Below are 57,671 nucleotides of genomic sequence, written 5' to 3' on the forward strand. Positions count from 1 at the left end.
GGGTTGGGGTTGGGGTTGGGTGGGGCCCGCGGGAACCGGTTGAGAGCGCTTGAATGCGGCTGAAGGCGATCTGAAGCGTTCGGTCCGAAGTCGATGACTGAAAGCGGCGAGTCGCGATGCGTTGCGACTCGCCAGCTTCCCGGATCCGCGTGCGTCAGTTGCCGGTCTTGTTCGACGGCCCGGGCTTGACCGGCGCGTCGCTGATCGGCGCGGGCGAGGACAGGGGTTTGGCCGTCACCGTATCGTTGCCGATGGGCGTGGTGGTCACCGTGGCGCCCGCGTCCCCCTCCTGCACCGGTGCCGGGTTCTTCTCGGCCTCGGTCGACAGACGCTGCGCTTCTTCCGGTTTCACGTACTCATACAGCTTGACGACCTTCTGCACGCCATCGATACGGCTGGCCACGTTCGCGGCGATGCGGCCCTCCTCTTCGGACACCAGGCCCATGAGGTAGACGTCGCCGCGCTCGGTGACCACCTTGAACACGTTGGCGGAGATTTCCTTCGTGTTGATCAGGTTGGCCTTGACCTTGCTGGTGATCCACGCGTCGTTCGAGCGCGAACCGAACGAGCTGGCCGGTCCGAGGGCGAGTTCGTCGACAATGCCGCGCACGTTGCTGATCTGCTTGACGATCTCGACGGCGCGCTGCTTGCTGGCGTCGTTCGGCACTTCGCCGGTCAGGAGCACACGGCGGTTGAACACCGTCACGTTCACATGCGCGGCATCGGGCAGGTTGTTGGCGATATTGGCTTCGGACTTGACCTGGATTTCCCGGTCCTCGGTCTGCGCCCCGACCGAACGACGGTCGGTCGCCACGAGGGCGCCAGTGGCCGCACCGCCGAGAATGATGGGGGCGCAACCGGCCAGGGTTGCGGCAATCAACGCTGCCGCGGCAAGCGGCTTGACCGCGCGTTGGAAACTCATCGGGCATTCTCCTTGTTGGATGGTCGAACGGGGCGGCCCCCGCCGCGCCCGGCCGGCACCGCCCGCCCCCGCGACCCGGTGCCCGTCATGATCTTGACGCCTCGTGGCGACAATAGGTTCACTCGTCGCCGAGCAGCGCCGAGTCGATCAGGTCGCAAAGGCAGTGGATGGTCAACAGATGAACTTCCTGAATTCGCGCGGTGCGATCGGCTGGCACGCAGATGTGCACGTCGAGTTCACCCAACGCGTCGCTGACTTTGCCGCCGCCCTTGCCGGTGAGCGCAATCACATGCATGCCGCGCTGATGCGCCGCCTCGATGGCGGCGAGCACGTTGCCGGAATTGCCCGACGTGGTGATCGCGAGCAGCACGTCGCCCTCGTGTCCGAGCGCGCGCACCTGCTTCGAGAAGATGACGTCGAAGTTGTAGTCGTTGCCGACGGCGGTCAGGATCGACGAATCGGTCGTCAGCGCGATGGCCGGCAGTTCGGGCCGCTCACGCTCGAAGCGGCCGACGAGTTCGGCTGCGAAGTGCTGGCAGTCGGCCGCAGAGCCGCCGTTGCCGCACGCAAGAATCTTGTTGCCGTTGGACAGCGCCTCGACCATGAGGTCCGCTGCGGCGGCGATGGGGTCGGCCAGCGCATCGCGCGCTGCCAGTTTGGTCGCGACGCTATCCGTGAAGTGTTGCTGAATTCGTTCGATCGACATGGTCGTTTGCCAGGGTATCGCAAATGCCGCCGGCGCCGCGCGGTTGCCCCGAGGGGTCGTCGGCCGCGCCGGCCGGCGTTCCGAGGCCGTCAGTCCTGAAAACGGCACTGCCGCAAGTGTAACAGGGCCGGGGCAGGCGGGTTCCGTCAGAGGTCGTCCGCCCGAAAGGCGTCGCGAAGCCATCGCGCCACCGGCGGACACCCGTCGAAGGTCACGACGTCAAACCGGCAGCACGCCGCCGGACGCCGCAGCAGGTAATGGCGCGCGGCAAGCGCGAGCCGACGCCGCTTGGTCCGCGTGATGCTCGCCGCCGCCCCGCCGAAGTCGCTGCGCGAGCGGGCGCGGACCTCGACAAATACCAGCACGCCCTCCCGATCCCGCATAATGAGGTCGATTTCGCCGCCACGGCAGTGATAGTTGCGCGCCAGCAGCCGCCAGCCGCGACGCTCGAGCATCGCCTGTGCACGGCCTTCAAACGACTCTCCTCGCTGATTCGACATGGTTGTTCCGATGTTTACCGTTACCGGCCGCGCCGGTCTCCCCCGAGCCCGCGCGCGCCGCTCGACTACGCCGCCGACCGGAGATCAATGCCATGGATGAACGCCTGATGGCGCTGGCCGAAGGCCAGCATTACCCGACAGGCACGCTGTACGTGGTGGCCACGCCGCTGGGCAACCTGGCCGACATCACCGTGCGCGCGCTTCACATCCTCGGCATGGTCGATGCCATTGCCTGCGAAGATACGCGCAACAGCGCGCAGTTGCTCCAGCGTTACGGCATCGACAAGCCGTTGATTGCGGCCCATCAGCACAACGAGAACGAAGCGGCGAAGCGTCTGGTGGCGCGCTTGCGCGAAGGCGAGCGCATTGCCTACATCTCCGATGCCGGCACGCCCGGCGTCTCCGATCCGGGCGCGCGACTGGTCGATGCGGTGCGGGCGGCGGGTCTGGGTGTGGTGCCGGTGCCGGGCGCGAGCGCGGTCATCACGCTGCTCTCGGCCGCGGGCGCGTGGGTCGATACGTTCACGTTCGTGGGCTTTCTGCCGTCAAAGGCACAGCAGCGCGCGCAGGCCATCTCGGCGCTCGCGGGCTCGACTTCGGCCCATGTGTTCTACGAAGCGCCACATCGCATCGTGGAGACGGTCGCCGCGTTGGCGGACGGACTGCCGGGCGAGCGTCGCCTGCTGATCGGCCGCGAGCTCACCAAGCGCTTCGAAGACATTCACGAATGCGCACTGGCGGACGGCGTGGCGTGGCTGAAGGCCGACGCGAACCGTCAGCGTGGCGAGTTCGTACTCGCGGTATCGGGCGCGGCCGCAAGCGCGGGCGGCGACGGCGTGGACGCTGAAGCCGAACGTGTGCTCGCCCTGCTCGTTGCCGAGCTGCCGACGAAGAGCGCCGCCAGACTTGCCGCGGCGATCACCGGCGCGCCGAAGAACGCCCTCTACGAACGCGCCCTCGCGCTGAAGCACGACTGACGCCGCGCGCGGCATGCAGCCACGTGCCGCGGGCGTTGCACGGTACCGAGAGGAAACGCCGCGGCGTTCGAAAATCGGAAGTGTCCGATGCCCACAGCGTGGTTTTCCCGCGCGTCGACGCAAGAAAAAGCCCGCCGAAGCGGGCTTTTTCATGGGCATTCGAGCGATCAGCTCAAAAGCAATGCGTCGTCATCGAGTTGCTCACCGCGCGTGCGCTCGAACATCTGCAGCAGGTCAGGCACATCCAGCCCCTTGCGTTCGTCCCCGGAGACATCGAGGACGACCTTGCCCTGGTGCAGCATCACCGTGCGCTCGCCGTAATCGAGCGCCTGGCGCATGCTGTGCGTGACCATCATGGCGGTCAGCTTGCTCTCCTGCACGATGCGCGCCGTGAGCTCCAGCACGAATGACGCCGTTTTCGGGTCGAGGGCCGCCGTATGCTCGTCGAGCAGTAGAATGCGCGACGGCTGCAACGACGCCATCAGCAAACTGACCGCCTGGCGCTGTCCGCCGGAGAGCAGGCCGATGCGGTCCGAGAGCCGGTTCTCCAGCCCGAGGTTCAGCAGGCTCAGTTTTTCCCGGAAGCGTTCGCGCAGATCGCGGTTCAGCGCAAAGCCGAAACCCCGACGCTCGCCGCGCTTGACCGCCAACGCCATGTTTTCCTCGATGGTCAGCGCCTCGCAAGTGCCGGCCATCGGGTCCTGGAATACACGCGCCACCTGGCTCGCACGTTGCCATGCCGTCTTTCGGGTGACGTCGTTGCCATCGATCGAGATCGTGCCCGAATCCACCGAGAGATCGCCGCTGATCGCGTTCAGAAACGTCGACTTGCCCGCACCATTGGAGCCGATGACGGTCACGAACTGCCCCGTCGGGATCTCCAGCGACATACCGCGCAGCGCGCGATTCTCGATCGGCGTGCCCGGATTGAAAGTGATCTTGAGGTCTTTTGCGCTCAACATGGTCAGGCACCTCCGTTCTTGCGCGCGAACAGCTTGCGACGCGTTGCCGGCAGCACCAGCGCCACCGCAACGAGCAATGCCGTCACCAAGTTCAGGTCCTGCGCCTTCAGACCGATGAAATCGCTGTTCAATGCCAGTGCGATGAAGAAGCGGTACAGCACCGCACCCACCACCACGGCAAGCGTCGTGAGAATGAGCCGGCGCGCCGGCAGGATCGTCTCGCCGATGATCACCGCCGCCAGACCGATCACGATGGTACCGATGCCCATCGAGATGTCCGCGCCGCCCTGCGACTGCGCAAACAGCGCGCCGGCGAGCGCCACCAGCGCGTTCGAGAGCGCCATGCCGGCCAGAATCTCATGCCCGGTGTTCACGCCCTGAGCCCGCGCCATGCGCGGATTGGCACCGGTGGAGCGCATGGCGAGGCCCTGCTGCGACGAAAAGAAGTAGTCGAGACCGAACTTCACCACGGCCACCACGACGAACAGCAGCAGCGGACGGCCTACGTAGTCGGGCAGCCAACTCGTCACACTGTCGGGCAACAGCAGCGTGAAGACCGTCGGCGACGTGATCAGCGGCACGTTCGGCGCGCCCATCACCCGCAGATTGATGGAGTACAGCGCGATCATCATCAGGATACTGGCGAGCAGATCCATGATCTTCAGGCGCACGTTCAACCACCCGGTAATGAAGCCGGCCACCGCGCCCGCCGCCATGGCCGCCAGGGTGGCCGCAAACGGGTTCATGCCGCCGGCGATGAGCGTCGCCGCCGCCGCGCCGCCAAGCGCGAAGCTGCCGTCAACCGTCAGATCGGGGAAATTGAGGATGCGAAAGGAAATCAGCACCCCGAGCGCCACCAGGCTGAAGATCAGGCCGATCTCCAGTGCGCCCATCATAGAAAAAAGGGACATGTTCGTAATTCCACTGCGCAAGACGGTCCATGCCGGGTCTCGGCAGTTCAGGTCAAAGCCGGTCGTTGTGCGACCGCGTTTCGGGGGGAGCCGTCTCGCCCATTCGATAGGAAAAGAGCGGCGGGGACAGATCGTGTCCTGGCGCCGCCCTGTCGCATCCCGGCGCCACGGGCATCGCCCGCGTCGCCGGTGTTACGCGCGCTTGCTTATTTGATGACTTCCTTCGCTTCCTTCACCAGGTCGGCCGAGAGCTTCACACCCTGCTTCTCGGCAGCGCCCGGATTCACGAACAGTTCCAGATTCGAGCTCGTTTGCGAGGCGATCGCGCCCGGCTTCTCGCCCTTCAGGATACGAACGACGACCTTGCCCGTCTGGCGGCCGAGATCGTAGTAGTTGATGCCCAGTGCTGCAATGGCGCCGCGCTTCACGCTGTCGGTGTCCGACGCGACCAGCGGGATCTTGCGGTCATTGGCCACCTTCACCAGCGATTCGTACGCCGACACCACATTGTTGTCGGTGTTCGTGTAAATCACGTCGACCTTGCCGGCCAGGCTGCTCGCCGCCGAGCTGATGTCGACCGTACGCGGCGCGGCCGCTTCGACCAGCGTCATGCCCTTGGCGGGCAGCAGTTTCTTGAGCTCGTTGACGACGACCACCGAGTTGGCTTCACCCGGGTTGTACACCATGCCCACGCGCTTGGCGTTCGGCACGACGCGCTGGATCAGGGCCACCTGCTTGTCGAGCGGCAAACGGTCCGACACACCGGTCACGTTGGTGCCCGACGGCTCCCAGCTCTTGACCAGTTGCGCGGCGACAGGATCGGTCACGCCCGAGTAGACGAGCGGCACCGTCTTCGTCGCGGCGGCCACGGCCTGTGCCGTCGGCGTGGCGATACCGATGATCGCGTCCGGCTTGTCGCCCACGAACTTGCGCGCGATCTGGGCGGCCGTACCGACGTTGCCCTGTGCGCTTTGATATTCCCACTTCAGGTTCTTGCCGACCTCATAACCTTCTGCCTTGAGTTCGTCACGTGCGCCATCACGAATGGCGTCGAGCGCCGGGTGCTCCACGATGGCCAGCACGGCCACCGACTTCGTTTGCGCGAATGCCGCGCCCGTCGCCCCCAACAACGTTGCGGCCACCGTGCACAACAGGGTGCGCTTGGCGAATTTGCCCATCGTCGACATTGAAACTCCTCCAGGAATGCTTTTTGATAGGTGCGCCGTGCCCGGGTCTCGGCGGGCATCGTCCGGATGCACACAAAGCGTGCACCTGCGCGTGGGGCACAGTCTACCCACATCCCCCGAAGCGAACAACGGTTGCCGACGCAACCTTCGGAAAGGCCCGTGGCGCATCGAATCACGCCGGATTCGCGGCACATTGATGCCGCAATCGGAAAAAAATTAGCGCATTTGGTCGCGAGTTGTTCCGCACGCGCACGTTTGTGCGACGCGTTCAGCCAATGAGATTCAGTAAAAATCGAAATAATGCGGGAGGAATAGACGGCGATTGCGTCGATTTGCACAACAAATGGTCGATCAGCGTCCCGCTTTTCGAGCGTCGTCCGAGACGAAATTCGGAATAGAACCGGTGGATGCCGGCGTGCCCCGCGTGTTCGGGGCACTGAGACGCCCTCCGAAGCTCAGCGAGCGTCGTTGTTGGCGTCGTCGAGACCGAGGGCGGCGACTTCGCTGCGTGACAGGCGGCGAATCTCCACCTTGGCGTGGCCGGCACGCACGAAGCCGAGCTGTTTGGCGGCGGCGTACGAGAGGTCGATGATTCGATTGCGCGCATAAGGGCCACGGTCGTTGATCTTCACGACCACGGTTTTGTCGTTGGCGGTGTTTCGCACCAGCGCAAAACTCCCGAGCGGCAGGGTCGGGTGTGCTGCGGTCGCGTCGTTCATATCGAACGCTTCGCCGGTGGCGGTGCGCCTGCCGTGAAACTTCTTGCCATACCAGGAAGCCATGCCGGTCTGAAAGAACGTACCGGCATCGGCGCGCAAGCGCGCTTCGCCGTCGCGTTCCGGTGCGTCGGGGTCGCCTGGAGTGAGCCCCTCGTTGCGGTAAGACCGGCCGGGCCAATGGAGATCGAAGCTCGAGCCGACCGGTGCGTTGGCTTCGCGCGCACGGGCGCGCGCGCCTGTCGCCGAGGTGGCGGCAGCCGTCTGGCTGGTGGGTTCGAGCGGCGTTGTGCAGGCTGTCAACGTCAGGGCGAGGGCGCAGCAGACCGCGAACCGTGTGAGCATGTCGCGTGTTCGCATAGCCCGTGAGTTTAACACGCCCCCTCGCCAACCTATCAGCGAGCGTTCACTTACGCGCAAATACTTGTTTACAAAGCGTTACGGCGATTTGGGGGACCGCCTCCAATGATCGCGGCATGGAAGACAGCCGGCGATTTCACCGAAGCGCCAACCCGGCCCACCGCGCCGTCGCCCCGGCGGGCGCCGCCCGGCCCGATTTACAATAGTGAAAAACCGCGTCCCCGATACCTCATGAACGTCACCCTGATTCCTGTCACGCCTTTCCAGCAAAACTGCACCTTGCTCGTATGCGATGCGACCCGACGGGCCGCCGTGGTCGACCCCGGCGGCGACATCGACCGGATTGCGGGCGAGATCGAACGTCAGGGAGTGACGCTGGAGAAGATCTTCCTCACGCACGGCCATCTGGACCACTGCGGTGGCGCAGGAGCGCTGGCGGCAAAGTACCACGTGCCGATCGAAGGTCCGCACCCGGACGACGCCTTCTGGATCGACCAGCTCCAGGCGCAGAGCGCGCGTTTCGGCTTCCCCGAGCCGGAACCGTTCTCGCCGGACCGCTGGCTGGGCGACGGCGACACCGTGAGCTTCGGCAATGTCACGCTCGAGGTGTTCCACTGCCCCGGCCATACCCCCGGGCATGTGGTGTTCTTCTCGAAGGACGAGCGGCTGGCCAGCGTGGGCGACGTGCTATTCGCGGGCTCCATCGGCCGCACGGACTTCCCCCGCGGCAACCATGCGGACCTGATCGCATCGATTCGCAATAAGCTCTGGCCGCTCGGCGACGACGTCACGTTCATCCCGGGTCACGGTCCGGTGTCCACGTTCGGGCAGGAACGCCAGACCAACCCGTATGTCGCCGACTCGGTGCTCGCACGGAGTGCCGTATGAGTCAGGCCGTCTCCCGCACGCCATCGCGCATCATTCCTGTCGACGAGGAGATTTTCGTCAGCACCGACGTCGAGGCTGACGGCCCCATCCCGGGTCCGCATTCGATGCTGAGTTTCGCTTCTGCGGCCTACACGGCCGATAAGGAGCTCATCGGCACGTTCAGTGCCAACCTGGAATGCCTGCCCGACGCCAAGGGGCATCCGCTCACGATGAAGTGGTGGAAAACGGAGCCGGACGCATGGGCCGCCTGCCGCGTCGATCCGGAAGACCCGGCCAAGGCCCTCAAGGCCTATGTGAAGTGGGTCGAGAAGCTTCCCGGCAAACCGGTGTTCGTGGCGTACCCGGCAGGTTTCGATTTCACGTTCATGTTTTGGTACATGATGCGCTTCGTCGGTCGTTGCCCGTTCTCGTGGTCGGCACTCGACATCAAGACGCTCGCGTTCGCCATGACCGGCATGCCGTATCGCAAGTGCATCAAGCCGCGCCTGCCGCAGGTCTGGCTCGACCCGCTGCCGCACACGCACGTTGCACTCGACGACGCGCTCGAACAAGGCGCCCTGTTCTGCAACATGCTCGCCGAACTGCGCGAGCAGCAAAAAACGCTCACCGAGCTGCCCGGGTGGCGAGGCGCCGGACTCACCGCCAACGCCGACGCACCGGTATTCGGTTCGGCCGGCGAGGCGGCGACGGCCGCGGCCGCCAGTGCCGAGTCGCCCGAAGCCGGCCCGGGCAAGGACAGCGCAGCCCACGGCTGAGCGCCGACGGCAAGGCAGGGCGCGTGCCGTGCGCCGCGACGCGCCCGCCACATCGAAGCAGGTTCACCTCGACACGGCGCGGCGCGGTCAGGCCCGACGCGCCCGGCGGCGCGTCACAGCACGCCGTTCGCCAACGCCGGCGGACGCGCGATCACGGCCTTGTCGCCATTGACCACGATCGGACGCTGCAACAGCTTGGGATGTTTCGCCACGGCCGCGAGCAATTGATCGTCGGTCAATGCCGGATCGTCCAGTCCCAGTTCCGAATACTCGGTCTCGTTACTGCGGATCATTTCTCGCACGGGCACGCCCAGCAGCGCGTGCAGACGCTTGAGCTCCGTCGCCGTGGGCGGGGTCTTCAGATATTCGATGATTTGCAGGTCGCCGCCGCCCACGGCCGGGGATCCTTCGACGAGCGCCAGCGCTTCACGCGACTTCGAGCAGCGCGGGTTGTGATACACGGTGATCATGGTCACTCCATCCAATGCGTCCGGAAAGCGTCCGGCGCGACGCGCAGCGTCACGCCTGGAACGTGCGCTCCGAGTATGCATGGTATCGTCGGATACCGCCACTCACGGGCCACCGGTGCCACGCATCCGGCGCCGATTCGGATGTTGGCTTCTCAACCGCTTCTCAACCGCTTCTCGACGTTATTAACCTCCCGCTTCGTTCGACGTACACGCCGTAGCCGGAACCACGCCCCGCCCTTTTGGTGCGCTTCGTGCTTCGACTCCGTGTTAACCGCGCTGCGCACCAGCCTCGCGCCGCCTAAGATGGCAAATAGCGCGGTACGTCGCCCGATCCGGATTTTCTGGAGACAGTGACATGGCAGGACGCTTCATCAGCATCAAGTCGCGCGACGGCAAGACCTTCCAGGCCTACCTGGCGCTTCCCGAAGGCGCGGGCAAGGGTCCCGGGCTGGTGTTGTGTCAGGAGATCTTCGGCGTGAACGCTTACATTCGCGAACTTGCCGACCGATACGCCGAAGAGGGCTACGTCGTTCTGGCCCCCGATCTGTTCTGGCGCATCGAGCCCGGGATCGAACTCGGCTACACGCCGGGCGACTGGCAACGTGCATTCGCGCTGTTCCAGAGCTTCGACGTCGATCTCGGCATGGAGGACGTAGGGGCGAGCGTCGACGCCTTGCGCGCGCTGCCCGAATGCGTGGGCGGCGTGGGCGTCGTCGGCTACTGCCTTGGCGGCAAGCTTGCCGCGCTGTCAGTCACGCGAACGAGCGCTGACGTGGCCGTGGGCTATTACGGCGTGGGGCTCGAGCAGCATGTCGACGAACTCGCGACCGACCACCCACCGCTGGTGCTGCATATCGCCGAGCTCGACAAATACGCTCCCGCCGAAGTCCGGGACACGCTTGCGACACGGCTGGGTGGCCGCCCCGACGTCACGCTGTACACCTACCCCGACGCCGATCACGCATTCGCGCGCCCGGGCGATCACTTCAACCGCGCCGCGACACAGCTGGCGCATCAGCGCACGATCGGCGCCCTGCGTCGCGCGATCGGTCCGCACTTCGATTTCGCATCGCTGTGGGAGACGCATTGCGCATACGAATTCGCCATCCGCGAGATCGAGCCGCTGATGAAAACGATGGTCGCCGAACCGTACGTCAATCACATTCCCACGATGACGGGCGGTGTCGGCCATCAGCAGCTCGCGCATTTTTACCGTCACCATTTCGTCAACAGCAATCCGCCCGACACCCGGCTGATTCCGATTTCGCGCACCATCGGCGCGACCCAGCTCGTCGACGAGTTGCTGTTCTCGTTCACCCACACGACGCCGGTCGACTGGATGCTGCCGGGCGTGGCGCCGACGGGACGCCGGGTCGAGATCCCGCTCGTGGCGATCGTGCGCTTCCGGGGCGGCAAGCTCGAACACGAACATATCTACTGGGATCAGGCGAGCGTACTGGTGCAGATCGGTTTGCTCGATCCCACCGGCCTGCCGGTGGCCGGCATCGAAACCGCGCGAAAGTTGCAGGACGAGAACCTGCCGTCCAATACCTTGATGCCGAACTGGTCGTACGGCATCAAGGCGAATTGAGGCACCCGACGGGAAGGCAGGCGCACGACGTGAATAACGAACGAAATGTCGCGAACGTTGCGGGAGATGGCAGATGAATACGCAACTTTCCCCGCGCCTGCCAGGCTGGCGGGCGGCGGGCTGGCTTACCGTGGCAGCCTGTGCCTTGACGGTCACCGGCTGCGCCAATCCGGATTTCGAACCGAGGAAGCCCCTCGTCCTCGATCTGCTCCACCGCCCTGCCCCGCTCACGGCGCTGGACCAGTACAAGGTCGCGGCGGCGCAACGCGTGAGCGAGGTCAATGCTCGGCAGATCACCCCGGGCAATCCCCAGCCGATGCTGCGCTCGGTCGTGTCGCTCGAGTATTGGGTGGATCGCGGCGGCAACATCACGAGCGTGCTGCTCTATCGCAGCAATGGCGACCGCGAGGCCGAGCGTATTGCCGTGGCAAGCCTGCGTCGTGCGAGCCCACTGCCCGCACCGAGCCGCGCGCTGGTCGACAGCAGCGGACGCGTGCGCGCCGTGGAGACGTGGCTCTTCAATGACGACGGGCGTTTTCAGTTGCGCAGCGTGGCGGCGGCTCAGGTCGACGGGGAGTGATATCGTGACGGGCATACGTCCACCTGAGCGCCCGGCTTCGGGCCACGGAGATTTCCATGCCGCGATTTGCCGCGAACCTGACGCTGCTCTATCCGGAAGTGCCGTTCCTCGACCGCTTTCGCGAGGCCGCGAGCGACGGCTTCCGGGGCGTCGAATTCCTGTTCCCCTATGACCATCCCGCGCAGGAGATACGAGCGCGGCTCGACGACGCCGGATTGACGCAGGTGCTCTTCAACACCCCCGCCGGCGATTGGACGAATGGCGAGCGCGGTCTGGCGGCCCTGCCCGGACGAGAAGCCCAGTTTCGCGACGGCCTCGAGCGCGCGCTCGACTATGCCGACGCACTGGGCTGCCGCCAGTTGCACGTGATGGCCGGATGTCCCGACCCGGCCCAACCACCCGAGCAGTGCCACGCCGTCTTTCTCGAGAACCTCGCATACGCGACCGGCCAGGCCGCCGCGCACGGCGTCACGATCCTCATCGAGCCGATCAACCCGCGCGATTTCCCGCGTTACTTCCTCACGCGGCAGGATCAGGCACACGCCATTCGCCAGGCCGTTGGCGCCAGCAACCTCAAGGTGCAGTTCGACGTGTATCACTGTCAGATCGTCGAGGGCGACCTGGCGGTCAAGCTGCGCCAGTCCATCGCGAACATCGCCCACGTGCAGGTCGCCGGCGTACCGGCGCGCCACGAGCCCGACACGGGCGAAGTGAATTACCCATTCCTGTTCCGTTTGCTCGACGAGCTCGGCTATGCGGGTTGGGTGGGATGCGAATACCGGCCGCAGGGCGCAACGCGCGCCGGCCTGGGCTGGCTAAAGCCGTGGCTCAGGGCCACACGATGAATGACTTGCTCATGCGACGGTGCTCTGGCGTCGGCCGGACGTCTGCCGATGGAACGCGTCAGGGAATTACGCAGGAGTGAATCGATTTCCGGACATGACTCGGAGAGCGAATCAAATCGCGCGACATGTCGGACGAAGGGTGAGGAAAGATGTAGGACCGCGCAGGCAAAAAAAATGGCGGGACACACGGGCCCGCCAAAACCACACGCTACGGGGTTAGCGCGAGGAGACCAGATTCGGAGCACTGCATCGAACTACCTCGCAATTGCGCCGGGGGACGCGTTTGCCGATACAGTCGCGCTGCTGCGTTACCGGGGGATAAGCACATCAGCGTTGAGATGCATTGTGTGGGAAACGTTTGGCAGGAGGGGTAACAAAGTGTTTCAGGTTGTAACACCTCGGGCGCATTTCAACGCGGCCACATGACCCGTCTGCCTTGTCCCACAAGGGTTTCACGATTGACATCTCGACCGATAATTGGTTCGCATTCCTGAGCAACTTGCTCAATGAAGCATTGCCCGATCGGTGCCCGGCGCTCCGCGTCGTCGTCGACACGTTCGGCGCCCGGGTTGCACACCGTGGGCGTCAATGTGCTAACTTCAATCTTTGTGCGTGGCAGCAAAGTGGCTGCCCGGACGCCCGGTGCCGCCTCCGCCATACGCCGGCGCACCCATTTGGGGCACCGGCGACGCACACCGAAAACCGAATTCGTCCAACCACCGCTTCGGCCCCGGGGCCGCATTCGCATGGAAACCATTGAACGACTGGGGCAGATTCTGGCGCGCGATCGCGTCATCGGCGTCGTGGGCCTGTCGCCGCGGCCCGATCGCCCGAGTTACACCACGTCGCGCTACATGCAGCAGCACGGCTATCGCATCGTGCCGATCAACCCGCAGGCCGCCGACTCGGGCGAGAAGATTCTGGGCGAGACGGTCTACGCCAGTCTGACCGAGGCGGCAGACGCCTTGCGCGCCGAGGGCCTGCGCATTCAGATGGTCGACTGCTTTCGCCGTAGCGGCGACATTCCGCCAATCGCCGACGAAGCGGTCGCCATCGGCGCCAACAGTCTGTGGATGCAGTTGGGCATCGAAAACGACGAGGCCGCCGCCGTCGCGCTGGCGGCGGGGCTCGACGTCGTGATGGATCGCTGCGTCAAGATCGAGCATCAGCGCTGGACGATGCTCGGTGGAGGCGACTCACCGGCCGCGACGCGCACGAACGCGCGCTGACCGGGCGACCTGCTTTCTGTTTCGTTCAGCGGCCTGTTCCGCCAGCGCCGGATCATCCCGGCATCCCTTTTCGCCAACGCCACGCATCCGCCTGCCGACATGACCATCGACGCCGATCTACTCGCCTATTACGACCAAATGGCGCGCAAGTATCCCGAGCCCGCCGACGCCGCCGCGCCGAGCCCGCAAGCGGTGCGCGCCAGGTTCGCCACCGTCGCCACTGAGGCGCTGCGCCCGCTGCCGGCCGGGCTTCGCAGCGAGACGTTCGTCATTCCCCTTCCCGGGCGCGATCTGCGCGCCAGGCTGTATCGACCGGTGACTGGCGAAGTCCCGCTGGTCGTGTACTTCCACGGCGGTGGCTGGGTCGTGGGTGATGTCGATACGCATGGCACGCTTGCCGCCTTTCTTGCGCAGGACGGCGAGGTGGCCGTGCTCAGCGTGGATTACCGCCTGGCGCCCGAGCACCCGTTCCCCACGCCCGTCGACGATGCGCGCGAGGCGCTCGCATGGGCTGCGGAGCAGCGAGCGCGTCTCGGGGTGCGCACGGACCGTCTGGCCGTCGCCGGCGACAGCGCCGGGGGACATCTCGCGGCACAGGCGGCGGCGTGGTTCAACGACCGGCATCCCGGCACGGTCGGCGCGCAATTACTGATCTACCCGGTAGTCCAGCATCGCTTCGACACGCCGAGCTACGAACGCCTGGCCGACGGCGTCGGGCTCACGCGCGACGAAATGCGCTGGTATTGGCGGATGTTCCTCGGCGACGCCGAGCCGGCGGCGAACGACGTCCGCGTCAACCTGATGGCCGAGGCGCCCCGTCATCCGCTGCCGAGCACGCTCGTCATTGCGGCCGAGTATGACCCGCTGCACGACGAAGCGGTGTCGTACGCCGAGTTCGTGGCGCGCACTGGCGCCCGGGCCGAGGTCGTGCCAGCCGCCGGTCTCACGCACAGCTTCGCGCGGTTGCAGCCGTTCGTGCCCCAGGCACGGCTCGTGATGCACGACGCCGCGAAGCGCCTGCGGGACTGGCTCGCCTGAAACCGCGGCGTTCAGGCGAGCATGCCGGCGAGCCATCCGGCGAAAAGACGGCCGAGACCGTCTTGCACCGGACGTTCGGCCGCCACGGCGACGGCCGTTGCGCTTACTTCAGCCACTTGTCGACGACGGCCTGATACTCGCCGGTCTTCTGCGCGAGGTTCAGCCACTGGTCGACGTAGTGCTTGAAGATGTCATCACCGCGAGGCAGCAGATACGCCTTCTCGCCGAACTGCAGCGGCTTGTCGGGATTCACCGGGCAGAGCGTCGGGTTGAGTTTGTGCTGCAGGAGCGTCTCGGACGAGTCGGTGACCATCACATCGGCCTTGCCGTCGGCGATCTGCTGGAAGATCGTCACGTTGTCCGGATAGATCGTGAGGTTGGCGTTCGGCAGGTACTGTCTCGCGAAGCGCTCGTTCGTGCCCCCGGGGTTTGCAATGGCCCGCGTGGTCGGCTTGTTCAGGTCGGCGAGCGTCTGGTATTTCGACACGTCGGCACAACGCACGATCGGCGACTTGCCATCGATCATGACCACCCGGCTGTAGTAGGCGCGCGCGGCGCGATCGAGTGTGACCGAAATCCCGCCCACCGCGATATCGCACTTGCCGGCGGTGAAGTCCGCCATCAGGCCTTTCCACGTGGTCGGCACAATCTCCGGCTTCACGCCCAGCGACTTCGCAAGCGACGCCACCAGATCCACGTCGATGCCTTCGAACTGGCCGTCCGGACGACGATACGAGTAGGGTTTGTAATCGCCCGTGGCGCAGGCGCGCAACGTGCCCGACTTCACGATGTCGTCGAGCCGGGAATGGACGGCCGGCGCGGGGGTGGATTGCGCGAAGGTGGCGGATGCGGCAAGTGCCGTTGCCACCACAAGGACCGCGCGGGCGGCCGTCTTCATGACATTCATGTTTGTCTCCTGTTGTTATGCGATGTGATCGACGAAGTGCCGACGCACTGTCCGACGTGGCGCGCGACGTGGTGCGCGACGCCCAATACTAATCACACACCCGGAAGCCGCCAACCATCATGACAGGTTGCGCGTTGTCTTCCCGCCATACGCGTGGCAAAACCCCCGGGGGTCCCGCCGTCGCGTGGCGCCTTGCGCGGTTTTCCCGACCGTCACGCCCGCTCGCGGCGACTTCCTGTCTTATCTGCGGCATAACGGCCCGCAAAGCGACCGCGCGCGGGATACCCGAGTAAAATGGCCGCTTGCCCAAACCATCCAACCCACCGCTGCGACGTGTCCCAAGCTCTGCAAAACGATACTTTCCTGCGCGCCCTGCTGCGCCAGCCGACCGAGTACACGCCGATCTGGCTGATGCGCCAGGCGGGCCGGTACCTGCCCGAGTACAACGCCACCCGCGCCAAGGCCGGCAGCTTCCTGGCACTCGCCAAGAATCCCGCCTACGCCACCGAGGTCACACTGCAACCGCTCGAGCGCTTCCCGCTCGACGCCGCGATCCTGTTCTCCGACATTCTCACGATTCCCGACGCCATGGGCCTCGGCCTGTCGTTCGAAGCCGGCGAAGGGCCACGCTTCGCGCATCCGCTGCGCACCGAAGCCGACGTGCGCCGCCTTCAGGCGCCGGATCTCGACAGCCTGCGCTACGTTTTCGACGCGGTGAGCGAAATCCGCCGCGCCCTGAAGGGCCGCGTGCCGCTCATCGGCTTCTCCGGCAGCCCGTGGACGCTTGCGTGCTACATGGTCGAAGGCGCCGGATCGTCGGACTTCCGCACCGTCAAGACGATGATGTACGAGCGTCCTGACCTGATGACGCACATTCTCGAGACAAACGCGAAGGCCGTCGGCGACTATCTCAATGCACAGATCGAAGCCGGCGCCCAGGCGGTGATGGTGTTCGACACGTGGGGCGGCGCCCTCGCCGACGGCCTTTACCAGCGCTTCTCGCTCGCCTACATGCAAAAGGCGCTCGCCGGCGTTCACCGCGAGTGGAACGGCGCGCGTATTCCACACATCGTCTTTACCAAAGGCGGCGGGCAATGGCTCGAGGCCATCGCAGAGACCGGCCCGGACGCGATCGGACTGGACTGGACCGTCGATCTCGCCGCGGCGCGTCGCCGCGTGGGCGAACGTTGTGCACTGCAAGGCAATTTTGATCCGACGGCCCTTTTTGCCTCGCCCGAGGCCATCCGCATGGAGGTCCGCCGCCTGCTCGACGCCTACGGCAATGCACCCGGTCACGTCTTCAATCTGGGGCATGGCATTTCCCAATTCACGCAACCCCAGCACGTCGCAGCGCTCGTCGACGAGGTGCACAGCTATAGCCGCAAGCTGCGCCAGATGGCGTAAGCGGTGACCCGCGCCAGCGACGGCGCGGGTTTGCGAGTCATTTCGCCCTGCAAACCCAACCGCCGTTTGAAGCACGCAATGTCAAGGGCCAAGTCATCGAAGAACCCTTCCAATTTGCGGCGTTGTCCCGAAGACTTATGCACAAATTCTCGCTGCGCCGCCGCAAGTGGGAGTGCCAAGTAAGGTACTGTCTACTCTGTTCATAAGCTATTGATCAAAAAGCTTTTTTATTTGACCCAAAGTGAGAGCGCCGCGCGGCGCGAGGGCCGTGTGGCGAGGCTGAAGGGCAATAATCCCCACAGTTCTCAACATAGTTATCCACAAGCGCTTCACACCTGCCGGAAAGCCGACTCAAATCCGGGGTTTAGCGAAACTTCTCAGGATTCACTTTAAGTTTGAGCCGCGCCGACGATCTGTCCGCCCCCTCTTTCGCGTCGTTCGACGACGCATCGCGCCCGGTCACCGACTCGCGTACCGGAGTGCCCACTATCGCCCGCGTGGCCCTCGATACGCCACTTCCCACCTTGTTCGACTATCGTCTCGATCAGGCCGCGACCCTCGGTCAACTGGTCCAGGTTCCGTTCGGACGACGACAGGTGGTGGGTGTCGTCTGGGAATTGACGCAGCGCAGCGACGTTCCGTCCGCGAAGCTGCGCGACGTGACATCGGTATGGCACGAATTGCCGGCGCTCGGCGACGACTGGCGCGACCTGATGCAGTTTGCCGCGCGTTATTACCAGCGCGGCATTGGGGAAGTGGCGCTGCCCGCCGTGCCCGGACATCTTCGTACGCCGATGCGATGGTCGCGCCTGCTCGCCCGGCGGGGCGTGCAGCGCTATCGCTTGGCCGACGGTGCGCTGCCGGCGCTCATGGAAAACGTGCCCGCCCGGCTGCGCGCGCAGCGCCGCCTGGCCGAAGGACTGGCGCAAGCCGGCACGCTGGACGCCGACGAGGCGCGCGCCCTCTGCGCGAAAGCGGCCGACGTGCTCAAGCAGTGGGCCGCCGCCGGCTGGGTCGTGGTGGAAACGGTGCCGTTTCATGAAACGGTGCGCGAAGCGGACGAATGCAGCGACGTCATGGACGGGATGGACGAGTTGCGCGTCTCGGGCGCCACGGAACACCCCGTGGCCGATGCTGCACCTGGTGCCGCCCCCGGCCGCACCCTGACGGCCGGCCAGGCCGACGCCGTGGCCGCCATTCACGGGGCGCTCGTCGCCGCCGGGGCACGGCGCCTCGCCGCCACGCAGGCGAAGCCGGACACGACGCCCGCCGACGACGCGCCTGCGTGCACGCCGTTCCTCCTTTACGGGGTGACCGGCAGCGGCAAGACCGAGGTGTACCTGCGCGCCGTCGCCGAAGCGCTGCGCGAGCCCGAGGCCCAGGTGCTCGTGCTCGTACCCGAGATCAACCTGACGCCGCAGCTCGAAGGCGTCTTTCGCACGCGGTTCCCGAACGAGACGCTCGTCACCCTGCACAGCGGGCTGGCCGAAGGCGAGCGCGCCCGGCATTGGCTTGCGGCGCACCGCGGCGAAGCGCGCGTGGTGCTCGGCACACGGCTGGCGATTATGGCGTCACTGCCGCATCTGCGCCTGATCGTGATCGACGAAGAGCACGATCCGTCGTACAAGCAGCAGGAGGGCCTGCGCTATTCGGCGCGAGACCTCGCCATCTGGCGGGCAAACCGGTTGCGCATTCCGGTGGTGCTCGGCTCGGCCACGCCGTCGCTCGACAGCTGGCGACGCGCCGATCAGGGCCGGTACGTGCGACTCGCCATGCCCGAGCGCGCAACCCCGGACGCGGTGCTGCCGCGCGTGTCGCTCATCGACATGGAAATCGAGCGCAAGCGCCAGCGCGCCGTTCACGAAGGGTTGTCGCAACCGCTGCTCGCCGCTCTCCGCGCGCGTCTCGACGCCGGCGAGCAAAGCCTGCTGTTCCTGAATCGACGCGGGTACGCGCCCGTGCTCAATTGCGATGCCTGCGGCTGGATCAGCGACTGCCGCCGTTGCAGCGCGCACATGGTGCTGCACAAGCCGGAACACCGCCTGCGTTGTCATCATTGCGGCGCCGAAGCGCGCATCCCGCACGCCTGCCCCGACTGCGGCAACCTCGATCTCGCGCCGCTCGGTCGCGGCACCCAACGCATCGAGGAAGCGCTGACGGCCCATTTCCCCGACGCGCGGCTCGCCCGCATCGACGCCGACAGCACGCGCCGCAAGGGCAGCGCTCAGGCGCTCTTCGCGCAGGTCCACGCCGGCGAGGTCGACATCCTCATCGGCACGCAAATGGTCGCCAAGGGACACGACTTCCGCAATGTCACGCTCGTGGGCGTGGTCAACGCCGACAGCGCACTGTTCTCGCACGACTTTCGGGCCGCCGAACGACTCTTCGCACAACTCATGCAGGTGGCCGGTCGCGCCGGCCGGGCCGCCCGGGCCGACGGCCCCGGCGACGTGCTGATCCAGACGCGCTACGCGTCGCACCCGTTGTTCGCGGCGCTCATGCGTCACGACTACCCCGGCTTTGCCGCGCAGCAGCTCGAGGAGCGACGCGTCGCACTGCTGCCGCCGTTCACGCACCAGGCCCTGCTGCGCGCCGAGGCCCGCAAGCTCGACGACGCCATGGCTTTCCTTCGGCAAGCTCGTGAGATCGCCGCCACCCCGGCGCTGAACGACCCGCGCATCTCCCTGTGGGATCCGGTGCCGATGACGATGGTCCGGATCGCGGGCACGGAGCGTGCGCAACTCGTTGTGGAGAGCCCGCACCGGGGCGCGCTCCAGCGCTTTCTCACGCGATGGATGAGCGAACTGCGCACCCTCCGGGCCCCGGTGCGATGGCACCTCGAAGTGGATCCTCTCGAAATATAAATCGGTATACAGCGTTCCGGAAATTTGACAACGTCGCCAGAATCTCCGACGATGCGACCATAAGTCGAACGCCGCACGACGAACGGTTCACGTCATCTGCACGAAAAAGAAGTTCTACAGGAGACATCCGATGAAGTCGCACGACCGGAGCGCCCCCCCCACGGCGCCACATACCGCCGCATCCGCCGCATCTCCCATTCTCCCGCCCGAATACGCGTTTTCCGAAGCGCCGCCGGAGTCGGCCCTGGCCGAAGTCTCGCGCCGTCGCTTTCTGCGCCGCGCCGGGGCACTGAGCGTCGGGGCCACGCTGGCCGGGCGGGCGCTCGACGTATTCGCGGCGGCCACCGCGCCGACGATGGTCACGCTGCCGTTCGCCAACGGCGAGCGCGAACTCGTCGCGTATCCGCAAAAGCGTCCGTTGATCCGGCTCACGGCACGGCCACCGCAACTGGAAACGCCCTTCGAGGTGTTCAACGACGGGCTGATCACGCCCAACGACGCATTCTTTGTGCGCTACCACCTTGCGGGCATCCCGACCGACATCGATCCGGCAAAGCACCGCATTCGCGTGGGCGGCAGCGTGAGCAAACCGCTCGACATCTCGCTCGCCTCGCTGAAGAAGGACTTCGGCCAGCCCGTGGAAATCGTGGCCGTGCATCAGTGCTCGGGCAATAGCCGCGGCTTCTTCGAGCCGCGCGTGGCGGGCGGGCAGATCGCCAACGGCGCCATGGGCAACGCCCGCTGGCGCGGTATTCCACTCAAGCGGATTCTCGAGCGCGCAGGGGTGTCGCCCAATGCGAAGCAGGTCACCTTCGAGGGTCTGGATCGCCCGATCGTGCCCGCCACGCCGGAGTTCGTGAAGGCGCTCGACCTCGACCACGCGATGGACGGCGAAGTGATGATCGCGTTTGCCATGAACGGCAAGGACCTGCCGATGCTCAACGGCTTCCCCGTGCGACTGGTCGTGCCCGGGTACTACGGCACTTACTGGGTCAAGCATCTGGCCGACATCAACGTCATCGACAAGGTATTCGACGGTTTCTGGATGGCCACGGCCTATCGCATCCCGGATAACGACTGCAATTGCGTCGAACCCGGCAAGGCACCCGAGAAGACGAAGCCGATCGGCCGCTTCACCGTGCGTTCGTTCATTACCAGCCACGCCGACGGTCAGCAAGTCGCCGCCGGCAAGGCCATGCGCGTGCGAGGCATTGCATTCGACGGCGGCGAAGGCATTCGCGACGTGCAGTTCTCGACCGACGGCGGCCAGACATGGCACGCCGCGAAGCTGGGCCAGGAGTTGTCGAAATACTCGTTCCGCGAATGGACGGCGAATTTCACGCCGCCACAGGCCGGCGAGTACGTTCTGAAAGTGCGGGCGACGAATCGTGCAGGGGTGACGCAACCGCTGCAATCGTTGTGGAATCCGGCCGGCTATCTGCGCAACGGCGTGGAATCCGTGCGCGTAGTCGCGGCTTGAGACAGGGGACGATCATGAACGCAGTCAAATTGTCGAACGTCGCCGCCTTGCTGGCCGGGCTGAGCGGCGCCCTTCTCACCCTCGGCGCGTCTTCCGCGCACGCCCTGGAGATCAAGCTGCCGCAGGAGACCGCCCAGCTCAAGGCCTCCACACTTGCCGGTCATCAGGCCGCCAACGCCTGGTGTGTCATGTGTCACTCCGTGGACTACGTCAACACCCAGCCGCCAATGCCCGCCGCCTTCTGGCACGCGGAAGTCGCGAAGATGGTGAAGGTGTACGGCGCGCCGATTCCCGAAGATCAGGTCAAGCTAATCGCCGAGTATCTCGGCAAGACGTACGGCACCGACCAGAAGTGACGCTTCGGCCCCGGGGCGCCCCCGGGGCTTCACCGCCTCCCCCGCAAACCCGCTCGCCCCCATTCGGTGCAACCCGAATTTTGACTCTGGTTGCACCTCTTCGGAAAGCCGGTTACGATGCCGCCATTCACCCGCTATGGGTGTCACGTTTTTGCGTCATCAGGTAACCCTTCCATGGCAAACACCACGCTTGGCGTCAAGGTCGACGACGTCCTCCGCACGCGGCTCAAGACGGCCGCCCAGCAAATCGAGCGCACCCCGCACTGGCTCATCAAACAGGCCATCTTCGCCTATCTCGAGCGTATCGAGAGCGGCGCATTGCCGCCCGAACTCAGTGGTGCAACCCAATCCGGTACCGAGGTGATCGAGGGCCACGCCAGCGACGACGCCGTGCCGCATCCCTTCCTCGAATTCGCCCAGAACGTGCAACCGCAGTCGGTGCTGCGCGCCGCGATCACGGCGGCCTATCGCCGTCCCGAGCCGGAATGCGTGCCAGTGCTGGTCGGCCAGGCCAAGCTGGCGCCGTCGACCGCCACGCAAGCCTCCGACCTCGCCCGCAAGCTGGTCGTCGCGCTGCGCGGCAAGAGTACGGGCGGTGGCGTGGAGGGCCTGATCCACGAGTTCTCGCTGTCGAGCCAGGAAGGCGTGGCGCTGATGTGTCTTGCCGAAGCGCTGCTGCGCATTCCCGACAAGGCCACGCGCGATGCCCTCATTCGCGACAAGATCAGCAAGGGCGACTGGCACGCCCACATGGGCAATTCGCCCTCGATGTTCGTCAATGCCGCCACCTGGGGCCTGATGATCACCGGCAAGCTCGTGACGACGACCAGTGAAGCGGGCCTCACGAAGGCGCTCACTCGCCTGATCGGCCGCGGCGGCGAACCGCTCATCCGCAAGGGCGTGGACATCGCCATGCGCCTGATGGGCGAGCAGTTCGTGACGGGCGAAACCATCTCCGAAGCGCTTGCCAACAGCCGCAAGTACGAAGCCCAGGGCTTCCGCTACTCGTACGACATGCTCGGCGAGGCCGCGACGACCGAGGAAGACGCCCAGCGCTACTACGCCAGCTACGAGCAGGCAATCCATGCGATCGGGAAAGCCTCGGCGGGCCGCGGCATCTACGAAGGCCCCGGCATCTCGATCAAGCTCTCGGCATTGCACCCGCGCTACTCGCGCAGCCAGCACGAGCGTACCGTTGCCGAACTGTTGCCGCGCGTGCAGTCGCTTGCCAAGCTGGCCCGCTCGTATGACATCGGCCTGAACATCGACGCCGAAGAGGCCGACCGCCTCGAGATCTCGCTCGACCTGCTCGAGGCGCTCTGCTTCGACCCGGAACTCGCCGGCTGGAACGGCATCGGCTTCGTGGTGCAGGCGTATCAGAAGCGCTGCCCGTTCGTGATCGACTTCATTATCGATCTCGCCCGGCGCAGCCGGCATCGCATCATGGTGCGCCTGGTCAAAGGCGCCTATTGGGATACGGAAATCAAGCGCGCACAAGTCGACGGCCTGGAAGGCTATCCGGTGTACACGCGCAAGATCTACACGGACGTGTCGTACCTCGCCTGCGCGAAGAAGCTGCTCGCCGTGCCGGATGCGATCTACCCGCAGTTCGCCACGCACAACGCCTACACGCTCTCCGCCATCTATCACCTCGCGGGTAACAACTACTACCCCGGCCAGTACGAATTCCAGTGCCTGCACGGCATGGGCGAGCCGCTGTACGAGGAAGTCGTCGGCCCCATCGCGTCGGGCAAGCTCGCGCGGCCGTGCCGGGTGTATGCGCCGGTCGGCACGCATGAAACGCTGCTCGCCTACCTCGTGCGCCGTTTGCTGGAAAACGGCGCCAACACGTCGTTCGTGAACCGCATTGCCGACGAGACCGTCAGCGTCGACGAACTGATCGCCGATCCGGTGACGGAAGCCGAGAAGGTGCAACCGCTGGGGGCGCCGCACGCGAAGATTCCGCTGCCGCGCGACCTTTACGGTACGTCGCGCGCCAATTCGTCGGGCTTCGATCTGTCCAACGAACATCGTCTCGCCTCGCTGTCGTCGGCGCTGCTCGCGAGCGCCGGCACGCCGTGGCGCGCCGCCCCGATGCTCGCCGACGGCGAACGCACGACCGGCACCCCGCGTCCGGTACGCAACCCGGCCGATCTGCGCGACACCGTCGGCCAGGTGATCGAGGCGACCTCGGAGGACGTGCAAGCCGCATTGGCCCACGCCGTGGCCGCCGCGCCGATCTGGCAGGCCACGCCGGTCGAGGAACGCGCCGACTGCCTGATGCGCTCCGCCGACCTGCTCGAAGCCCATATGCCCACGCTCATGGGACTGTGCGTGCGCGAAGCCGGCAAGTCGCTGCCGAACGCCGTGGCCGAAGTGCGCGAAGCGGTCGACTTCCTGCGTTACTACGCGGCGCAGATCCGTCAGGGCTTCTCGAATGACACGCACCGCCCGCTGGGCCCGGTGCTGTGTATCAGCCCGTGGAACTTCCCGCTCGCGATTTTCGTCGGTCAGGTCGCCGCGGCGCTGGCCGCCGGCAACCCGGTCATCGCCAAGCCTGCCGAGCAAACGCCGCTCATCGCGGCCGAGGCCGTGCGCCTGATGCAGGCCGCCGGCGTGCCGGCCGGCGCGCTCCAACTGCTGCCCGGCACGGGTGAGACCGTCGGCGCAGCACTGGTGGCCGACGCCCGGACCAAGGCCGTCATGTTTACCGGCTCGACCGAAGTCGCACGCATCATCGCGCGCACGCTGGCCGAGCGGCTCGACGCCAACGGCCGTCCGATCCCGCTGATCGCCGAGACCGGCGGGCAAAACGCCATGATCGTCGACTCGTCGGCCTTGCCTGAACAGGTCGTGTACGACGTGCTCGCATCGGCCTTCGATTCGGCCGGCCAGCGCTGCTCGGCGCTGCGCGTGCTGTGCCTGCAGGACGATATCGCCGACAAGACGCTGCACATGCTCAAGGGCGCCATGCAGGAACTGGCGATCGGCAACCCGGATCGCCTCTCCATCGATGTCGGCCCCGTGATCGACGCCGAAGCGCAGGGCGGCATCAACCGTCATATCGAGCAGATGCGCGCCAAGGGCTTCCCGGTCGAACAGTTGCCGTTGCCCGAAGCCGCACGACACGGCACGTTCGTACCGCCCACGCTCATCGAGCTCACGGATCTGAAGGCACTGCAACGCGAAGTGTTCGGTCCGGTGCTGCACGTGATCCGGTTCAAGCGCGCCCAGCTCGACAAGCTGCTCGACCAGATCAACGGCACGGGCTACGGCCTGACGTTCGGCGTGCACACGCGCATCGACGAAACCATCGCCTACGTGACCGAGCGTGCACACGTCGGCAACGTCTACGTGAACCGCAACGTGATCGGCGCCGTGGTCGGCGTGCAGCCCTTCGGCGGCGAAGGCCTGTCTGGGACAGGTCCGAAAGCGGGTGGTCCGATGTATCTGCCGCGCCTGCTCGCCACGCGCCCGGCCGCGCTCGCTCCCGAGCTCAATCGCAACGACGCCGCCCTCTCGCCGCTGGTGAGCTATCGCGACTGGCTGCATCGTCAGTCGGACAGCGCCGCCGCGATCGATCGCGTGGATCGCTATCTGGCCACCTCGGCGCTCGACGCCACGGCCGTGCTGCCGGGGCCGACCGGCGAGCGCAACACGTACGGACTGGCGCCGCGCGGTCCGGTGCTGTGCGTGGCCGCCACGCCGCTGGGCGCCCGCACGCAACTGGCTGCCGTGCTGGCAACGGGCAACACGGCGGTCTTCGCGGACAGCCCCGCCGCGCGTGAGCTGGTGAGTGCGCTGCCCGACACGCTCAAGGCGCGCGCCTCGGTGCTGGCCGCCGGGACCGACGCGGCTGGCGAACCATCGCTCGCCGCCGTGCTGTTCGAAGGCGACAGCGACGAATTGCTCGCGCTGAACCGCCGCATCGCCACGCGCAACGGCCCGATTCTCTCGACGCAAGGCCTCTCGCCCGAAGCCCTCGCGGCGGGCGACGACTACTCGCTGGAGCGTCTGCTGTGCGAACGCTCGGTGTCGGTGAACACGGCGGCCGCGGGTGGCAACGCCAACCTCATGACCATCGGCTGAGCCAGCGCCGCGGGTCGGTGGCCCGGCGCGCGCGACATCGGATTCGCGTACGAATCTCGCCAGATTCGTCCTAAATCCGGCAGCGCGCGCCCAACGACCGATCGCGTCTGCGGCGCGCGCAATACGCGCCTGGCGGCCGCGCAGGCTCGATGTTGACGAGCATGCGCGGCCGTTTCACATGAGACGCGGTCATACGCCGTCGCTGATCACGTCCCACGACCCGTCACCGCGGTGTGACGCCACTCGGCCGCCAGGGCCACACCTCGTCCTGCTTCGTCTTGCTTCGTCCTGCCTCGGCTTACCTCACACCAACGCTTCCCGGCCCCATCGCCGGTCCGCTCGATATCTGACGGGTCGCCGCACCTTCCCCGCGTTTCACGTTGGACCGCATTTACCGTAGCCCCGCACGCTGAGCGCTTTCACGGTATCGTCGCGCCCGCCCCCGACATATAAACGCGTCTCACCGCCTTCGCGCGGTCAACCCGTGCCGGCGACACGTATCGCCGGCCACCGCGGTCGTCGTTGCGCGTTGTCGCCCCTTTCGTCATGCCGGGAGATCGGCGTCCGACGCGCACCGCACCGCCGCTCAAGGAGGCTACATGTCCCTGTGGAATCCCACTGCGGTGTCATTCACCGTCTATTTGCTGCTCATGCTGGTGATCGGGTGGCTCGGTTACCGGTCCACCAACAATCTCTCCGACTACATCCTCGGTGGGCGCCGCCTCGGCAGCTTCGTCACCGCGCTCTCCGCAGGGGCGTCCGACATGAGCGGCTGGCTGCTGCTTGGGCTGCCGGGCGCCATCTACGTCGGTGGCCTGTCGGGCGTCTGGATCGCTGTCGGCCTCGCCGTGGGCGCATGGGCGAACTGGCATCTGGTCGCCGCGCGGCTGCGCGTGCACACCGAGGTTTGCGGCAACGCCCTGACATTGCCCGAATACCTGACGCAGCGCTTTGGCGACAGCAGCCATGTGCTGCGCATTGTCACGGCGCTCGTGATCCTCATCTTCTTCACGATTTACTGCGCCTCCGGCGTGGTGGCCGGAGCGCGGCTGTTCGAGACGATGTTCGGACTCGACTACCGCACAGCGCTGTGGATCGGCGCCGTGGCGACCATCGCGTACGTGTTCATCGGCGGCTTTCTCGCGGTGAGCTGGACCGACACCGTGCAGGCCTCGTTGATGTTCGCCGCGCTGGTGGTCACGCCGATTGCCGTGATCACCATCGACGGCGGCCCGGCCGCGGCGATCTCCGCCGTGACGGCGGTCCACCCCGCGCACACCGACTGGTTCGGGGAGCTCGCCCCCGTCGGCGTGATCTCGATGCTCGCGTGGGGCCTCGGCTATTTCGGCCAGCCGCATATTCTCGTGCGCTTCATGGCGGCACGCTCGGCCGCCGCAATCCCGCAGGCACGACGCATCTGCATGACCTGGATGACGCTGTGCCTGGCCGGCGCGGTGGCGGTGGGCTTCTTCGGCCTGGCGTTCTATAGCGCACGTCCGCTGATCGGCGACGGGGTGGCCGCCAATCCGGAAACGATCTTCATGGCATTGACCACCCAGTTGTTCACGCCGTGGCTCGCCGGCATTCTGCTCGCCGCGATTCTGGCGGCGGTGATGAGCACGCTGTCGTGCCAGTTGCTCGTCTGCGCGAGCGCGCTGACGGAGGACCTTTACAAGACGTTTGCGCGCGGGCCGGTCAGCCAACGCCGTCTCGTGTGGATCGGGCGCGCGATGGTGCTGGCCGTGGCGGTCGTCGCGGTATTGCTGGCGCTCGACCCGAACAGCCGGGTGCTGGGCATGGTGAGCTACGCCTGGGCCGGCTTCGGCGCGGCGTTCGGTCCGCTGGTGCTGGCCACCCTGCTCTGGCCCCGCGTCACACGCAACGGCGCGCTGGCGGGCATCGTGGTGGGTGCCGCCACGGTGCTCATCTGGAAACAGTTCGCCTGGTTCGACCTGTACGAAATCGTGCCCGGCTTCGCCCTCGGCGGTCTGGCGCTCGTGGTCGTGAGTCGTCTCGGCCGGGCGCCGTCCGCCGACGTTCTCGCCCGTTTCGAAGCGGCCGAAGCCGCCCTGCGCCAGATCCGCGACGGCGCCCCCGCCACGCCGGGTAGCACCGATGCGCCCGCGGCGCAACCCACGCCATAACCCGGTAGCACCTTCTATCGGCAAATGTCCCTCTTGACCGGCGCGCGCAGCCATCCAATACTGCCGCGTCGGACGCATTATGCGTTTGATTGCGATGCATGCCGTCCAGGATCGACCGGTCCTGTGCCGATGGCATTCCAAGAAAGGTGCGCCGCGGCGATCCCGCAGGCGCGCCACTCAACGACATACACATGCAAGGAGAGGGTTGATGCAATCGAAGCTTACGCTCAGCGCAGTCGCAGTGGCGGGACTGCTCGCGTTCGGTACCGCCGGCGCACAACAGGCGCAGGAAGTGAAGCTGGGTTTTGCCGCACCGCTCACGGGCGCCCAGGCGCACTACGGCAAGGACATGCAGAACGGCATCCAGATGGCCGTTGACGAGTACAACGCCACCAAGCCGACCATCGAAGGCAAGCCGGTGAAGTTCGTGTTGCAGTCCGAGGACGATCAGGCGGATCCGCGTCAGGGTTCGCTGGTTGCGCAGAAACTGGTCGACTCGGGCATCAAGGGCATGCTCGGCCATTTCAACTCGGGCACCACGATCCCGGCATCGCGCATCTACGCCGGCGCCGGTATCCCGGAAATCGCCATGGCGACCGCGCCGGAATACACGAAGCAGGGTTTCAAGACGACCTTCCGCATGATGACCTCGGACATCCAGCAGGGGTCGGTGGTGGGCACGTTCGCGGTCAAGAAGCTGGGCTTCAAGAACATCGCGATCGTCGACGATCGCACCGCCTACGGCCAGGGCCTGGCCGACGAGTTCGAGAAAGCGGCGAAGGCAGCCGGTGGCAAGATCGTGCGGCGCGAGTACGCCAACGACAAGGCCGTGGATTTCCGCGCGATCCTGACCAACCTCAAGCGCGCCAACCCGGACATGGTCTTCTACGGCGGCGCCGACGCCCAGGCTGGCCCGCTCGCCAAGCAGATGCGCGAGCTGGGCATGAAGAGCACGCTGATGGCCGGCGAGATGGTCAAGTCGGATGCGTTCCTGAAGATTGCCGGCGACGCCGCCAACGGCTCGGTTGTCTCGCTCGCCGGCCTGCCGCTCGACAAGATGCCCGGCGGCACCGCTTACGAACAGCGCTACAAGGCGAAGTTCGGCTCGGCCCCGGAAACCTACTCGCCCTACGCCTATGACGGTGCCATGGCCATGATGTCCGCCATGAAGAAGGCCAACTCGACCGACCCGGCGAAGTACCTGCCGGCGCTGGCCAAGACGAGCATGCCCGGCGTGACCACGCGTGAGCTGGCTTACGACAAGGTGGGCGATCTGAAGTACGGCTCGATCACGCTCTACAAGGTGGTCGACGGCAAGTGGACCGTACTCGAGACGGTCGGCGGCAAGTGACCGTTTGACGACGGCTCATTAGTCGCAAACGCCAAGGGCCGGTGAGTCGTCTCACCGGCCCTTGCTTTTGAATTCCGCGTTTGCCGGATTCCCGCTTTCCGGGCGACGTCATCGCGGCATCGCGCGGCGCACGTTACCAGACGTCCTTCGGCAGGCGTTCGCGCAACTCGGGTGGCAGCACGTCGCGCGTGAATACCGGTTCGGCGACACCGGCTTTGCGCTGTTTCCGATAGTCATGCCATGCGAGCACCGCGTATCGGGTCAGCAAGGCAATGGCGATCAGGTTGATGAACGCCATCAACGCCGTACCGACGTCGGCGAAACTCCACACCAGCGGCAGGCTCGCGATGGAACCGAGCATCACCGCCGCCAGTACCAGCGCGCGAAAGACATGCAGGCACCAGCGTCGCTGCGTCATGTAGTCCATGTTCACTTCCGCGTACGCGTAGTTGCCGAGCACGCTGGAATACGCCAGGAAGAATACCGTCAGGCCGGTGAAGGTCACCGCCCAGTCGCCGAAGTGCGCGGCCAGCGCGCGCTGTGTGAGCACCGCGCCTTCCGGCGCCGCGCCGGGCATGAACTCTCCCGAGAGCAGGATCATGAATGCCGTCGCCGAGCAAACGACGATGGTGTCGAAGCACACGCCGAGCATCTGCATGAGCCCTTGCTGAACCGGATGCCGCGTGGTGGCGACCGCCGCCGCGTTTGGCGCACTGCCCATGCCGGCCTCGTTGGAGAAGAGCCCCCGCTTCACCCCCATCAGCACCGCCTGACCGACGGCATACCCGGCGATACCACCCGCCGCGGGCTCCAGCCCGAAGGCATGGCGCCAGATCAACGCGATCATGCCGGGAAGCTCGTGCAGATTCGCGAGGCAAACGAACACCGCAAGCCCGAGATACGCTACCGCCATGACCGGAACGATCCATTGGGCCACGCGCGCCACACGCCGCACACCCCCATAGATGATCGGCGCGGTCAGCAGGACCAACGCGATGCCGATCCACTGCCGCTCCCAGCCGAACGACGCTTCGAGCGCCTCCGCGATGGAGTGCGATTGCACCGAGTTGAGGGCGAAGCCAAACGTGAACAACAGCGCGACGGCGAAAACGACGCCGAACTTGCGTGAGCCGAGACCGAGCTGAATGTAGTAGGCGGGGCCACCACGGAACGTGTTGTCCCGATGCGCAACCTTGAAGATCTGCGCAAGCGTCGATTCGACAAAGGCCGACGCCATGCCAAGCAATGCCGTCATCCACATCCAGAAGATGGCGCCCGGACCGCCGATGGTCAGCGCCACGGCCACGCCCGCGATATTGCCGGTGCCGACGCGGCTGGCCAGCCCCGTGGCGAATGCCTGAAACGGCGATATGCCGGAAATGTCACCCGAGGTTCGCAACAGGCGAACGCTATGCGCGAACGCCCGGATCTGTATGCCGCCGAACCGCACGGTGAAGTAAAGGCCCGCGCCGAGCAAGGCGATCACCAGGGGGTAGCCCGACAGCACCCCGCCGACGGCATCCACCATCGATTTAACCCAGCTTTCCATGTCAGTCGTCTCCTGTCGCAATCGTGCATCACCCCTCTGAAATGAGAGGCGAGGGACGGAGAATCTCAAGGATTGGGCCATTGCGACAGTTTGCCGCTGCACTTTGCGTCGATTCCTATGCAGGTTCGGACGCGCGCCAATAAAAAAAGCCGCTCGGCGATCGCCGGGCGGCTCAAAGACAAGGCAAGGAGACATCGCCGCAGAGCATATCGCCCGGATGTGACGGTGGCGTGACGCGTCGCAAAGCCGCGATGTTCCGGGCTCGGAAGTTTGCGGAGGACGTGTGAGGGCGTGTGAGGGCGTGGATCGGCGGGGGTGCACGCATACCGGTGCAAGGCGAGCGCCGCCATCAGGGAAGCGGACAGGTGCCTGGACTGCACGGCGTGAAAGAACTGTTGTGAAGATCGCTGGCGCGCGAGAAGGCACATTGCACGTCGACCGCGAGCGTTCTGCCCGGACCTGCGGTGTGCGCCGCGCGTGTGCCGACCCGGATCGTATCGCTCGAATGATCGAGAAAGGCGCCCGCGAAGTCCGACCTGATCTTGCAGGACACCGGGCCATTCGGATTCTTGACGAGCACCGCGGACGTTCCACCGAGGTGTCGGGTCGTATAGCGGTAAAAGCCCATGCCACCCTGCGCGATCGGCGCATTGAGATCGCCGGCGGATGCCCACGTACCGAACGTGTCGAACAACTGCTTCAACTCGCGGGCAAACCCCGTGTCGGTGTCCTTCAGGATCTTGTCCGGCTTTCGAACGTCGCGATGAATCGATGGCAGTTTGGAAACGAAATCGCGCACGGACCAGAAGCCGCTCTTCACGACGCTACCGTGAACATCGATCGTCGGCCACCCGCGCCAGAACCAGGCGTTCTCGCGCACGTACGGCGTTCCCGCCCCTTTCGACAGGCACACCAGTTGCTCGGTGCCGCGTGGCGACTGCGTCACGATGTACTCGCCCTGACTGGCGCCGGGCCGGATCGACGCGCCACCGCGCCCCACATTGGTGACCGCGCATGCGAGCAGCGTGGCGTCGGATTGGGACGCCACGTAGAAGTAGAGCGCCGATCCCAACCTCAGCCCCGCACGCGACGGCGTCAGCGAATAGCGCGTGACTTTCCAGTGGTCGTCGACCCGGACGAGTTTTTCGATCTCCTTGACGATGTAGGTCGGCACATCCGTCACGCTGCCGGGGGTGCTCGCCAGTTTCCAATGCCACGTGTTGCTGCCCGGCCGACTGCGCTGGCACGAAAGCAGCCGGCCGTCGGCGTCGCGCGTCAATCCCCAGACGTGGCACTCCTCGCCCTGCTGCTTGGCGCCGTTGAGCTCGACCACGCCCTTCGCCGAGCGGAACAGGTCGGCCTCGACCTTGTCGGCCTTGACGATGTCATTGCCCGACATTTCGAGCTTCCCGTCGAGCTTCGCGCCGTTCTTCGCGCTCAGCTTCCCTTCCAGCACGGTATCCCCCGCCACGCTCAGCCGCGCGCCGACGTTCGCAGGTCCTCCCACGACCAGGCTTTGCGCGCCCGCCGGGCCGGTGAGTTCCATGGCGCCCATACGTAACGTGCCGGTGCCACTGATATCCTGCGCGCCCACGATGCTATGGTTCGCTCCATTGCCCCCCATGTCGAGCTGGCCCTGAAGCGTCGCCGAGTTCGCGACGAGCGGGCCACTGACGGTCGCCGCGCTGGCAGTCAACGATGTGCCACTGAGTCGCTCCGCGTCGAGTTTGCCCACGCCGACAATGTCGTGCCGCTTGACCCTCCCGCCCTGCGCGTCCCTCTCTTCGAAATCGAGCGGTCCCCGCATCGTCGAGCCATCGCGCCGGACGTAAACGTCCATCGCACTGGTCGAATAGCCCCCGCGCACCGCGATGAGTCCCGGCTTTCCGAGCGGGCTTGCGACGGTCCCGGTTTGACCGGACGAATCGAGGAACCGGAACACCTGACCTCCGTCGTGCTGAATGCCGCCCAGTGCGCCGATCTTGCGCACGGCGACCGCCGCGGCGTCCCAGTCGGGAGCGGCGCCGTAGGTCTTGTAGATCGGTGTGTCGATGTAGGTGAGCGTTTCGATGTTGCACACATTTGTGGTCTTGTCGCATTCGAGATACACGTGAATGCCGTATTCGCCTCGGCTTCCCGGCGGGCGCGTGCCCATGCCGGTGGCGTTGGTGGCCGTGAGCAGCCTGCTCGCCGTCAGATTGTCGATGCTGGGCCGGCCGAGCCAATCCTGGCGCCTTTCAAAGGTAACGCCCCGGACCGTGAACGGCTTTGCCGATGGGCCCAGCAATGCCACGATGGCGTTGTGATGCTCCACCACGAAGCTCTGCACCTTGTCGCCCATGAGCTTCAGCGCTTCGCCCATGCGCTCGGCCTTTTCGGTACGCATCTGCCTTGCCTGATGCACGCCCCAGAAGGAAATCATCACCCCCAGCACGGCGACGGCAATCGCCGCCGAGATCAGGAAGATCCCGGATTGTTGCTTTCGCATGGTCGAACTCCTTTCGTCTGAGCGCCTCGCGCCGCATCGGGCGTGACAGCAAAGTCGTCAAAACTTGCCATTCTCGATGACGTCTCGACACCGGGGATTAGGAAACGCCCGGAACTTTCGAAGGGTTCGCGCGAAATCAGAAATCACTCGCCCAAAGACGAAAAAAGGCCCCACGGGATTCCCGTGAGGCGTGTTCGATTGACCGGCAGGACCGGCAACGGCGCGACAGCTGAAACGTCTTTTACGGCGCGCGCATGCGGCCCGTGCGTCGCACGCGCATCGTTCACCGACACGTGCGCGACGTGGCGCCGTGTCAGCACTCGACGATATTCACCGCCAATCCGCCGCGCGCCGTCTCCTTGTACTTGGTCTTCATGTCGGCGCCCGTCTCGCGCATCGTCTTGATGACGGAGTCGAGCGACACATAGTGAGCGCCATCGCCGCGCAGCGCCATCCGTGCGGCGTTCACGGCCTTGATCGACGCCATGGCGTTGCGTTCGATGCATGGAATCTGCACCAATCCGCCCACCGGATCGCACGTCAGGCCGAGGTTGTGCTCCATGCCGATTTCGGCCGCATTCTCGACCTGCTCGACCGTGCCGCCCAGCACGGCCGCAAGCGCGCCTGCCGCCATCGAACAGGCCACGCCGACCTCGCCCTGGCAGCCGACCTCCGCGCCCGAAATCGACGCGTTGAGCTTGTAGAGAATGCCGATGGCACCCGCCGTGAGCAGGAAATCGATCACGCCCTGCTCGTTCGCGCCGTGCACGAAGCGGTCGTAGTAGTGAAGCACCGACGGGATGATGCCGGCCGCGCCGTTCGTCGGCGCCGTCACGACGCGCCCGCCCGCCGCGTTCTCTTCGTTGACGGCGATCGCGTACAGGTTCACCCAGTCCATCACCGACAACGGGTCGGACAGCGTGCGTTCCGCGCGCTGCGTGAGCTGGCGGTACAACTCCGGCGCGCGACGCCGCACATGGAGCGGCCCGGGCAGTTCGCCGTCGGCCTCGTCGTTGCCGATGCCGCAACCGCGCGTCACGCACGACTGCATCACATGCCAGATATTGAGCAACCCACGACGGATGTCCGCTTCCGCCGTATCGCCCTGGTGCCAGACCTTCTCGTTCTCCCACATCAACTGGGCGATGGTCTTGCCGCTGGCGCGGCACATCTCGAGCAGTTCCTTGCCCGTGCGGAACGGGTACGGCAGCTGATCGTGCGCCGAGAGCACCTGCGCGTTCGACGCGCCCGCCGTCACGACGAAGCCACCGCCGACCGACAGATAGCGTCCTTCGCGCAAGGTGTTGCCCGCACCGTCGAAGGCATGGAATTTCATGCCGTTCGGGTGCTCGGCCATCGCTTCGCGACGATAGAACACCATGTGTTCCTTTTCGACGAACGGCACATCGTGGCGACCGAGAATCGACAGCACCTTCGACTTGCGCAGCGTGGCCAGCCGCGCGGCAATCGTCGACGGATCGACCGTATCGGGCGCTTCGCCCATGAAGCCGAGCAGCACGCCCTTGTCGGTGCCGTGTCCCTTGCCGGTCGCGCCCAGCGAGCCATACAACTCGGCGCGAACCGACGCCACCTGGGGCAACAGGCCGTCGCGCTCCAGTCCCTGAACGAACATCAGCGCGGCGCGCATGGGCCCGACGGTATGCGAACTCGACGGTCCGATACCGATCTTGAACAAATCGAAAACTGAAACGGCCATGAGGCTTTCCTGAAGATCTGAAACGTGAAGATGACTCGTCGGCCGCGGCAGGTCCGCCACGACCGCGTGACGTCCGAAGCCGCATCCGGAGAGACAAAAAGGGGCCGGCAATGTTGCTGCCGGCCCCCGTGTGTCCGAACTACGCGACGATCACTCGTAGTCGCTCATCGGCACGCAGGCGCAGAACAGGTTCCGGTCGCCATACACGTTGTCGGCGCGTCCGACCGGAGGCCAGTATTTGCGCTCGCGCAGCGCCTTGACCGGATACGCTGCCTGGCTGCGCGCGTAGGCGTGCGTCCATTCGTCGGCGGTCACCACGTCGGCCGTGTGCGGCGCGTGCTTGAGCGGATTGTCCTCGCGGTCCGCGCGTCCCTCTTCCACCGCGCGGATTTCCTCGCGGATCGTGACCATCGCCTCGATGAAGCGGTCGAGTTCGTGCTTCGACTCCGATTCCGTCGGCTCGACCATCAGCGTGCCCGGCACCGGGAAGCTCATCGTCGGCGCATGGAAGCCGAAATCCATCAGTCGCTTGGCCACGTCGTCGACGGTGATGCCGCTGGTGTCCTTGAGCGGACGCAGGTCGAGAATGCACTCGTGCGCCACCAGCCCGCCCGGCCCGGTGTACAGCACCGGGTAGTGCGGCGCGAGCTTCTTCGCGAGGTAGTTGGCGTTGAGAATGGCGGTTTCGGTGGCGGCCGTCAGGCCCTTCGCACCCATCATCGCCACATACATCCACGAGATCGGCAGGATCGAGGCCGAACCGTACGGAGCGCCCGACACGGCGCCGATACCTTCGGCATCGCGCGAATACCCGGTCGAACGCTGGTTCGGCAGGAACTTCGCCAGATGGGCGCCGACAGCGACCGGCCCCACGCCGGGGCCGCCGCCGCCGTGCGGAATGCAGAACGTCTTGTGCAGGTTCAGGTGCGACACGTCGCCACCGAATTCGCCGGGTGCGCACAGGCCGACCATCGCGTTCATGTTGGCGCCGTCGACATACACCTGGCCGCCGTTCGCATGCACGATTTCGCAGATCTGGCGCGCGCCCGCCTCGAACACGCCGTGCGTGGACGGGTACGTCATCATGATCGCGGCCAGGCGGTCGCGATGCTGCTCGGCCTTCGCCTGCAGGTCGGCCAGATCGACGTTGCCATTGGCATCGCACGCGACCACCACGACCTGCATGCCCGCCATCTGGGCCGATGCCGGGTTGGTACCGTGCGCCGACGCCGGGATCAGGCAGATGTCGCGATGCGCTTCGCCGCGCGAGGCGTGATACGCCTGAATGATCAGCAGGCCTGCGTACTCGCCCTGCGAGCCGGCGTTCGGCTGCAACGACACCGCCGCATAGCCGGTCGCGGCCACGAGCATGCGCTCGAGCTGGTCGATCATGGTGCGGTAGCCCACCGTCTGGTCGGCCGGGGCGAACGGGTGAATCTGGCCGAATTCCGGCCACGTCACCGGCAGCATCTCCGAGGTGGCGTTGAGCTTCATCGTGCACGAGCCGAGCGGGATCATCGTGCGATCGAGCGCCAGATCCTTGTCCGAGAGACTGCGCAGGTAACGCAGCATTTCGTGCTCGGAGTGATAGCGATTGAACACCGGATGCGTGAGATACGCGCTCTGGCGCGCGAGCGCCGCCGGATAACCGTTCGAGACGGTGGCTTCGATGGCGTCGAAGTCCAGCGAGACGGCTTGCTTGCCGAGCCCCTCTGCGACCACTTCCCACAACGCGATCACGTCGTCGCGCGTGCTGGTCTCGTCGAGCGAGATGCCGACCGTATCGGCGTCCTCGCGACGCAGGTTGAAACGGCGGGCGGCGGCCACGGTGTGAATGCTGTCGGCGCGGCCGGCCACCGGCACGGTCAGCGTGTCGAAGAACGTGGCGTTTCGCGGCGCGGCGCCCAGGGCGGCAAGACCGGCGGCCAGCACGGCCGTCAGACGGTGCACGCGCTCGGCGATTACACGCAGGCCCTGCGGGCCGTGATACGCGGCGTACATGCTGGCCATGATGGCGAGCAGCGCCTGCGCGGTACAGATGTTCGAGGTGGCCTTCTCGCGGCGGATGTGCTGCTCGCGCGTTTGCAGCGCCAATCGCAGCGCCGGCTTGCCCTGCGAGTCGACCGACACGCCGACCAGACGACCGGGCATCGAGCGCTTGAGTTCGTCGCGCGTGGCCAGGTAGGCGGCGTGCGGGCCGCCGAAGCCCATCGGCACGCCGAAGCGCTGGCTGTTGCCGACGGCAACGTCGGCGCCCCACTCGCCCGGCGGCGTGAGCAACGCGAGCGAGAGCAGGTCCGCGGCGGCGACCAGCATGCCGCCCTTCGCATGGATCGTGTCGGCCAGCGCGCGGAAATCGCGCACGTCGCCGCCCACGCCCGGGTATTGCACCAGCACGCCGAACGCCTCGACTTCGGCGGCGGCGGCCACGGGACCGACCTGGACTTCGATGCCGAGCGGTTTGGCGCGCGTTTGCACCACTTCGATGGTTTGCGGCAGCACATCGTCCGCCACGAAGAACGTGTTGGACTTCGACTTGCCGGTGCGCTTGACCAGCGTCATCGCTTCGGCGGCGGCGGTCGCCTCGTCGAGCATCGACGCGTTGGCGATCGCCAGCCCCGTCATGTCGATGATCATCTGCTGGTAATTGAGCAGCGCTTCGAGGCGGCCCTGCGAGATTTCCGGCTGATACGGGGTGTAAGCCGTGTACCAGGCCGGGTTCTCCAGCACGTTGCGCAGGATCACGCCCGGCGTGAAGGTGTTGTAGTAGCCCTGACCGATGAACGACTTGAAGACCTGGTTCTGGTCGGCCAGCGCGCGCAATTGCGCAAGTGCCTGCGACTCGGTCTTCGCGGCGGCGAACTGGCCGAGCGATGCGGCGAAGCGCTCGCCGTCGCGGCGGATCGAGGCCGGCACGACCGCGTCGATCAACGCGGCGCGCGAGGCATAGCCCAGCTCGGTGAGCATGGCTTGTTGTTCGGGGGTGTCCGGGCCGATGTGGCGCGCGGAGAAGTTCTCGCGCTGCTCGAGCTCGGTGAGCGAGCGGCGCGGCGCTTGCAGGTCAGTCAAGGCGTTCATGGGTCAGTTCTCTCGTTCGATCACGGCAAGTGACGGCGGGATATCTCAGTTGCTCGGTTGCGCGGGTACGCGTGGTGCGCGTGGTGCGCGAAGGGCAGGTAACGGTGCCGGGCTGGCGACGCCTCGCGAGCCGGAGCCCGCGGGGCGTCGTTCGGCAACGTCAGGCGCCGATCTTCTTCGCGTAGGCTTCCGGGCTCAGCAGTTTTTCGAGCTCGGCCGGATTCGAGGGCTTCACGCGGAACAGCCAGTTGCCGTAAGCGTCGGCGTTGACGATGTCGGGCGAGCCCGGCACTTCGGCGTTCGTCTCGATGATCTCGCCGCTGATCGGCGCGTGCACGTCGGCGGCGGCCTTGACCGACTCGATCACGCACGATGCCTCGTCCCGGGCGACGGTGCGGCCGGTGTCCGGCAGCTCCACGAACACGATGTCGCCCAGCGATTCCTGCGCGAAATCGGTGATGCCCACGGTCACGGTGCCGTCGGCTTCGAGACGGGCCCACTCGTCGGATTCGGTGTACTTCAGGTTGTCGGGGATATTCGCCATGTTGACGCTCCGGAATTCAGTGATTGGGGTATTCGGTTATCGGAAAATCGTGTCGCCGTGCCGTGGTGCCGGTGTGTTGCTCAGGCCACCACGGCCTTGCCGTGACGCACGAACGGTAATTTGACCACACGTGCGGGTAATTGCTTGTCACGAATTTGCACCTGCACGATGGCGCCGTCGGGAACGCCCTTCGGCAGCCGAGCAAAGGCGATCGATTGCTGCAGGCTCGGGCTGAAGGTGCCGCTGGTGATTTCGCCGTTGCCGGCGTCGGTCACCACGACCTGATGGGCGCGCAGCACGCCGCCCTTGCCGTCGAGCACGAGGCCCGCGAAGCGCCACGTCTGGCCGCGCGAGATCAGCGAGTCCTTGCCGACGAACGTGCGCTCGCTCTCTTTCTCCACGGTCCAGCCCAGGCCGGCGTCGAGCGGCGAGACGTCGTCGTCCATGTCCTGTCCGTACAGATTCATGCCGGCTTCCAGACGCAGCGTGTCGCGCGCGCCGAGGCCGGCCGGACGCACGCCTTGCGCGACCAGCGCCTTCCACAGGGCCACCACGTGATCGGCATTCACGATCACCTCGAAGCCGTCTTCGCCGGTGTAGCCCGTGCGGGCGATCATCAGCTCGCCGAAGGCGGTGTCCTTGGCGAACGCGGCGTTGAACGGCTTGAGCGCTTCGCTCGCCGCCTGGCTGCCCGGCACGGCCTGCCAGACCTTGGCGCGCGCGTTCGGCCCCTGCACCGCCACGATCGACAGGTCGCGGCGCGGAATGAGGGTGAGGTTGTAGTCGCCGTGGGCGTTGAGCTGGCCGAGCCAGGCGAGGTCCTTGTCGGCCGTGCCGGCGTTCACGACGATGCGGAACCAGTCTTCGGCGATGAAATAGACGATGAGATCGTCGATCACGCCGCCGCCCGGATTGAGCATGCACGTGTAGAGGGCCTTGCCCGGGGTTTGCAGCTTGTCGACGTTGTTGGCCACGGCATACCGCAGGAATTCGCGGCAGCCCGAGCCGTGCAGGTCGACCACGCACATGTGCGAGACGTCGAACATGCCGGCGTCGGTGCGCACGGCGTTGTGTTCTTCGATCTGGGAGCCGTAGTTCACGGGCATGTCCCAGCCGCCGAAGTCAACCATGCGAGCGCCGGCGGCGCGGTGCGTGTCGTTGAGCGGGGTACGTTTGAGATCGGTCATCGGGGCGTCGGGCCGTCAGGTGTCGAGGTTCGGGATCTTCGGAGACCAGCGTCCGAAAATGCAAAAGGGGTCATCTCGACGACCGGCACTTACCGCGTGGGGCGCGTGTCCGTACACGTGCCCAACGCAATGCCAGTTGGCGAGATGACCCCTCTGTCCTTGGTACCTGAGAGATTGCCCGGCGGATCGGTGTGCCTCGCGCACGCCATGTCGATCCCGCCAGCCCCTTCGGTGGATCGCCCGCGTGCCCTGCACGCCGCGACCGCTCTCCAGAGATCGAAGGCAAAGCCTTCGGCGTGGACGGTCCTTGATGCCTGAGAGTTTGTGGGTATTACCCCTTCGGCGGCCCCGGCATGTGCTTCCCGGTGCGCTCTCCCGACCACGCTCGCGCACTTTACGGGGAAAGCCGGGGACTGTCAATTTGGCACAAATACCGTCAGTGCGATTCCCCCGGATTGGCGCCCGCCGGACATCCGTCGCGGCCCCACCTGCCATTGCAGATGGCCCAGATGCAGCGTTGCTTCGGTATCACTTCGTACCAGCGATAGCGCTCGCATCGCGCAAGCGCGGCGGCGATCGTGCTCGCGGCCGATGGCGCGGAGGCGGCCAGCGGCGCCGAGGCGCTCGCCGGCGGCGTATTCTGCGCGGCAATCGCGCCGATGTCGTTCGCATCGTAATGCGCCGGCAGATCCGACGGGGCGGTCGGCGGCTGAGATGACTTGCCGCCCGCGACGCGTCGACTCAACAATTGCATCATCTCGTCTGGGGCGTTGGCGGACTGGGTGGCGGACGGCGCGGGAGGCGTCACCTGGGTCGCCGCGGCGGTCAATGCCGCCGTGGCGGCCGACGCCGTCAGCGGCGCCGCGCTCTGACTCGCGGCCGCGACATCGGCGGCGGCGCCGGACGCTGCGGCATCGATCGCCGCGAGCGCCTGCGCCCTGGCCTGCGCGGCCGACGCCTCGTTCGGCGCGCCTGCGCCTGTATCGCCCGGCGCGGCGGCCGACGGCGCGTCGTTGCCATTGTTGAACGGCGCGACCGCAATGCCCTCGGGCGCCTTGGGTGCGGGGTCGACATAGGGCGCGCGCAGATTCCACCAGATGCCAAGCAGCGCGATGGCGGCGAACACCGCGGTACCGAAAACGAGTGCGCCGTTGAGCCAGCCCGGCTCCTCATCCTTCCGATCGCGCCGGTCGCGAGCCCGCTTCGGGGGCGTCGCCGACGCGGCACCGGCGGCACCCGTGGCCTTTGCCGAATCGCTCAGGCGGCTGTCGGCAGCGTCGGCCGTCGCGCCGGCCACGGCGCCCGCCGCGAGACCCTCGCCCCGGAAACCCGGCTCGGCATCCGCGAGTCTGGCGCCGCACTTCTCACAGTGCAGCGCGCGCGGCGCGTTGTTCGTCCCACAAGTTGGACATTGCACGGCGACCTCACCACGATGGCAACGTTTTGCATTATAGGCACCCGGTCTATGTCGACGCCAGCGCGCGGCACCGGCCGCGCCACCCGGCGTCGCGCGCGCCCCACAGTCGGCGGGCCCCGACGGGAAGCGCGTTCGCGGGGTGAAACCGGCGCGACTGAAGCGTCGCGCTCACGTGCCGGACGGGGGCGCCGCGCGTGATAGACTTGCCCACCACCGCGCACGCCAGCACATGGCCGGCACCGCCCGCGTCTTGCCGCGCTCACCCCATCCGCTTCACACCATGTCGTCCTTTCCGCTCAATCCCGCCCAGAACGAAGCCACGCACTACTTCGACGGCCCGTGCCTCGTGCTGGCCGGGGCGGGCAGCGGCAAGACCCGCGTCATCACGCAAAAGATCGCGTGGCTCATCGAAGCGAAGGGATTTGAGCCGAAGCACATCGCCGCCGTCACGTTCACGAACAAGGCCGCCGCCGAAATGCGCGAACGCGTGGCCAAGCAGCTCGAAGGCAAGACACTCACCACGCCCGGCAAGGAGGGGCGCAAGGTGCCCGTCAATCAGCTCACGATCTGCACGTTCCACTCGCTGGGCGTGCAGATTTTGCGCCGCGAGGCGGAACACGTCGGTCTGAAGCCGCAGTTCTCGATTCTCGATGCCGACGACTGCTTCGGCCTGATCCAGGAGCAATTGGGCACGACCGACAAGGCGATGATCCGCGGCGTGCAGACCGCCATCTCCCTGTGGAAAAACGGCATGGTCACGCCCGACGTGGCGCTGGCCGCGGCCGAGACCGCCGACGAGCATCAGGCAGCCCTGGTCTATCGCAATTACATGGCGACGTTGCAGGCCTACCAGGCCGTCGATTTCGACGATCTGATCCGGCTGCCCGCGCAGCTCTTCGAGCGCGACGAGGAAGTGCGTGATCGCTGGCAGAACAAGCTGCGCTATCTGCTCATCGACGAATACCAGGACACCAACACCTGCCAGTATCTGCTGCTCAAGCTGCTCGCGGGCAAGCGCGCGGCATTCACCGCCGTGGGCGACGACGACCAGGCAATCTACGGCTGGCGCGGCGCCACGCTCGAGAACCTCAAGCAGTTGCAGGTCGACTTCCCCACGCTCAAGGTCATCAAGCTCGAGCAGAACTATCGCTCGACGTCGCGCATTCTCACGGCGGCGAACAACGTCATTGCGAAGAATCCGAAAATCTTCGAGAAGAAGTTGTGGAGCGAGCACGGCCTGGGCGATCCGATCACCGTGACCGCGATGAACGACGAAGAACACGAAGCCGAGTCGGTCGTGTTCCGGCTCTCGGCGCACAAGTTCGAGCGGCGCGCGGAGTTTCGCGATTACGCGATCCTGTACCGCGGCAACCACCAGGCGCGCATCTTCGAACAGGTGCTGCGGCGCGAACGCATTCCGTACGTTCTCTCGGGCGGACAGTCGTTCTTCGACAAGGCCGAAATCAAGGATCTGTGCGCGTACCTGCGCCTGCTCGCCAATCCCGACGACGACCCCGCATTCATTCGCGCCGTCACCACCCCGCGTCGCGGCGTGGGCAGCACCACGCTGGAAGTGCTGGGCGGCTTCGCGGGGCAGGCCAAGGTCTCGCTGTTCGAGGCGGTCTACATGGGCGCCGTGGAAGCGCGGCTGCAACCGCGTCAGCTCGAACCGCTGCGCGCGTTCTGCGACTTCATTCAGCGCATTGCGGCGCGCGCGGCGCGCGATCCGGCCAACGAGGTCATCGACGATCTCATGGAAGGCGTTCACTACGAGGCCTACCTCTACGATACGTTCGACGAACGCCAGGCCCAGTCGCGCTGGACGACCGTGCTCGAATTCCTTGAATGGATGAAGCGCAAGGGCACGCGCGGCGACGAAGCGCAGACGACCGGCTTCGACACCGCCGACGGGCTCGACGACGACGGCAAGAGCCTGATGGAACTCACGCAGACCATCGCGCTGATGTCGATGCTCGAAGGGCGCGACGGCGACGACCCGGACGCCGTGCGCCTGTCGACGCTGCACGCCTCCAAGGGCCTCGAGTATCCGCATGTCTTCCTCGTGGGCGTGGAGGAAGGCATCCTGCCGCACATTCGCGATGACGAAGAGGTCACCGCCGAGAAGATCGAGGAAGAGCGCCGCCTGATGTACGTTGGCATCACCCGCGCGCAACGCTCGCTTCAGTTGTCGTGGTGCAAGAAGCGCAAGCGGGCGCGCGAGACCTATTCGTGCGAAATCTCGCGCTTCGTGCCCGAGATGCAACTCGACGAAGCGCCGCCTCCGCCGCCCGAAGACGCCCCGATGTCGCCCAAGGACCGGCTCGCCAGCCTGAAGGCGATGCTCGCCGGTGGCGCCAACAAAACGCCGTCGTCGACCGGTGCCTGACATGAATAAGCCCCCGCGTGCGGGGGCTGGCCTGAGGAACGGCGGTGTCCATGCCGGGGCTGTCGGCGGCGGCAGGCACGCCGTGAAGTCAATGCTTGCTGCTATTTGCCACCACTCGAAGACGTTGGGTCACACGCGGCCGCCGGGCTCGACGCCACGACCATCCCCGTCAGACCGGTCAAACAAAGCAGGACAGCAACCAACAGTTTTCGCATAGGCTCGTCTCCACTCGTCAGGTGAAGTTTCACTATAGGAGGGCAGCCTTTCGAAGCCAAAGACATCTTGACCATCGGCGCGGCGCGGGCGATAGTCGGTAAAAAACGGGCGAAACGTCACGCGGTTTGCGTCGATTTCGATCCAATGCCCACACCTGCGGCGCACCGCTGGCAATGCGTCCGGCACACACCGTTGCGACGCGCGTGTGCGGCACCCATCCCCGAGTTTTTGTGGAGCGTGGTGCGTGAGACTGCATATCCTGTCAGACCTGCATTTGTCCGTGGCGCCGTTGGCCATTCCCGACGTCGATGCCGACGTCACGATCCTCGCCGGCGACATCAGCCGTCCGGCGCAAGCCATCGAGTGGGCGAAGCAACTTTCGCGCCCCGTCATCTACGTAGCTGGCAACCATGAGTTCTACGGCGCCACGCTCGCGGGCACGCTTGCCGAGCTGCGGCGCCTGACGGCGGGCACCCAGGTGCATTTGCTCGAACGGGGGGCCGTGGTGATTGATGGCGTACGTTTCATCGGCACCACCCTCTGGACCGATTTCGCGCTGTACGACGCCGAGGGCAAGCACGACATGGTCATCGAGGAATCGAAGAAGTTCGTGCGCGACTTCACGCGCATCCGGGTGGGCGACCCCGCGGCGCCGTGGTCCGATCTGCCGTTTTTCTCGCCGGACGACTCGGCCGCGCTATGTCGCGAGAATGTCGCCTGGCTCTCGCGCGCACTCGCCACGCCCCATGAGGGGCCGACGGTGATCGTGACGCACCATGCCCCCACGCCACAGAGTATTCATCCACGCTTTGCCGGGTCCCCCGTGAACCCGGCGTTCATTTCGGATTTGACGTCGTTCGTCGATCAGTCGGACGCCGCATTGTGGGTCCATGGCCATACGCACGATTCGTTCGATTACCGGGTCGGCCGCACGCGCGTGCTGTGCAATCCGCGTGGTTACTGCTTTGAGGGACGCATCGAGAACACGGCATTCGATCCGCAGTTGGTCGTGCGCGTTTAGGGCGTGTCGGGCCTGTCGCCGGGCCATCGGCCGCATGGACCGTTGCGTCGGCAGCGGCAGCAAAAAGCAAATCCCCGCCGAAGCGGGGATTTTTCATCACACTGGCGTCCGGCCGGTTACTTCGCCGCGCTCACCATGTAATCCACGGCGGCCTTGACGTCGTCGTCCGACGCATTGGTGGCGCCGCCCTTCGCCGGCATGGCGTTCAGGCCCTTGAGGGCCGCGTTGTGCAGCGTTTCGATGCCGGTGGCGATGCGTGGTGCCCACGCGGCCTTGTCGCCGAACTTCGGGGCGTTCATCACGCCGGCGGCGTGACAGGCCATGCAAACCGTGTCGTAAAGCTTCTTGCCGGCCTCGAGATTGCTGCCCGCGCTGGCCGCAGCCGGGGCGGGCGTCTTGAGCGCGGCCATGGCCGCGGCGGCGGTCGCGGCTGCGCCGGCGTCGGCGGCCGGAGCCCCCGATGCCGGGGCGGCAGCGCTGGCACCGGAGGCGGCCGGCGCCGGTTGGGCCGGCGCCGCCGGCTCTTGCAGCTTGCCACCGGAGGCGTTCGCCATATAGACGATGGCGCGGCCGATCTCGTAGTCGGTCACATCGTCGGGGCTGGTGCCGCCGCGCGGCGGCATGGCGCCCTTGCCGGCCAGCGCGATCTTGAGCATTTCGTCGTAGCCCTGCTTGATGCGCGGTGCCCATTCGTCGGTGCCGACCTTCGGGGCACCGGCCGCGCCCGACGCGTGGCAGGCAGCGCAAACGGCCTTGTAGAGTTGCTCGCCCGTCTGATAAACGCGTGGCGCGTTGGCGTCCTTGACTTCGACCTTGGCCACGGGCGCGATGCGCTCGGCGATGGCCTTTTCGGTCATGGCGGAACTGCCTGCGGCGGGAAGGGTGCTGTTGCCTACGTAATTGACCAGCAGGACGATGATGACGATCGGAACCAGAAAACCTGCAACGACGGCGGCGATGAGCTGCTTGGGTGTTTTGATCGGAGACTCGTGCTCGTTATGTGCTTCACTCATGCGGGATCTCTCAATAGTTTTTGTGGAAACCGAGTGCATCACACCGGACGGCCGACAGGCCTTTGCGCCATCCAGTCAAAATAACGAACCATTGTAGCAACAATCCCTCGGCGGATGACACGCCAAGGCGGTGCGCGGACGCCGCAAAAGTCCCGTATTTTCCCTAACTTACGCGAAAGGCAAAGCGGTGTTCCGCGTGCTTCGTGCGCAAATTGCGGCCCTGACGCAACCACAGGAAATCCGCGCCGGAGCGGCTTGCGGCAACGAAATGCCGCATTGTTGGGCAGGACGATGCACGGGGCATGGACGGCGCGCCGCAAAACCGCTATGCTTCTACCTCTTTGCCTGCCGGTAGCGCGTTCGCGCACTCCTCACCGGTGGTCTGCATAGCGCCCGTAGCTCAGGGGATAGAGTATCGGCCTCCGAAGCCGAGGGTCACTGGTTCGATTCCAGTCGGGCGCGCCAATTCACCAAGCGTAGTCAGTCTTTTCAATGCGTTGCACCCGTGCCGTCACTCGATCGTAACGGCGCCGACAACGTCAGCCGACCGTACCTATTTATCGGGCGCGCGACACCGTGTCGCGGCTATCGACAATCCGACCGGGGCGATGCCAGAATAGGTCACCCGCGCAACGGCGGGGTCCATTGAGGAGATCGACGATGCCACGCCGCACCGCCACGCTGTCCCCGATGTGCTTGTCCTGCGCTCGCCCCGCCCTCGCGCCGGTACCGCCCGACGCAAGTGCAAGGACTCCGAAACGTCTGTCCCGGCACTGGTGGCAAACCGCCGCCGCCGCGATACTGTTCGGTGCGAGCGGCATCGCATTCGCGCAGACGCCAGTGTGCTTCGACAGCCTCGGTCGTTCACTTCCTCCCGAGCAATGCTCGCAAGCCGCACGCGATCAGGCCGCCGCCCAGGCCAGCGCGGCGGGCGCCGCCTCCCCCTCGCTTCGCGACGAATGCCGCGCCCTCGCCGACAAGATCGCCAACACGCCGGACAAGCCGGTGTACACGCGCAAGAAGCGCGTCGATTCGCCCGAGGGCAATCGCGTCGACATTCCTACACGCACAAACCCGCGCAAGGCGCTCAAGGAAGAATACATGCGCAAGTGCACGTAGGCGGACTCCTACAAGTTAGCCGACGTTAGCAACAAGTTAGCGGAACTTAATGCGTGCTTTTCTTGACAATACCGACAGAGACCGCATAATCGTCGTCATGCCGATGCGCCGCGCCCGGATCTCGTAACCGTGCAATATCGCGAGATACCGGCGCGACGGGCCGCACGCAGTACGTGCCTGAATGCGAAGCCGTAAACGTCGTCGCAGTCACATCGGATGCCGAAACATTGCCCTTATCATCCGCTTCACTGCCGCGACGCGGGGCCCTGTGGGGCCGCCCGACGGCATGACGTTTTATCCGCATCCAAGCCGCCCCGCCCCCGCGAGGCGGTACACGCTACCTGGAGGGAGAAAATGCAAAAACGCGAATTCCTGATGAAAACTTCCGTCGCTGTCGCCGCCGCCGCTTTCGCATTGGCCGGCTGTACCACGACCACGCCGTCGCAAGCTGACAAGGGCGACAGCGCGCCCGGCGCCAACGCGAACAAGCGCCGTGAAATCGACGCCGCCGTCAACGGCGCGCTCGACAAGATGTATGCGTCGGTGAAGGGCTCGCGCGAGCTCGTGAACAAGGCCCGCGGCGTGCTGGTGTTCCCGTCGGTGTTGCAAGCGGGCTTCGTCGTGGGCGGCGAATATGGCGAAGGCGCGCTGCGTGTGGGCGGTGCGACCAGGGGTTACTACAACACCGTGACGGCGTCGTTCGGCCTGCAGATCGGCGCGCAGTCGAAGGCCGTGATCTTCCTGTTCATGACGCAGGACGCCCTCGATAAATTCCAGCGCACCGACGGCTGGACGGCCGGCGCCGACGCCTCGGTCGCGCTGGTCAAGGTCGGCGCGAACGGCGCCGTCGATCTGAATACGGCGACGTCGCCGGTGGAAGTGATCGTGATGACCAATGCCGGCCTGATGGCCAACCTGAACGTGGAAGGCACGAAGGTCACGAAGCTCAACATCTGACCGACACGCGCCGGACGATGCGCCGGCGCGTCTCCAAAGGAAAAGCGGCGCCACCTGCGAAGGTGGCGCCGCGTTGCTTTGTCTTGCCACATCGGGCAAGGTCGCGCTTACTCGGTCGTGAACGCGGCCGGCCGCCACTTCAGCAAACGGCGCTCGAGCGATGTAAGCAGATAGTCCGCGCCCAGCGCCACCACCGCGAGCACGATCATCGCCGCGAATACGCCGCTGGCATTGAAAGCCCCCTGCGCGGTCGAGATGAGCAGCCCGATGCCCTGCTTCGAGCCGAGGAATTCACCGACGACGGCACCCACCAGTGCGAAGCCGAAGCTCACATGCAAGCTCGCGAGAATCCACGACAGGGCCGACGGAATCACCACCGACATCGTGACCTGACGACGCGACGCGCCAAGAATCTGCGCATTCGCGATCATGTAACGGTCCGCTTCGCGCACGCCCTGGAAGGCGTTGGCAAACACCACGAAGAACACCATCACCACGGCCAGCGCGACCTTCGAGGCCATGCCCAGGCCGAAGGCAATCACGAAGATCGAACCGAGCACCACGCGCGGGATCGAGTTCGCGATCTGGATGTAGAGGCTGAACACGTCCGAGAGCAGCTTGTTGCGTCCGAGCACGATGCCGCAAATGACCCCGGCAATCCCCCCGATAAAGAAGCCGAGCACCGTCTCCTCGAGCGTGACGAGCACCTGCGTCCAGAGCGGTCCCTGCGAAGTGCCTTCCACGCACCAGTCATAGATCTGCTGCACGATCAGCGTCGGCTGCGAGAAGAAAAACGGATCGATCCAGCCCACGCGCGCGGCCAGTTCCCAGCCGCCGAGCCCGATCACCAGAATCGCCACGCGCAGGAAAATCACCAGCGCGCGACGTTGTTTGATGCGACGTTGCGCCGCGGCTTCCTCGCGTGCGAGATCGGCGTCGCCCAATCCTGCCAGCACGGCCTGTTCACTCATGTTCATGCCCTCCTCCTGACGGCAAAGGCACGCGCTGCAACTCCCGGCAACGCGGCCCGCCGATTCACTGATGCGACCCCGTGGGCCGCGAAAACTCGTTCATCCGGTCTCGTTCAACCGATCTTCACTTCTTCACGCAGGTCGGCCCAGATCTCGCGCGAAATCTCGATGAAGCGCTGCTCGTAGCGAATCTCGGACATCACGCGCGGGCGCGGCAAGTCGATCGTGTAGACGTTCTTCAAGGTGGCCGGACGCGCCGTGAGCACAAACACGCGATCGGCCAGCGCAATGGCTTCCTCCAGATCGTGCGTCACGAACACCACCGAACCCGAGGTCGACGACCACAGTTGCAGCAGCTCGTCATGCATGAGCGTGCGCGTCTGCATGTCGAGCGCGGAGAACGGTTCGTCCATCAACAGAATCTCGGGGTTGTTGATGAACGTCTGCGCCAGCGCGACACGTTTGCGCATGCCGCCCGAGAGCTGATGCGGATAGTGGCTGCCGAACTTGTCGAGCCCCACGCGCTTGATCCATTCGTCGGCCTGGGCGTAGGCGGCATCCTTGGACTGGCCGCGAAAGAGCGGGCCCGCCGCCACGTTCTCACGCACGCTGCGCCACGGGAAGACGGCATCGTTCTGGAACACGAAGCCGATGCGCGGATCGATGCCGTTGACCGGCTGTCCCATCACCCGCACGCTGCCCGCGGTCGGGCGCAGCAGGCCGGTGATCATCGACAGCGTGGTCGACTTGCCGCAGCCGGTCGGACCGACGATCGCGACGAATTCACCGCGCGCGACCGACATGCTGAAGTTGCGCAGCGCGACGGTGGCCTTGCCGTCGGGCGAGATGAAGCGGCACGACACGTTGTCGAACTCGATGGCGGGCGTGTCGCGCGAGACGGCGCTCGCTGCGCGAGACGGCGCCGTGGGGGTAATGGTCTGGGTCATGCCCGGCTCCTCAGTTACGTCGAAGGGCAAACGGTGTCGTTGCGGTTTTCTCGGGGTGAGCTCGCCCGCACACCGGACAGTCGTCGGGTGCGGGCGGCTCGTTTGGCGCGGCGGCCGAGGGGACCGCGTGCGCCGGTACTACGAGGTCAAAAGGTGACGCGTGGCGGCGGGCGCCTTACTTCGCCTGGTCGACGAACGCGTTGGTGTAAGTCTTCGACAGGTCGATGTGCTTGCCCTTGACGTTCGGATTGAACGCGGAGAGCACCTTGAGCACGGTCTCCGGACCGCCCTTCGGCATGCGCCCGTCAGGCGAGTACATCGGCAGCGAGTTCTGCAGGGCCTGCAGATACAGGTCCTTGTTCTTGCCGTAGTAGTCCTTGGGCATCTTCTCGGCGATCTCGGCCGCCGAGTGAGTCTGGATGAACTTGAGCGTCTTCACGAATGCCCGGGCGAGCTTCGCGGCCTCGGCCTTGTGCGTGTCGGCCCATGCGCGCTGCACATACAGGCTCGATGCGGGGTAAGCGCCGCCCAGGGCGGCGACCGTGCCTTCCATCGTGCGCATGTCCACGAGCACGGAGGCATCGCCCGTCTTGATCAGTTGCGACGCGGTCGGCTCGGTGGTCATGCCCGCGTCGATCCGGTTCTGCTTCATCGCGGCGATGAACGTGTTGTCCGCGCCCACCGGCAGCACCGAGTACTGCGCCGACGTGATGCCGTGCTTGGCGGCGAGGTACTGCGTGAGGAAGTTCGTCGACGAACCGAGGCCGGTCACGCCCAGGGTCTTGCCCTTCACGTCGGCCATGCTCTTGATGGTGTCGCGGCTCTTCGCGTTGACCAGCTCGACTTCACCCGGCACCTGACCGAAAACGACGATGGCCTCGATTTCCTTGCCCTTGCTCTGCAAGTCGATGGAGTGATCGTAGAAGCCGACCACCGCCTGCACGGCGCCGGCGAGCAGTTCGTTCTCGGCGTCAACCCCGGCCGGCTGCGAGAGCAGCTCGACGTTCAGGCCTTCGTCCTTGAAGTAGCCCAGTTGCTCGGCAAGCTTGGCCGGCAGATAGATCATCTTGGTAATGCCGCCCACCATGATCGTGATCTTGCCGTTGTCGGCGGCGAAGCCCGGCGCGGCGGCCAGCGCCAGCGATGCGCCGACCATGGCGGCCAGAAGGGGTTTCACAAAGGCTTTCGGCGCACGCACGCCAAGGCTTGCTCGCATTGTGGTGTCTCCATCGTTTTAGGGATAATGGCTCGGGCGACGATGTCGGCGCCGGCCGGCCTCGCGTCGTTCGGTTGCGGGCCAGGGCAGCGGCTCTCCATATCGATTCCTCTACCCTGGAGCCGATTGTAGAAAACGGAAGCTTTCATCAAGCTTTCGTCCCATGCAGGTTTTCCGGCGAGATGGATGGGTGTTTACCCGCTGTTGGCTTGCGCCGGCTGCACGGGCACACTCGCCGTCGCGTCGTGCTGCCCCGGGTTGGCCATGCCCTGTACGCGCGTTGTAGGTACCACGCCCTTGCCGTCATGAAACTGCTGCTGATCGAAGACAACGACACCCTCGCCCACTGGCTGGCCCGCATGTTGCGCGACGACAACTTCACCGTCGACGCCGCGCGCGATGGCGACGCGGCCGATCGCCTGTTGCAGACCGAGACATACGACGTGGTGCTGCTCGATCTCATGCTGCCCAAGCTCGGCGGCAAGCACGTATTGCGGCGGCTGCGCGAACGCCGCAACAACGTGCCGGTCATCATTCTGACGGCCAGCGGCTCCGTCGACGAGAAAGTCGACTGCCTGGGCGCGGGCGCCGACGACTACCTCGTCAAGCCCTTCGAGGTGCGCGAACTGATTGCCCGCGTGAAGGCGCTCGCGCGGCGGCACGCCCCCGAGCAGAGTGCCGACCTCGTGTGCGCCGACCTCGCCTATCACTCGGGCACGCGCCAGTTCACGATCGCGGGCACGCCGCTCGCGCTGCCTTCGCGCGAACATGCGGTGCTCGAGATTCTCATGCGCAAGCAGGGCAAGACGGTCGCGAAGAGCGCGCTGGTCGACGGCGTGTTCGGTCTGGACGACGAACCGAGCGCCGACGCCATCGAGATCTACATCCACCGGCTGCGCAAGAAGCTCGAGACGAGCCGCGCGGCCATCATGACCCTGCGCGGACTGGGTTATCTGTTGCGCGAAAAAGATGCTTAGCCTGCGCGTGCGGCTGCTGATGTGGCTGATGCTGCCACTGTCGCTGTATATCGGCGCGAGCGCGTGGCTGGCCTATCGAAGCGCGCGCGATACCGCCGAGCTGGTGCAGGATCGCGCGCTGCTGACGTCGGCGCAGGTCATCGCGGGCGAGCTCACGTGGGTGGACGGCGCGCTTCGCGCCACCGTGCCGCCCTCGGCACTGGAGTTGTTCGCGTCGCCCGCGCGCGACCGGGTGTTCTACCAGGTGATCACGGAGACCGGCCAACTGCTCGCCGGACCGCCCGGTTTCCCGCATCCGCCGCTCTTTCCGCAAACGGGGCCCGCCTATTCGAACATCACGGTCGATGGCGAGACGCTGCGCGCCATCAGCTTCGTGCGCACGATGTACGACTCCGGCAAACCTCACCGCGTTGCGGTCGTGGTCGCCGAGACGATGCGTGCCCACGACGAAATGCTCGCGCAGTTGTGGGAGCCGTCGCTGCACCGCCAGATCGCGATGGCGGCACTCGCCGCCCTGTTGGTGCTCATCGGACTCACGGTCGAGCTGCACCCGCTGATCCGCCTGAAGGACGAAGTCGCCGGGCGCGCGCCGCAGGAGCTGGTGCCGATTCGTGCGGGTCAGTTGCAGACCGAGTTACGCCCCATCGTCGACGCCATCAATCTGTGCATCCAGCGACTCTCGGCCCAGGCGCAGCAACAGCGTCGCTTCGTGGCCGACGCCGCACACCAGCTGCGCACGCCGCTCACCCTGCTCGACACGCAACTGCAATTCGCCGCGCAGCTCGACGACCGCGCGGCACTGGCCGACGTGCTCGCCGCCATGCAGGCGAGCAGCCGCGGACTGAATGACCTGACGAACAAGTTGTTGCTGCTGTCCCAGGCCGAGGCGGCCGACACGCCGGCATTCTCCCGTTCGCGGATCGATCTCGTCGGCATAGCGGCCGGCGTGCTCGAGGAACTGGTGGCGCTCGCCCAGCGGCGCGACATCGATCTGGGACTGGAAACGTCGGAGACCCACGTCTGGGTCACAGGCAACGGCGAGCTGTTTCATGCGATGGTCATGAATCTTGTCGACAATGCGATCCGCTATATCCACGAGGGCGGGCGCGTGACCGTCGCCATCGACCGTCAGGATGGCGCGGCACGGCTGCGCGTAATCGACGACGGACCGGGCATCCAGGCCGAGGCGCGCCAGCGCGTATTCGAGCGCTTCTATCGCAACGCGCCTCCCGGGCAGCCCGGCACCGGACTCGGACTGGCGATCGTCAAGGAGATCGTGGCCGCCAGTCACGGTACGGTGACGCTCGCGCCTGGCGACGACGGGACGGGACTGGTCGTGAGCGTAACGCTTCCCGTGGATTCGGACACCGAAAGCAACGCTCCGTAGGCTACGTCACGCGAAGTCCCTGACCGATGGCGCGCGTGGTATACCCGCGTGCGTGCCTGAAAGAAAATCACAATCGTATGAAGTTGGGATAAAAATTAAGGCGTTACAATCATTTAGCCGTGAGATGTCGTTTGAAACATACGATCGACTGGATGCGCTAGGACAAACCCTGATATATTTGGGGCCTTCGCGAAATCCTCCTCACGCAAGCAAAAACTTCTTGATCCAAATCAAATAGTTAGGCTTCGCTGTCAACCATGCGGTTGCCCACCGCGTGTATTTGTGACGAAATGTAAAGTTTGTTAAATTGAAATGGGTCTCGCCACGTGGGTTGTGGCACGGGACTTTTTCTCTCAGGGATTTGCCTTCATGTCGTATCTCGTCGATCCTGCCGCTCAGGCTGCGAGACGTCGCGCGTCGTCACCGGACGACGCGATGCACGCGCGCGCCGCCGCCCCGGCTTCGGATCAGCCCGCCGCCTGTGACTCGGCGCTGCCGGCGGAGACCGCCTCGCGTGCTGCGCGGGCGGTGGCGGCGCGACCGATGTCGCAAGCCGTTGCGCGCAAGATCGATGCCGCTCGCGAAGCCGAGCGCGCACGTCTGGCGCAGGAGATGCACGACGGGCTCGGCGCCCATCTCACGGCACTGCAGCTGGCGGTTTCGCGTCTCGCGATGCGCCCGCCGGCCGACGCCGCCGAGTGGCAGTCGCTCTGTACCCAGATTCAAACGGCGGCGAGCGCCGCGCAGGACGCCGCGGACGAGCTCGTTGGCCACCACCGCCCGCCCGCGCTGGAAGCTGGCCTCGTGATGGCGCTGCGCGCATGGGTGCGCGGCTTCGGCGAGCAAAGCGGTCTTGCCTGCATCTGGCGTTGCGACGACGTGACGCGCGAGCGCGTGGCACATCTCAATGCCGACGCGATGCTGGCCCTGTACCGTATTGCGCAGGAAGCGCTGACCAACGTCGCCCGACATGCACGCGCGTCGCGCGTGGTCGTGGCGCTCGACGGCAGCCATCGCTCACTCAAACTCACGATTTCCGACGACGGTTGCGGCCTGGCCCGCGGCGCGCGTCGCAAGCAGGGACATTTTGGACTTGTTGGCATGCGCGAGCGCTGCACGGCGCTCGGCGGCACACTTCGTATCGGTCATGGCAATGGCAGTGCTCAAGGATCGGGGACGCTCGTCTGTGCGCGGCTTCCCTGGCACCGGATTCTGTCGTCCCCGGCGGCCGCACTCGCCGCCGGCCATCAAGCCCCGGAATCGCTTGCTCTTCACGGATACGCATCATGACGCTTAGAGTGCTCATCGTCGACGACCACGCCATCGTGCGTCAGGGCGTGCGGCAATTGCTCACCGATAGCGGGAGCATCGCCGTGATCGGCGAAGCCGATTGCGGCGCGGAAGCGCTGGAGATGACCGACGCGGCGCAGTGGGACATCGTCCTGCTCGACATTTCGCTGCCCGACACCAACGGTCTCGAGATTCTCAAGACGCTTCGTCGCAAGCATCCCCGTCTGCCGATCATGATCTTCAGCATGTACGGCGAGGGCCAGTTCGCGCTGCGCGCCCTGAAGGCCGGCGCCGCCGGCTACCTGAGCAAGCGATCGAACGCCCAGCAACTGGTCTCGGCCGTGCGCCAGGTCGCGTCGGGCCGCAAGTACGTGAGTCCGATGGTTGCCGAAACGCTCGCCGACTACCTCGGTCCCGACGCCGACCAGCCGCCGCACGAACGCCTGTCGGACCGCGAATACCAGACGCTGTGCATGATCGGCTCGGGCAAGCGCCTCACGGACATTGCCAACGCGCTCTCGCTGTCGGTGAAGACGGTGAGCGTCTATCGCACCCGCCTGCTCGAGAAAATGCGTCTGAACAACAACGCCGAACTCACGTATTACGTGATGCAACACGGTCTGGTCAGCGCCGAAATGGGCCCGGTCGGCGTGTGATTATCATCGGCCGGTAGCCAACCCGATACCCGATACCCGATACCCGATACCCATCGGAATAAGTACTCACTCCGTGGCCCGCGACAGCGGGCCACGGTCTTTTGGTGCGTCCGATCGCCCCACTGGGAATGTTTTTTCACGGCGCCTGAAAAAATATTTCGTTCACCGCCGAATCTTGCGCCTGACGGCGAAACCGGCGCCGCACGCCGCCCTGATTTTGCCACCCCCGAACCTGTCAGCGCCTTACCGGGCATGAATAGGCGGCAGATTCCCCCTTTCCTTGGCGGATCGATCGTGGCGGAAATTTGTAGACTGATGCATTAGTGTTTTTCCGACATCGACGGGGTCAGTCGATGCGGGTCGGTGAAGCATTTTGCAAAACCACCCTAAATTTTCCCAATGGGCGTCCGATATCCCCTACAACGGCGGCTTTCGGCGATTGGCTGGTGAGCCAAAGTTACGGCGCTTAAGCCGGAGCCAAAAAATCTTTGGGAAAGGAGTTGCTAAATGGCATCCGTCATCAATACCAATATCTTCTCGCTGGTTGCACAACGCAACCTCAGCACCTCGCAGGGCAGCCTGCAAACCTCGATCACGCGTCTGTCGTCGGGCCTGCGCATCAACAGCGCCGCCGACGATGCCGCCGGTCTGGCCATTACCGACCGCATGACCGCTCAGGTCAACGGTCTGACGCAAGCCCAGCGCAACGCCAACGACGGCATCTCGCTGGTGCAGACGGCTGCCGGCGCCCTGTCGTCGATCACCGACAACCTGCAACGCATCCGCACGCTGGCCGTTCAGGCCACCAACGCCACGAACTCGGATTCGGACCGCGCCGCCCTGGACCAGGAAGTCCAGCAGCGTCTGGCTGAAATCAACCGCACGGCGTCGCAAACCCAGTTCAACGGTCTGTCGGTGCTCAACGGCACGATGGGCGTGGCGAACTTCCAGGTTGGCGCCAACGCCGGCCAGACCATCTCGGTCAACCTGACGCAAAGCATGACGACGTCGAGCATCGGCGCCGTGGCAACCGCCAACTCGACGACGAACCCGCTGTCGTTCACGGTCGCCGCCGGCGCCCTGACGATTCAGGACGGCGCCGGCACGGCACAGAACGTTGCCGCCGGCACGTACAACAACGCCAACGATCTGGCCGCCGCCATCAACACGGCAGGTGCGAAGGCTGGCTTCACCGCCAACATCGCTTCGGTCAACTCGTCGGGCCAACTGGTGATCGCCAACACCGACCCGGCTGCCGCACTGACCGTCGGCGGCGCCGACCAGGCCACCCTGGGTCTGCCGGCCACCATCGCCGCAGGCGGCGCAGCCGTCACGTCGACCGGCGTGGCCTCGCAGTTCCAGACCACCCTGTCGACCGGCGACCTGACCTTCACGGTCAACGGCGTTGCCCACGACATCACCGGCACGTTCAAGAACTCGTCGGATCTGGCCACGGCCATCAACTCGGCGAACATCGGCATCAACGCGTTCATCGACTCGACCGGCGCGATGCATATCAGCTCGGGCCAGGCGTTCGCGATCTCGTCGACCAACGCCGGCACGCCGTCGACCCTGACGCAGCTCGGCCTGACCGCCGGCACGTACACGACGTCGGGCAGCCTGGCCACGGCCGACGTGCTGAGCGTGAACAACGCCACGAAGATGCTCTCGCAGATCGACGCGGCCATCACGACGGTTGACTCGTTCAACGCAACGCTGGGTGCAACGCAAAACCGCTTCCAGTCGACCATCTCGAGCCTGTCGACCACGACGCAAAACCTGACGCAAGCGCGTTCGGGCGTGCAAGACACGGACTACGCAGCGGAAACGGCCAACCTGACCCGCTCGCAGATCCTGCAACAAGCCGGTATCTCGATGCTGTCGCAAGCCAACCAGCTGCCGCAGCAAGTGCTCAAGCTCCTCCAGTAATACCGGAGAGCGGCACTGAAGTGAAACCGCACGCGCGAGCGTGCGGTCCGCCGGCGGCGTCACTGCAATACGCGGTGCCGCCGCCTTAAGCTTTACAGACCGGCCTGTTGCGGCACGTCGGCAAGGAAGCCCGAGTTCAACAAAGCGAGAGCAGAAAACATGGCAACTTCAACGTCTTCGACTGGCAGCATCTCCTCCCCCGGTATCGGCTCGGGGCTGGACGTCAACGCCCTTGTCACGAGCTTGATGCAGCCGGCGAACAACAAGCTCACGCTGCTGAAGAACCAGGAGTCCAGCTACCAGACCAAGCTCTCCGCGCTCGGTCAGCTTCAATCCTCGCTGTCCGCGTTCCAGGCGTCGTTGCTGACCCTGTC

The 57,671-nt window shown here is 65.6% G+C and carries 45 protein-coding genes, 1 tRNA gene and 2 riboswitches (1 of these 48 running past the window's edge); of the genes, 26 read left to right on the forward strand and 20 right to left on the reverse strand.

The features are described from left to right. Positions 1-154 precede the first annotated feature (154 nt). From W930_RS0117210 to W930_RS0117220, 3 genes are all read right to left on the reverse strand, one after another. Positions 155-922 carry a BON domain-containing protein gene (locus tag W930_RS0117210; RefSeq protein ID WP_023872584.1) on the reverse strand — a complete coding sequence of 256 codons (768 nt, stop codon included), beginning with the start codon at positions 920-922 and terminating at the stop codon, positions 155-157. 118 nt (positions 923-1,040) lie between these two features. Beyond that, positions 1,041-1,628, reverse strand: coding sequence for a phosphoheptose isomerase (locus W930_RS0117215; RefSeq protein WP_023872585.1), 588 nt, complete (start codon positions 1,626-1,628; stop codon positions 1,041-1,043). Between the two features lie 146 nt (positions 1,629-1,774). Next, the gene (locus tag W930_RS0117220; protein ID WP_024788646.1) at positions 1,775-2,128 is read right to left on the reverse strand and encodes a YraN family protein; all 354 of its coding nucleotides are present in this window, start codon (positions 2,126-2,128) and stop codon (positions 1,775-1,777) included. A gap of 92 nt (positions 2,129-2,220) precedes the next feature. Between W930_RS0117220 and rsmI the strand changes: the two genes are divergently transcribed. Then, positions 2,221-3,105: a 16S rRNA (cytidine(1402)-2'-O)-methyltransferase gene (gene rsmI / locus W930_RS0117225; RefSeq protein ID WP_023872588.1), complete on the forward strand. Its 885-nt coding sequence runs from the start codon at positions 2,221-2,223 to the stop codon at positions 3,103-3,105. A gap of 167 nt (positions 3,106-3,272) precedes the next feature. Here the strand turns inward: rsmI and W930_RS0117230 are convergent, their stop codons facing one another. The 4 genes from W930_RS0117230 to W930_RS29700 form a co-directional block, all read right to left on the reverse strand. Continuing rightward, on the reverse strand, positions 3,273-4,067 hold the full coding sequence (locus W930_RS0117230) for an ABC transporter ATP-binding protein (RefSeq protein WP_023872589.1): 795 nt from the start codon (positions 4,065-4,067) through the stop codon (positions 3,273-3,275). Between the two features lie 2 nt (positions 4,068-4,069). Continuing rightward, positions 4,070-4,978, reverse strand: a complete 909-nt coding sequence (locus tag W930_RS0117235) for an ABC transporter permease (RefSeq protein ID WP_023872591.1) — start codon at positions 4,976-4,978, stop codon at positions 4,070-4,072. Between the two features lie 206 nt (positions 4,979-5,184). Further along, on the reverse strand, positions 5,185-6,165 hold the full coding sequence (locus tag W930_RS0117240; protein ID WP_023598431.1) for an ABC transporter substrate-binding protein: 981 nt from the start codon (positions 6,163-6,165) through the stop codon (positions 5,185-5,187). A 455-nt stretch (positions 6,166-6,620) separates the two neighbouring features. Then, entirely contained in the window at positions 6,621-7,226 is a 606-nt protein-coding gene (locus tag W930_RS29700) for a septal ring lytic transglycosylase RlpA family protein (protein ID WP_051519087.1), read from the reverse strand. Between the two features lie 246 nt (positions 7,227-7,472). On the opposite strand from W930_RS29700, the gene W930_RS0117250 reads away from it, so the two are divergent. Beyond that, entirely contained in the window at positions 7,473-8,129 is a 657-nt protein-coding gene (locus W930_RS0117250; RefSeq protein WP_023598429.1) for an MBL fold metallo-hydrolase, read from the forward strand. Beyond that, entirely contained in the window at positions 8,126-8,884 is a 759-nt protein-coding gene (locus tag W930_RS27880) for an exonuclease (RefSeq protein ID WP_024788644.1), read from the forward strand. The genes W930_RS0117250 and W930_RS27880 overlap by 4 nt, the downstream gene beginning before the upstream one ends. Before the next feature lie 113 nt (positions 8,885-8,997). Here W930_RS27880 and arsC read toward each other — a convergent pair whose 3' ends face one another. After that, positions 8,998-9,354, reverse strand: coding sequence for an arsenate reductase (glutaredoxin) (arsC, locus tag W930_RS0117260; protein ID WP_023598427.1), 357 nt, complete (start codon positions 9,352-9,354; stop codon positions 8,998-9,000). A gap of 355 nt (positions 9,355-9,709) precedes the next feature. Here arsC and W930_RS0117265 point away from each other — a divergent pair, with 355 nt between their 5' ends. From W930_RS0117265 to W930_RS0117285, 5 genes are all read left to right on the forward strand, one after another. Continuing rightward, positions 9,710-10,945, forward strand: a complete 1,236-nt coding sequence (locus W930_RS0117265) for a dienelactone hydrolase family protein (RefSeq protein ID WP_023598426.1) — start codon at positions 9,710-9,712, stop codon at positions 10,943-10,945. Between the two features lie 73 nt (positions 10,946-11,018). Further along, positions 11,019-11,525, forward strand: a complete 507-nt coding sequence (locus W930_RS0117270; protein ID WP_023598425.1) for an energy transducer TonB — start codon at positions 11,019-11,021, stop codon at positions 11,523-11,525. A 56-nt stretch (positions 11,526-11,581) separates the two neighbouring features. Further along, positions 11,582-12,370, forward strand: coding sequence for a 2-oxo-tetronate isomerase (gene otnI / locus W930_RS0117275; RefSeq protein ID WP_023598424.1), 789 nt, complete (start codon positions 11,582-11,584; stop codon positions 12,368-12,370). 746 nt (positions 12,371-13,116) lie between these two features. After that, entirely contained in the window at positions 13,117-13,599 is a 483-nt protein-coding gene (locus tag W930_RS27885) for a CoA-binding protein (RefSeq protein ID WP_023598423.1), read from the forward strand. A gap of 99 nt (positions 13,600-13,698) precedes the next feature. Then, positions 13,699-14,637, forward strand: coding sequence for an alpha/beta hydrolase (locus tag W930_RS0117285; protein ID WP_023598422.1), 939 nt, complete (start codon positions 13,699-13,701; stop codon positions 14,635-14,637). A 103-nt stretch (positions 14,638-14,740) separates the two neighbouring features. On the opposite strand, the gene W930_RS0117295 is transcribed toward W930_RS0117285, so the two are convergent. Then, a complete protein-coding gene (locus tag W930_RS0117295) occupies positions 14,741-15,535 on the reverse strand; it encodes a transporter substrate-binding domain-containing protein (protein ID WP_023872598.1) in 795 nt (264 codons plus the stop codon). Positions 15,536-15,838: 303 nt separating this feature from the next. Between W930_RS0117295 and hemE the strand changes: the two genes are divergently transcribed. From hemE to W930_RS0117330, 7 genes are all read left to right on the forward strand, one after another. After that, positions 15,839-16,948 carry a uroporphyrinogen decarboxylase gene (gene hemE, locus W930_RS0117300; RefSeq protein WP_048806480.1) on the forward strand — a complete coding sequence of 370 codons (1,110 nt, stop codon included), beginning with the start codon at positions 15,839-15,841 and terminating at the stop codon, positions 16,946-16,948. Positions 16,949-17,427: 479 nt separating this feature from the next. Further along, on the forward strand, positions 17,428-19,812 hold the full coding sequence (locus tag W930_RS0117305) for a primosomal protein N' (protein WP_028731174.1): 2,385 nt from the start codon (positions 17,428-17,430) through the stop codon (positions 19,810-19,812). 130 nt (positions 19,813-19,942) lie between these two features. After that, positions 19,943-21,292 (forward strand): molybdopterin-dependent oxidoreductase, encoded by a 1,350-nt coding sequence (locus W930_RS0117310; protein WP_023598417.1) that lies wholly within the window; start codon positions 19,943-19,945, stop codon positions 21,290-21,292. 14 nt (positions 21,293-21,306) lie between these two features. Next, positions 21,307-21,648: a hypothetical protein gene (locus tag W930_RS0117315; RefSeq protein WP_024788643.1), complete on the forward strand. Its 342-nt coding sequence runs from the start codon at positions 21,307-21,309 to the stop codon at positions 21,646-21,648. 174 nt (positions 21,649-21,822) lie between these two features. Further along, positions 21,823-25,737, forward strand: a complete 3,915-nt coding sequence (gene putA / locus W930_RS0117320; protein ID WP_023872600.1) for a trifunctional transcriptional regulator/proline dehydrogenase/L-glutamate gamma-semialdehyde dehydrogenase — start codon at positions 21,823-21,825, stop codon at positions 25,735-25,737. A gap of 599 nt (positions 25,738-26,336) precedes the next feature. Next, the gene (gene putP, locus W930_RS27890; RefSeq protein ID WP_023872601.1) at positions 26,337-27,881 is read left to right on the forward strand and encodes a sodium/proline symporter PutP; all 1,545 of its coding nucleotides are present in this window, start codon (positions 26,337-26,339) and stop codon (positions 27,879-27,881) included. Positions 27,882-28,089: 208 nt separating this feature from the next. After that, positions 28,090-29,232 (forward strand): branched-chain amino acid ABC transporter substrate-binding protein, encoded by a 1,143-nt coding sequence (locus W930_RS0117330; protein WP_023598413.1) that lies wholly within the window; start codon positions 28,090-28,092, stop codon positions 29,230-29,232. 133 nt (positions 29,233-29,365) lie between these two features. Here the strand turns inward: W930_RS0117330 and W930_RS0117335 are convergent, their stop codons facing one another. The 7 genes from W930_RS0117335 to W930_RS0117365 form a co-directional block, all read right to left on the reverse strand. Next, positions 29,366-30,781: a sodium:alanine symporter family protein gene (locus tag W930_RS0117335; RefSeq protein ID WP_023872602.1), complete on the reverse strand. Its 1,416-nt coding sequence runs from the start codon at positions 30,779-30,781 to the stop codon at positions 29,366-29,368. Between the two features lie 349 nt (positions 30,782-31,130). Further along, on the reverse strand, positions 31,131-33,269 hold the full coding sequence (locus W930_RS0117340; RefSeq protein ID WP_023872603.1) for a hypothetical protein: 2,139 nt from the start codon (positions 33,267-33,269) through the stop codon (positions 31,131-31,133). A 313-nt stretch (positions 33,270-33,582) separates the two neighbouring features. After that, positions 33,583-34,986, reverse strand: a complete 1,404-nt coding sequence (locus W930_RS0117345; RefSeq protein WP_023872604.1) for an L-serine ammonia-lyase — start codon at positions 34,984-34,986, stop codon at positions 33,583-33,585. 150 nt (positions 34,987-35,136) lie between these two features. Beyond that, positions 35,137-38,064: an aminomethyl-transferring glycine dehydrogenase gene (gene gcvP / locus W930_RS0117350; protein ID WP_024788642.1), complete on the reverse strand. Its 2,928-nt coding sequence runs from the start codon at positions 38,062-38,064 to the stop codon at positions 35,137-35,139. 160 nt (positions 38,065-38,224) lie between these two features. Then, a complete protein-coding gene (gene gcvH / locus W930_RS0117355; RefSeq protein WP_023598408.1) occupies positions 38,225-38,608 on the reverse strand; it encodes a glycine cleavage system protein GcvH in 384 nt (127 codons plus the stop codon). Positions 38,609-38,688: 80 nt separating this feature from the next. Then, positions 38,689-39,795 (reverse strand): glycine cleavage system aminomethyltransferase GcvT, encoded by a 1,107-nt coding sequence (gcvT, locus tag W930_RS0117360; RefSeq protein WP_023872605.1) that lies wholly within the window; start codon positions 39,793-39,795, stop codon positions 38,689-38,691. Between the two features lie 143 nt (positions 39,796-39,938). After that, positions 39,939-40,078, reverse strand: a riboswitch (glycine riboswitch). A gap of 8 nt (positions 40,079-40,086) precedes the next feature. After that, positions 40,087-40,183: riboswitch (glycine riboswitch) on the reverse strand. Positions 40,184-40,231: 48 nt separating this feature from the next. Then, on the reverse strand, positions 40,232-41,212 hold the full coding sequence (locus W930_RS0117365) for a hypothetical protein (RefSeq protein WP_023872606.1): 981 nt from the start codon (positions 41,210-41,212) through the stop codon (positions 40,232-40,234). 280 nt (positions 41,213-41,492) lie between these two features. On the opposite strand from W930_RS0117365, the gene W930_RS0117370 reads away from it, so the two are divergent. Together W930_RS0117370 and W930_RS0117375 are read left to right on the forward strand one after the other, a co-directional pair. Then, complete coding sequence (locus W930_RS0117370) at positions 41,493-43,598, forward strand: UvrD-helicase domain-containing protein (protein ID WP_023872607.1); 2,106 nt, start codon at positions 41,493-41,495, stop codon at positions 43,596-43,598. Between the two features lie 460 nt (positions 43,599-44,058). Continuing rightward, complete coding sequence (locus W930_RS0117375; protein ID WP_023872608.1) at positions 44,059-44,835, forward strand: metallophosphoesterase; 777 nt, start codon at positions 44,059-44,061, stop codon at positions 44,833-44,835. A gap of 116 nt (positions 44,836-44,951) precedes the next feature. Here W930_RS0117375 and W930_RS0117380 read toward each other — a convergent pair whose 3' ends face one another. Next, positions 44,952-45,848, reverse strand: coding sequence for a cytochrome c5 family protein (locus W930_RS0117380; protein WP_023598403.1), 897 nt, complete (start codon positions 45,846-45,848; stop codon positions 44,952-44,954). Between the two features lie 389 nt (positions 45,849-46,237). Between W930_RS0117380 and W930_RS0117385 the strand changes: the two genes are divergently transcribed. The 3 genes from W930_RS0117385 (at position 46,238) to W930_RS0117395 (ending at position 47,924) form a co-directional block, all read left to right on the forward strand. After that, positions 46,238-46,313, forward strand: a tRNA-Arg gene (locus W930_RS0117385). A gap of 195 nt (positions 46,314-46,508) precedes the next feature. Then, on the forward strand, positions 46,509-46,967 hold the full coding sequence (locus tag W930_RS27895; RefSeq protein WP_025250102.1) for a hypothetical protein: 459 nt from the start codon (positions 46,509-46,511) through the stop codon (positions 46,965-46,967). 354 nt (positions 46,968-47,321) lie between these two features. Next, complete coding sequence (locus tag W930_RS0117395) at positions 47,322-47,924, forward strand: YSC84-related protein (RefSeq protein ID WP_023598401.1); 603 nt, start codon at positions 47,322-47,324, stop codon at positions 47,922-47,924. Between the two features lie 107 nt (positions 47,925-48,031). Here W930_RS0117395 and W930_RS0117400 read toward each other — a convergent pair whose 3' ends face one another. The 3 genes from W930_RS0117400 to W930_RS0117410 all read right to left on the reverse strand — a co-directional run bounded on the left by W930_RS0117400 (position 48,032) and on the right by W930_RS0117410 (position 50,998). Continuing rightward, positions 48,032-48,901, reverse strand: a complete 870-nt coding sequence (locus W930_RS0117400) for an ABC transporter permease (RefSeq protein ID WP_023598400.1) — start codon at positions 48,899-48,901, stop codon at positions 48,032-48,034. Between the two features lie 107 nt (positions 48,902-49,008). Next, a complete protein-coding gene (locus W930_RS0117405) occupies positions 49,009-49,842 on the reverse strand; it encodes an ABC transporter ATP-binding protein (protein WP_023872611.1) in 834 nt (277 codons plus the stop codon). Between the two features lie 175 nt (positions 49,843-50,017). After that, entirely contained in the window at positions 50,018-50,998 is a 981-nt protein-coding gene (locus tag W930_RS0117410; protein WP_369798664.1) for an ABC transporter substrate-binding protein, read from the reverse strand. Between the two features lie 365 nt (positions 50,999-51,363). Between W930_RS0117410 and W930_RS0117415 the strand changes: the two genes are divergently transcribed. From W930_RS0117415 to fliD, 6 genes are all read left to right on the forward strand, one after another. Next, positions 51,364-52,035 carry a response regulator gene (locus W930_RS0117415; protein ID WP_023598397.1) on the forward strand — a complete coding sequence of 224 codons (672 nt, stop codon included), beginning with the start codon at positions 51,364-51,366 and terminating at the stop codon, positions 52,033-52,035. Then, positions 52,028-53,422: a sensor histidine kinase gene (locus tag W930_RS0117420; protein ID WP_023598396.1), complete on the forward strand. Its 1,395-nt coding sequence runs from the start codon at positions 52,028-52,030 to the stop codon at positions 53,420-53,422. Before W930_RS0117415 ends, W930_RS0117420 begins: the two co-directional genes overlap by 8 nt. A 369-nt stretch (positions 53,423-53,791) precedes the next feature. Beyond that, positions 53,792-54,712, forward strand: a complete 921-nt coding sequence (locus W930_RS27900) for a sensor histidine kinase (protein WP_051519086.1) — start codon at positions 53,792-53,794, stop codon at positions 54,710-54,712. Further along, positions 54,709-55,368: a response regulator transcription factor gene (locus tag W930_RS0117430; protein ID WP_023598394.1), complete on the forward strand. Its 660-nt coding sequence runs from the start codon at positions 54,709-54,711 to the stop codon at positions 55,366-55,368. Before W930_RS27900 ends, W930_RS0117430 begins: the two co-directional genes overlap by 4 nt. Before the next feature lie 507 nt (positions 55,369-55,875). Continuing rightward, positions 55,876-57,297: a flagellin gene (locus W930_RS0117435; protein WP_023872615.1), complete on the forward strand. Its 1,422-nt coding sequence runs from the start codon at positions 55,876-55,878 to the stop codon at positions 57,295-57,297. 159 nt (positions 57,298-57,456) lie between these two features. Then, on the forward strand, positions 57,457-57,671 hold the beginning of the coding sequence (gene fliD / locus W930_RS0117440) for a flagellar filament capping protein FliD (RefSeq protein WP_023598392.1). Its footprint extends 1,834 nt past the window's final position; the window shows 215 of its 2,049 coding nt (coding positions 1-215); it begins with the start codon at positions 57,457-57,459; its stop codon lies beyond the right edge, outside the window.

The sequence above is a fragment of the Pandoraea sp. E26 genome (assembly GCF_000681415.1).
GTDB lineage: Bacteria > Pseudomonadota > Gammaproteobacteria > Burkholderiales > Burkholderiaceae > Pandoraea > Pandoraea pnomenusa.

Coding starts and splice junctions, on each gene's coding strand:
- W930_RS0117235 (WP_023872591.1), bottom strand. CDS start 4,978: ATGTCCCTTTTTTCTATGATGGGCGCACTGGAGATCGGCCTGATCTTC.
- W930_RS0117250 (WP_023598429.1), top strand. CDS start 7,473: ATGAACGTCACCCTGATTCCTGTCACGCCTTTCCAGCAAAACTGCACC.
- W930_RS27900 (WP_051519086.1), top strand. CDS start 53,792: ATGTCGTATCTCGTCGATCCTGCCGCTCAGGCTGCGAGACGTCGCGCG.
- W930_RS0117330 (WP_023598413.1), top strand. CDS start 28,090: ATGCAATCGAAGCTTACGCTCAGCGCAGTCGCAGTGGCGGGACTGCTC.
- otnI (WP_023598424.1), top strand. CDS start 11,582: ATGCCGCGATTTGCCGCGAACCTGACGCTGCTCTATCCGGAAGTGCCG.
- arsC (WP_023598427.1), bottom strand. CDS start 9,354: ATGATCACCGTGTATCACAACCCGCGCTGCTCGAAGTCGCGTGAAGCG.
- W930_RS27885 (WP_023598423.1), top strand. CDS start 13,117: ATGGAAACCATTGAACGACTGGGGCAGATTCTGGCGCGCGATCGCGTC.
- gcvP (WP_024788642.1), bottom strand. CDS start 38,064: ATGAACGCCTTGACTGACCTGCAAGCGCCGCGCCGCTCGCTCACCGAG.
- W930_RS0117315 (WP_024788643.1), top strand. CDS start 21,307: ATGAACGCAGTCAAATTGTCGAACGTCGCCGCCTTGCTGGCCGGGCTG.
- W930_RS0117295 (WP_023872598.1), bottom strand. CDS start 15,535: ATGAAGACGGCCGCCCGCGCGGTCCTTGTGGTGGCAACGGCACTTGCC.
- W930_RS0117215 (WP_023872585.1), bottom strand. CDS start 1,628: ATGTCGATCGAACGAATTCAGCAACACTTCACGGATAGCGTCGCGACC.
- W930_RS0117370 (WP_023872607.1), top strand. CDS start 41,493: ATGTCGTCCTTTCCGCTCAATCCCGCCCAGAACGAAGCCACGCACTAC.
- W930_RS0117285 (WP_023598422.1), top strand. CDS start 13,699: ATGACCATCGACGCCGATCTACTCGCCTATTACGACCAAATGGCGCGC.
- W930_RS0117230 (WP_023872589.1), bottom strand. CDS start 4,067: ATGTTGAGCGCAAAAGACCTCAAGATCACTTTCAATCCGGGCACGCCG.
- W930_RS0117435 (WP_023872615.1), top strand. CDS start 55,876: ATGGCATCCGTCATCAATACCAATATCTTCTCGCTGGTTGCACAACGC.
- rsmI (WP_023872588.1), top strand. CDS start 2,221: ATGGATGAACGCCTGATGGCGCTGGCCGAAGGCCAGCATTACCCGACA.
- W930_RS29700 (WP_051519087.1), bottom strand. CDS start 7,226: ATGCTCACACGGTTCGCGGTCTGCTGCGCCCTCGCCCTGACGTTGACA.
- W930_RS27895 (WP_025250102.1), top strand. CDS start 46,509: ATGCCACGCCGCACCGCCACGCTGTCCCCGATGTGCTTGTCCTGCGCT.
- W930_RS27880 (WP_024788644.1), top strand. CDS start 8,126: ATGAGTCAGGCCGTCTCCCGCACGCCATCGCGCATCATTCCTGTCGAC.
- W930_RS0117415 (WP_023598397.1), top strand. CDS start 51,364: ATGAAACTGCTGCTGATCGAAGACAACGACACCCTCGCCCACTGGCTG.
- W930_RS0117210 (WP_023872584.1), bottom strand. CDS start 922: ATGAGTTTCCAACGCGCGGTCAAGCCGCTTGCCGCGGCAGCGTTGATT.
- W930_RS0117265 (WP_023598426.1), top strand. CDS start 9,710: ATGGCAGGACGCTTCATCAGCATCAAGTCGCGCGACGGCAAGACCTTC.
- W930_RS0117400 (WP_023598400.1), bottom strand. CDS start 48,901: ATGAACATGAGTGAACAGGCCGTGCTGGCAGGATTGGGCGACGCCGAT.
- W930_RS0117420 (WP_023598396.1), top strand. CDS start 52,028: ATGCTTAGCCTGCGCGTGCGGCTGCTGATGTGGCTGATGCTGCCACTG.
- W930_RS0117270 (WP_023598425.1), top strand. CDS start 11,019: ATGAATACGCAACTTTCCCCGCGCCTGCCAGGCTGGCGGGCGGCGGGC.
- W930_RS0117395 (WP_023598401.1), top strand. CDS start 47,322: ATGCAAAAACGCGAATTCCTGATGAAAACTTCCGTCGCTGTCGCCGCC.
- W930_RS0117405 (WP_023872611.1), bottom strand. CDS start 49,842: ATGACCCAGACCATTACCCCCACGGCGCCGTCTCGCGCAGCGAGCGCC.
- W930_RS0117340 (WP_023872603.1), bottom strand. CDS start 33,269: ATGCGAAAGCAACAATCCGGGATCTTCCTGATCTCGGCGGCGATTGCC.
- W930_RS0117380 (WP_023598403.1), bottom strand. CDS start 45,848: ATGAGTGAAGCACATAACGAGCACGAGTCTCCGATCAAAACACCCAAG.
- hemE (WP_048806480.1), top strand. CDS start 15,839: ATGGCCGCTTGCCCAAACCATCCAACCCACCGCTGCGACGTGTCCCAA.
- putP (WP_023872601.1), top strand. CDS start 26,337: ATGTCCCTGTGGAATCCCACTGCGGTGTCATTCACCGTCTATTTGCTG.
- W930_RS0117310 (WP_023598417.1), top strand. CDS start 19,943: ATGAAGTCGCACGACCGGAGCGCCCCCCCCACGGCGCCACATACCGCC.
- W930_RS0117345 (WP_023872604.1), bottom strand. CDS start 34,986: ATGGCCGTTTCAGTTTTCGATTTGTTCAAGATCGGTATCGGACCGTCG.
- gcvH (WP_023598408.1), bottom strand. CDS start 38,608: ATGGCGAATATCCCCGACAACCTGAAGTACACCGAATCCGACGAGTGG.
- W930_RS0117335 (WP_023872602.1), bottom strand. CDS start 30,781: ATGGAAAGCTGGGTTAAATCGATGGTGGATGCCGTCGGCGGGGTGCTG.
- putA (WP_023872600.1), top strand. CDS start 21,823: ATGGCAAACACCACGCTTGGCGTCAAGGTCGACGACGTCCTCCGCACG.
- W930_RS0117430 (WP_023598394.1), top strand. CDS start 54,709: ATGACGCTTAGAGTGCTCATCGTCGACGACCACGCCATCGTGCGTCAG.
- W930_RS0117220 (WP_024788646.1), bottom strand. CDS start 2,128: ATGTCGAATCAGCGAGGAGAGTCGTTTGAAGGCCGTGCACAGGCGATG.
- W930_RS0117240 (WP_023598431.1), bottom strand. CDS start 6,165: ATGTCGACGATGGGCAAATTCGCCAAGCGCACCCTGTTGTGCACGGTG.
- gcvT (WP_023872605.1), bottom strand. CDS start 39,795: ATGACCGATCTCAAACGTACCCCGCTCAACGACACGCACCGCGCCGCC.
- W930_RS0117410 (WP_369798664.1), bottom strand. CDS start 50,998: ATGGTCGGCGCATCGCTGGCGCTGGCCGCCGCGCCGGGCTTCGCCGCC.